General features: G+C 34.2%; 48 protein-coding genes (2 of these 48 running past the window's edge). 25 read left to right on the top strand and 23 right to left on the bottom strand.

The features are described from left to right. From lpxD to ACNQF9_RS07895, 3 genes are all read right to left on the bottom strand, one after another. On the bottom strand, nt 1-348 hold the beginning of the coding sequence (gene lpxD / locus ACNQF9_RS07905; protein WP_417960073.1) for a UDP-3-O-(3-hydroxymyristoyl)glucosamine N-acyltransferase. 696 nt of this gene lie to the left of the window's left edge; the window shows 348 of its 1,044 coding nt (coding positions 1-348); its start codon is at nt 346-348; its stop codon lies beyond the left edge, outside the window. Nucleotides 349-387: 39 nt separating this feature from the next. Next, nucleotides 388-1,617, bottom strand: coding sequence for an HD domain-containing protein (locus tag ACNQF9_RS07900; protein WP_417960074.1), 1,230 nt, complete (start codon nt 1,615-1,617; stop codon nt 388-390). A gap of 122 nt (nt 1,618-1,739) precedes the next feature. After that, entirely contained in the window at nt 1,740-2,534 is a 795-nt protein-coding gene (locus ACNQF9_RS07895) for a 3-keto-disaccharide hydrolase (protein ID WP_417989984.1), read from the bottom strand. Between the two features lie 237 nt (nt 2,535-2,771). Between ACNQF9_RS07895 and ACNQF9_RS07890 the strand changes: the two genes are divergently transcribed. Genes ACNQF9_RS07890 through ACNQF9_RS07875 form a run of 4 tightly spaced genes read left to right on the top strand, consistent with a single transcriptional unit; the run spans nt 2,772 to nt 8,997 of the window. Beyond that, the gene (locus ACNQF9_RS07890) at nt 2,772-3,260 is read left to right on the top strand and encodes a GbsR/MarR family transcriptional regulator (RefSeq protein ID WP_417960076.1); all 489 of its coding nucleotides are present in this window, start codon (nt 2,772-2,774) and stop codon (nt 3,258-3,260) included. 24 nt (nt 3,261-3,284) lie between these two features. Further along, on the top strand, nt 3,285-4,391 hold the full coding sequence (locus ACNQF9_RS07885) for an efflux RND transporter periplasmic adaptor subunit (RefSeq protein ID WP_417960077.1): 1,107 nt from the start codon (nt 3,285-3,287) through the stop codon (nt 4,389-4,391). 33 nt (nt 4,392-4,424) lie between these two features. Beyond that, the gene (locus ACNQF9_RS07880) at nt 4,425-7,595 is read left to right on the top strand and encodes an efflux RND transporter permease subunit (protein WP_417989983.1); all 3,171 of its coding nucleotides are present in this window, start codon (nt 4,425-4,427) and stop codon (nt 7,593-7,595) included. Further along, nucleotides 7,585-8,997, top strand: a complete 1,413-nt coding sequence (locus ACNQF9_RS07875; RefSeq protein ID WP_417960079.1) for an efflux transporter outer membrane subunit — start codon at nt 7,585-7,587, stop codon at nt 8,995-8,997. The genes ACNQF9_RS07880 and ACNQF9_RS07875 overlap by 11 nt, the downstream gene beginning before the upstream one ends. Nucleotides 8,998-9,111: 114 nt before the next feature. Here the strand turns inward: ACNQF9_RS07875 and ACNQF9_RS07870 are convergent, their stop codons facing one another. From ACNQF9_RS07870 to ACNQF9_RS07855, 4 genes are all read right to left on the bottom strand, one after another. Further along, on the bottom strand, nt 9,112-9,591 hold the full coding sequence (locus ACNQF9_RS07870) for a GyrI-like domain-containing protein (RefSeq protein WP_417960080.1): 480 nt from the start codon (nt 9,589-9,591) through the stop codon (nt 9,112-9,114). Between the two features lie 31 nt (nt 9,592-9,622). Beyond that, on the bottom strand, nt 9,623-10,162 hold the full coding sequence (locus tag ACNQF9_RS07865) for a GNAT family N-acetyltransferase (protein WP_417989982.1): 540 nt from the start codon (nt 10,160-10,162) through the stop codon (nt 9,623-9,625). Next, entirely contained in the window at nt 10,159-10,443 is a 285-nt protein-coding gene (locus ACNQF9_RS07860; RefSeq protein WP_417989981.1) for a toxin-antitoxin system YwqK family antitoxin, read from the bottom strand. Before ACNQF9_RS07860 ends, ACNQF9_RS07865 begins: the two co-directional genes overlap by 4 nt. Nucleotides 10,444-10,548: 105 nt before the next feature. Beyond that, nucleotides 10,549-10,920 (bottom strand): VOC family protein, encoded by a 372-nt coding sequence (locus ACNQF9_RS07855; RefSeq protein WP_417960416.1) that lies wholly within the window; start codon nt 10,918-10,920, stop codon nt 10,549-10,551. Nucleotides 10,921-11,473: 553 nt separating this feature from the next. Here ACNQF9_RS07855 and ACNQF9_RS07850 point away from each other — a divergent pair. The 6 genes from ACNQF9_RS07850 (at nt 11,474) to ACNQF9_RS07825 (ending at nt 17,017) form a co-directional block, all read left to right on the top strand. Continuing rightward, on the top strand, nt 11,474-12,304 hold the full coding sequence (locus ACNQF9_RS07850) for an ice-binding protein (protein ID WP_417960083.1): 831 nt from the start codon (nt 11,474-11,476) through the stop codon (nt 12,302-12,304). 489 nt (nt 12,305-12,793) lie between these two features. Beyond that, a complete protein-coding gene (porX, locus tag ACNQF9_RS07845; RefSeq protein ID WP_417989980.1) occupies nt 12,794-14,347 on the top strand; it encodes a T9SS response regulator signal transducer PorX in 1,554 nt (517 codons plus the stop codon). A gap of 70 nt (nt 14,348-14,417) precedes the next feature. Further along, nucleotides 14,418-14,825: a tRNA (adenosine(37)-N6)-threonylcarbamoyltransferase complex ATPase subunit type 1 TsaE gene (gene tsaE, locus ACNQF9_RS07840; RefSeq protein WP_417960085.1), complete on the top strand. Its 408-nt coding sequence runs from the start codon at nt 14,418-14,420 to the stop codon at nt 14,823-14,825. 8 nt (nt 14,826-14,833) lie between these two features. Beyond that, entirely contained in the window at nt 14,834-15,307 is a 474-nt protein-coding gene (locus tag ACNQF9_RS07835; RefSeq protein WP_417960086.1) for a GNAT family N-acetyltransferase, read from the top strand. Between the two features lie 99 nt (nt 15,308-15,406). Continuing rightward, nucleotides 15,407-16,606, top strand: coding sequence for an alanine dehydrogenase (locus ACNQF9_RS07830; protein WP_417960087.1), 1,200 nt, complete (start codon nt 15,407-15,409; stop codon nt 16,604-16,606). Between the two features lie 36 nt (nt 16,607-16,642). Next, nucleotides 16,643-17,017, top strand: a complete 375-nt coding sequence (locus ACNQF9_RS07825; protein ID WP_417960088.1) for a DUF4258 domain-containing protein — start codon at nt 16,643-16,645, stop codon at nt 17,015-17,017. Nucleotides 17,018-17,208: 191 nt separating this feature from the next. On the opposite strand, the gene ung is transcribed toward ACNQF9_RS07825, so the two are convergent. Further along, nucleotides 17,209-17,889, bottom strand: a complete 681-nt coding sequence (ung, locus tag ACNQF9_RS07820; protein ID WP_417960089.1) for a uracil-DNA glycosylase — start codon at nt 17,887-17,889, stop codon at nt 17,209-17,211. Between the two features lie 112 nt (nt 17,890-18,001). Between ung and ACNQF9_RS07815 the strand changes: the two genes are divergently transcribed. The 3 genes from ACNQF9_RS07815 to ACNQF9_RS07805 all read left to right on the top strand — a co-directional run bounded on the left by ACNQF9_RS07815 (nt 18,002) and on the right by ACNQF9_RS07805 (nt 20,897). Next, a complete protein-coding gene (locus ACNQF9_RS07815) occupies nt 18,002-20,167 on the top strand; it encodes an endonuclease MutS2 (RefSeq protein WP_417960090.1) in 2,166 nt (721 codons plus the stop codon). Nucleotides 20,168-20,271: 104 nt separating this feature from the next. Next, nucleotides 20,272-20,688 carry a thiol-disulfide oxidoreductase DCC family protein gene (locus tag ACNQF9_RS07810; RefSeq protein ID WP_417989979.1) on the top strand — a complete coding sequence of 139 codons (417 nt, stop codon included), beginning with the start codon at nt 20,272-20,274 and terminating at the stop codon, nt 20,686-20,688. A gap of 77 nt (nt 20,689-20,765) precedes the next feature. Next, nucleotides 20,766-20,897: a hypothetical protein gene (locus tag ACNQF9_RS07805; RefSeq protein WP_417960092.1), complete on the top strand. Its 132-nt coding sequence runs from the start codon at nt 20,766-20,768 to the stop codon at nt 20,895-20,897. A gap of 59 nt (nt 20,898-20,956) precedes the next feature. Here ACNQF9_RS07805 and ettA read toward each other — a convergent pair whose 3' ends face one another. The 3 genes from ettA to holA all read right to left on the bottom strand — a co-directional run bounded on the left by ettA (nt 20,957) and on the right by holA (nt 23,964). Further along, nucleotides 20,957-22,651, bottom strand: a complete 1,695-nt coding sequence (gene ettA, locus ACNQF9_RS07800) for an energy-dependent translational throttle protein EttA (RefSeq protein WP_417960093.1) — start codon at nt 22,649-22,651, stop codon at nt 20,957-20,959. 63 nt (nt 22,652-22,714) lie between these two features. Next, a complete protein-coding gene (locus ACNQF9_RS07795; RefSeq protein WP_417960094.1) occupies nt 22,715-22,897 on the bottom strand; it encodes a CAL67264 family membrane protein in 183 nt (60 codons plus the stop codon). Nucleotides 22,898-22,959: 62 nt separating this feature from the next. After that, on the bottom strand, nt 22,960-23,964 hold the full coding sequence (gene holA, locus ACNQF9_RS07790) for a DNA polymerase III subunit delta (RefSeq protein ID WP_417960095.1): 1,005 nt from the start codon (nt 23,962-23,964) through the stop codon (nt 22,960-22,962). A 49-nt stretch (nt 23,965-24,013) separates the two neighbouring features. Here holA and ACNQF9_RS07785 point away from each other — a divergent pair, with 49 nt between their 5' ends. From ACNQF9_RS07785 to ACNQF9_RS07775, 3 genes are read left to right on the top strand one after another with little or no spacing between them, the layout of a single operon-like run. Next, nucleotides 24,014-24,463, top strand: coding sequence for a type I restriction enzyme HsdR N-terminal domain-containing protein (locus ACNQF9_RS07785; RefSeq protein ID WP_417989978.1), 450 nt, complete (start codon nt 24,014-24,016; stop codon nt 24,461-24,463). A 13-nt stretch (nt 24,464-24,476) separates the two neighbouring features. Then, nucleotides 24,477-25,478, top strand: coding sequence for a glycosyltransferase family 2 protein (locus tag ACNQF9_RS07780; protein ID WP_417960097.1), 1,002 nt, complete (start codon nt 24,477-24,479; stop codon nt 25,476-25,478). Between the two features lie 54 nt (nt 25,479-25,532). Beyond that, a complete protein-coding gene (locus ACNQF9_RS07775; RefSeq protein ID WP_417960098.1) occupies nt 25,533-26,366 on the top strand; it encodes an OmpA/MotB family protein in 834 nt (277 codons plus the stop codon). A 252-nt stretch (nt 26,367-26,618) separates the two neighbouring features. On the opposite strand, the gene ACNQF9_RS07770 is transcribed toward ACNQF9_RS07775, so the two are convergent. The 3 genes from ACNQF9_RS07770 to ACNQF9_RS07760 all read right to left on the bottom strand — a co-directional run bounded on the left by ACNQF9_RS07770 (nt 26,619) and on the right by ACNQF9_RS07760 (nt 30,547). Next, nucleotides 26,619-27,239, bottom strand: coding sequence for an L-threonylcarbamoyladenylate synthase (locus ACNQF9_RS07770; protein ID WP_417960099.1), 621 nt, complete (start codon nt 27,237-27,239; stop codon nt 26,619-26,621). A gap of 83 nt (nt 27,240-27,322) precedes the next feature. Then, nucleotides 27,323-29,662 (bottom strand): ATP-dependent helicase, encoded by a 2,340-nt coding sequence (locus ACNQF9_RS07765; RefSeq protein WP_417960100.1) that lies wholly within the window; start codon nt 29,660-29,662, stop codon nt 27,323-27,325. Nucleotides 29,663-29,779: 117 nt separating this feature from the next. Beyond that, complete coding sequence (locus tag ACNQF9_RS07760) at nt 29,780-30,547, bottom strand: sulfite exporter TauE/SafE family protein (protein WP_417989977.1); 768 nt, start codon at nt 30,545-30,547, stop codon at nt 29,780-29,782. A gap of 128 nt (nt 30,548-30,675) precedes the next feature. Between ACNQF9_RS07760 and ACNQF9_RS07755 the strand changes: the two genes are divergently transcribed. Further along, nucleotides 30,676-31,197 (top strand): DUF7935 family protein, encoded by a 522-nt coding sequence (locus ACNQF9_RS07755; protein ID WP_417989976.1) that lies wholly within the window; start codon nt 30,676-30,678, stop codon nt 31,195-31,197. 21 nt (nt 31,198-31,218) lie between these two features. Here ACNQF9_RS07755 and ACNQF9_RS07750 read toward each other — a convergent pair whose 3' ends face one another. Continuing rightward, nucleotides 31,219-33,282 (bottom strand): M1 family metallopeptidase, encoded by a 2,064-nt coding sequence (locus tag ACNQF9_RS07750; RefSeq protein WP_417989975.1) that lies wholly within the window; start codon nt 33,280-33,282, stop codon nt 31,219-31,221. A 103-nt stretch (nt 33,283-33,385) separates the two neighbouring features. Between ACNQF9_RS07750 and ACNQF9_RS07745 the strand changes: the two genes are divergently transcribed. Further along, nucleotides 33,386-34,123, top strand: a complete 738-nt coding sequence (locus ACNQF9_RS07745) for a Dph6-related ATP pyrophosphatase (protein WP_417960104.1) — start codon at nt 33,386-33,388, stop codon at nt 34,121-34,123. A 67-nt stretch (nt 34,124-34,190) separates the two neighbouring features. Here ACNQF9_RS07745 and ACNQF9_RS07740 read toward each other — a convergent pair whose 3' ends face one another. From ACNQF9_RS07740 to bla, 3 genes are all read right to left on the bottom strand, one after another. Then, the gene (locus tag ACNQF9_RS07740; RefSeq protein ID WP_417960105.1) at nt 34,191-35,675 is read right to left on the bottom strand and encodes an aminopeptidase P N-terminal domain-containing protein; all 1,485 of its coding nucleotides are present in this window, start codon (nt 35,673-35,675) and stop codon (nt 34,191-34,193) included. Nucleotides 35,676-36,169: 494 nt separating this feature from the next. Then, nucleotides 36,170-36,715: a DUF1697 domain-containing protein gene (locus ACNQF9_RS07735; RefSeq protein WP_417960106.1), complete on the bottom strand. Its 546-nt coding sequence runs from the start codon at nt 36,713-36,715 to the stop codon at nt 36,170-36,172. Nucleotides 36,716-36,820: 105 nt separating this feature from the next. Continuing rightward, complete coding sequence (gene bla, locus ACNQF9_RS07730) at nt 36,821-37,573, bottom strand: BlaB/IND/MUS family subclass B1 metallo-beta-lactamase (protein ID WP_417989974.1); 753 nt, start codon at nt 37,571-37,573, stop codon at nt 36,821-36,823. A gap of 260 nt (nt 37,574-37,833) precedes the next feature. Here bla and recG point away from each other — a divergent pair, with 260 nt between their 5' ends. The 6 genes from recG (at nt 37,834) to ACNQF9_RS07700 (ending at nt 47,766) form a co-directional block, all read left to right on the top strand. After that, nucleotides 37,834-39,939: an ATP-dependent DNA helicase RecG gene (recG, locus tag ACNQF9_RS07725; protein WP_417989973.1), complete on the top strand. Its 2,106-nt coding sequence runs from the start codon at nt 37,834-37,836 to the stop codon at nt 39,937-39,939. 288 nt (nt 39,940-40,227) lie between these two features. Then, a complete protein-coding gene (locus tag ACNQF9_RS07720; RefSeq protein WP_417960109.1) occupies nt 40,228-41,286 on the top strand; it encodes an efflux RND transporter periplasmic adaptor subunit in 1,059 nt (352 codons plus the stop codon). An 81-nt stretch (nt 41,287-41,367) separates the two neighbouring features. Further along, a complete protein-coding gene (locus ACNQF9_RS07715) occupies nt 41,368-44,463 on the top strand; it encodes an efflux RND transporter permease subunit (protein ID WP_417989972.1) in 3,096 nt (1,031 codons plus the stop codon). Nucleotides 44,464-44,563: 100 nt separating this feature from the next. Continuing rightward, entirely contained in the window at nt 44,564-45,877 is a 1,314-nt protein-coding gene (locus tag ACNQF9_RS07710) for a TolC family protein (RefSeq protein WP_417989971.1), read from the top strand. Nucleotides 45,878-45,903: 26 nt separating this feature from the next. Beyond that, on the top strand, nt 45,904-46,767 hold the full coding sequence (locus tag ACNQF9_RS07705) for a bestrophin family protein (protein WP_417960112.1): 864 nt from the start codon (nt 45,904-45,906) through the stop codon (nt 46,765-46,767). Between the two features lie 75 nt (nt 46,768-46,842). Beyond that, a complete protein-coding gene (locus tag ACNQF9_RS07700) occupies nt 46,843-47,766 on the top strand; it encodes an AraC family transcriptional regulator (RefSeq protein WP_417989970.1) in 924 nt (307 codons plus the stop codon). Nucleotide 47,767: 1 nt separating this feature from the next. Here ACNQF9_RS07700 and ACNQF9_RS07695 read toward each other — a convergent pair whose 3' ends face one another. Together ACNQF9_RS07695 and ACNQF9_RS07690 are read right to left on the bottom strand one after the other, a co-directional pair. Continuing rightward, complete coding sequence (locus ACNQF9_RS07695) at nt 47,768-48,142, bottom strand: DUF779 domain-containing protein (RefSeq protein ID WP_417989969.1); 375 nt, start codon at nt 48,140-48,142, stop codon at nt 47,768-47,770. Nucleotides 48,143-48,371: 229 nt separating this feature from the next. Further along, complete coding sequence (locus tag ACNQF9_RS07690; RefSeq protein ID WP_417989968.1) at nt 48,372-49,877, bottom strand: aldehyde dehydrogenase family protein; 1,506 nt, start codon at nt 49,875-49,877, stop codon at nt 48,372-48,374. A gap of 295 nt (nt 49,878-50,172) precedes the next feature. Between ACNQF9_RS07690 and pheT the strand changes: the two genes are divergently transcribed. Then, nucleotides 50,173-52,593 (top strand): phenylalanine--tRNA ligase subunit beta, encoded by a 2,421-nt coding sequence (gene pheT, locus ACNQF9_RS07685; protein ID WP_417960116.1) that lies wholly within the window; start codon nt 50,173-50,175, stop codon nt 52,591-52,593. Nucleotides 52,594-52,674: 81 nt separating this feature from the next. Here pheT and ACNQF9_RS07680 read toward each other — a convergent pair whose 3' ends face one another. From ACNQF9_RS07680 to nagB, 3 genes are all read right to left on the bottom strand, one after another. After that, nucleotides 52,675-54,294, bottom strand: a complete 1,620-nt coding sequence (locus ACNQF9_RS07680) for an ABC-F family ATP-binding cassette domain-containing protein (RefSeq protein ID WP_417989967.1) — start codon at nt 54,292-54,294, stop codon at nt 52,675-52,677. 180 nt (nt 54,295-54,474) lie between these two features. After that, nucleotides 54,475-56,502, bottom strand: a complete 2,028-nt coding sequence (locus tag ACNQF9_RS07675; protein WP_417960118.1) for a beta-N-acetylhexosaminidase — start codon at nt 56,500-56,502, stop codon at nt 54,475-54,477. 24 nt (nt 56,503-56,526) lie between these two features. Further along, nucleotides 56,527-57,671, bottom strand: partial view of a glucosamine-6-phosphate deaminase gene (gene nagB, locus ACNQF9_RS07670; protein ID WP_417960119.1) — the 3' portion only. 793 nt of this gene lie beyond the right edge of the window; the window shows 1,145 of its 1,938 coding nt (coding positions 794-1,938); its start codon lies off the right edge, out of view; it ends in the stop codon at nt 56,527-56,529.

Genomic DNA, 57,671 nt, shown 5'->3' with positions numbered 1-57,671 from the left:
ATTATCTCCGTATTTTACACTTTGCGAAAGGAATGAGGGTTGTTCGATACCACTTTTATTTAACTTCACCTGATTGTAAAATTCCAATAATTTAGAAAATGCCGCATAGGCATCTTGTACTTTTATCAGTGTGGTTGTCAAAATCGATTCTGCAACAAAAGTATCATTAACTATAGTCACTGATGCTTTTGTCGAATAAATGAAGTTAAGATATTTAGGATTGGACAAAAAAGTAAGTGACCCTTCAGCGCCTTCCTCAATTTTTGACAATCTAAAAACTTCTGCCATGGGATTCCCTACAACTTCACCTTCTAAAATCCCTGCTATTTGTTCTGCTGTAAATTTCATTGCGACAAAAATATAAAAAATAGATTTTAAATGGTGTTTTTATAGTAGTTGTTTTGGGAAACAGATGTAATACTTAGTTACCAATTTAGATAATGATTTTAAATTCAGCTGATCAGAAGATTCAATTACGTCCTCAATTGTACAGTCTTTTTTCAAAATCCGTATGGGTTCTGCCTCTTTACTGTAAGCCTGATTCTTTATTTTGCCTTTAAATATAAAATAATTAGTCTCTGATAGCGAAATATTATTCTCTATAGCAAAGCGCTCCTTTAATGGCTGTAATTCTTCAATTGCCACTTTTTCGCTGGTCAGTTTTATTTTTAATAAATCTCGGTTTACTATCATTTTACTCAAAGACGACAATATGAAATCTTCTTGTTTTTGCCACGATTTTAAAGCACCTATAATATCAAAATCATCCAATTGAGCAAATAAATCTAAGGTCTCAGTATCAAAGGTATCTTTGGTAACCTTGTTTTGCATGAAAAACAATAGCGGTTCACTACAAGGCAATAATATTCCCTTTAAGGTTAATTCTTTGGCTCGTTTTAAGATTTTCATCAAAATTAACTCTGCGACTAAACTCGTTTTATGTAAATATGCCTGCCAGTACATTAAACGTCGAGACATCAAAAATTTCTCTACGGAATAAATTCCTTTTTCTTCAATTACCAAATAATCATCGACTACATTCATCATTTGAATCAATCGCTCCGAATTGACATTCCCTTCTGCTACTCCTGAGTAAAAACTGTCACGTTTCAGATAATCCATACGGTCCATATCCAGCTGACTCGAAATTAGTTGCAACATAAATTTTCTAGAGTATTCCCCTTTAAAAATTTGAATAGCCAAACGCAACTGGCCGTTGAATTCTACATCCAATTGGTTCATGAATAATAATGAAATTTCTTCATGATGTACATCTTCAACAATACTTTTTTCCATGGCGTGCGAAAATGGACCATGCCCAATATCATGTAATAAAATAGCAATGTACAATGCATTTTCCTCCTCAGGAGAAATTAAAACACCTTTGAAACGCAACACTTCAACTGCTTTTTGCATCAAATGCATGCAGCCTAAAGCGTGATGAAAACGGGTATGATTTGCTCCTGGATATACTAAATAAGACAACCCCATCTGAGAGATGCGACGCAAGCGCTGAAAATAAGGATGCTGAATTAAATCGTAAATTAAGGCATTTGGGATGGTAATGAATCCATAAATTGGATCATTAAATATTTTAAGCTTATTGATTTGACTCACTATTAAATTTGTTTTAAGGTCAACAAATATAAGTAAATTAGACTTCAAAACAGAAACGTTCCTTATTGTGATTTGGAACCAAAAAAAACGGAGCGTTTGAAGCGCTCCGTTGTTATATTTTTTTAAAGTTTTCTAATCCAAATATTTCTAAATTGATTTTTAGAATCATGGTCCTGAAGTGAAATAACATCCTCGCCATGAGACGAAGGATAATTATGTAAACCGATGTAAAGTGTTAAACCGTTTATGGTCGTGTTGTTTTGTACTAAAACACCATTTAATAACACCGTAATTCTTGCAGGAGCATCAATTCTTCCATCTGCTTTGAATCGGGGCGCCATATAAATTACATCATAAGCATTCCATTCTAACGGAGTTTTTACCGCATTTACTAATGGAGAGTGGTCTTTATATATACTTCCTGCCTGACCATTGTTGTACGTTCTATTGTTATAGGAATCTAATATTTGTAATTCGTATCTGTTTTGAAAAAATACGCCGCTGTTTCCTCTCGCTTGTCCGCCATCTAAAACAACATCTGGCGCACTCCATTCTAAGTGCAACTGACAATCTCCAAAAGCCATTTTGGTTTGAATAGCTCCGGAACCCGGAACAACTTCCAGATAGTCTTTGTCAACAATTTTCCATCCAGCAGGCCTGCTTATATCTTTTTGACTTACCCACTGCTCTAAGTTTTTCCCATCAAACAATATAATCGCATCCGATGGCGCGTTCCCCAGCGTTTTAGCTGGCGTGATAACTTTCACTTCTGGTTCCCAAATTTCAGTCATTTCTGGTTTCATGGTCATTGGCGAAACCTCTGGCGGCGTATTCACATATTTGTGTTGTGCGATACTTATAGTTGCAGAAAATAAGGCAATTATTAAAAAAGAGCTTTTGAAGTTTTTAGATGTCATAGTATAATTCATTTGGTTTAATAAAATGGTAAGATGGATATTGTTCTCTTTTCAATATTAAGCATTTTTTTTTCACCAACTAACTTTTAATTTAAATATAACTAATTGAGGTCTAAACTTTAGATTTTCACATGAAAGTTACAACTCCAATAAATACAGTTTGTTAAAAATTAACACAAATTTAAGTTCGTTTAGTTCGGTAAACTATGAACTAACTGTAGTTTTGTAAAAAAAATTATGGATACTTCACAAAAAGACAGAGAAGAACTAATCGAGATGTTTGGAATTCATTTTGAGTTAATGTATAATTTACCACCACTGGGTTCCAGAATTCTTGGGTTACTGATAGTTGATGGTTGTAAAACCGGATTAACTTTTGAAACTATAGTTGAAAAACTAGGTGCTAGTAAAAGTTCCATATCTACAAACTTAAATCTGCTTTTAAAAATGGATAAAATAAATTATTACACTTTATCCGGTGACCGAAAAAAGTATTTTAAACCTTCCCCATTCAGTGAAAGATTAACTAACTACATCAAAATCCTTGATTTTGAAAAAAAAATAATAGACAAATTAATTCTATATCGAGAGAAAACTGTCTCTTGTGCAGAAGAACAATGTAATATGGAAAATGTCAAAGCCTATAAAGCCCATGTTTGTGAAGTCGAGGAACTTCTGATTAAAACTATTGAAAAATTCAAAGAAATAGAAATAAATAATAATTAAATCAATTTTAGTAAATATTCCGGTATGAAAAAGAGAACTTTTATAAGTGCAATTTTGTTATCAATAAGCTTGCTCTCCTGTAAAAAAGAAACCACTCCAACAGGTCCTCCTGTTATGCAATATAAGGTAGTCGAAATAGGAACATCAAATACCACTTTATTAGCAGAATATCCTGCGAGTTTAGAAGGAGTTACAGATATTGACATTCGTGCAAAAATAGACGGATATATTGAAAAAATATATGTGCAAGAAGGTCAAGAAGTTAAAAAAGGACAACTGCTTTTTAAATTAGAGACCCAAACTGCAACACAAGAAGCCGGAGCCGCAAAAGCAAAAGTTACTGCTGCTCAAGTGGAAGTCAATCGTTTAATCCCTTTGGTAGAACGCAACATAATCAGCGATGTACAATTAGAAACTGCTAAAGCAAATTTAGCGAGTGTTAAAAGCACTTATCAAAGTATCCTTGCAAGAATTAATTATGCTACTATAAAAAGTCCGGTTAACGGGATTGTAGGAACTTTGCCTTTAAGACTGGGTAGTTATGTGAGCAGTCAAACTGTAGAACCATTAACTCGTATTTCAGATGTGAGCATCATTTATGCTAATTTTTCAATAAATGAAAAAGAACAGTTGGATATCATGATAAATGCTGAAGGAAAGTCATTTCAAGAAAAAATAAACAAAATGGAAGCTGTAAATTTGGTTTTGAGCAATGGGATGCATTTTGAACAAAATGGTAAAATTGAGACCTTTAGCGGACAAGCCAATGCACAAACTGGTTCCTTTAATGTAAGAGCACGTTTTGCAAATGGAAATAAATTATTGCGCTCCGGAGGAAGTGGAACAATACAAATACCAACTGACTTAAAAGATGTTATTATTATCCCACAAAAGGCTTCATTAGAATTACAAGACAAGCGTATCGCTCTTGTTGTGGGTAAAGATAACAAAGTGAAAACGGTTCCAATTGAAGTGCGTGCAATTCCTGGCGGTAAATTTTTTGTAGTGGATAGCGGGTTAAATCTAAAAGATAAAATACTTATAGAAGGCGTTGGGATAGTAACTGAAGGTACACTTATTAAGCCTGAACTTGTTGATTTTAAAACTATAATCAATCCAACAAAAAAATAATTGACAAACTAACTATTGAATAAATAACAAAATATGTTTTCAAAATTCATTGACAGACCGGTATTGTCAACGGTGATCTCTATTATCATCGTAATTTTGGGGGTTTTAGGGTTAATCTCGCTTCCAGTTTCACAATATCCAGAAATAGCGCCACCTACGGTAACTGTATCAGCAAATTATCAAGGCGCCAGTGCCGAAGTTGTAATGAACTCGGTAGTAATTCCATTAGAAGAACAAATTAATGGTGTTGAAGACATGACTTATATGACTTCTACATCCAATAATGATGGTTCGGCAGCCATTAATATTTATTTTAAATTAGGTACGAATCCAGATTTAGCTGCTGTGAATGTACAAAATCGGGTATCACGTGCTGCGCCTTTATTACCTCAAGAAGTAACAAGAGCAGGTGTTACTACCTCAAAGAGACAAAGTGATAATATTTTGATTTTATCACTTTACAGTGAAAACCCTGATTATGATGACACTTTTCTTCAAAATTATGCTAACATCAATATTTTACCTAAAATAAAACGTGTAACGGGGGTTGGAGAAGCAATGATTTTTGGTCAAAAAGACTACTCGATGCGTATTTGGCTTAAGCCTGATGTGATGGGGGCTTATGGACTGGTTCCTGCGGATATTACCGCTTTATTGGCAGAGCAGAATATTGAAGCAGCCCCAGGACAATTAGGGGAAAGTAGCGACCAATCTTTTCAATATGCCCTGAAATATAAAGGGCGTTTACAAAATGCAAAAGAGTTTGAAGAAATTATTGTTCGTTCCACCGAAAACGGAGAAATACTCAAATTAGGTGATGTAGCAAAAATTGAATTAGGTGCTGTTAATTATGCTAGTAATACATTTACAAACGGAAATAAATCTATTGCAATTGCAATTGCTCAAACGGCAGGCTCTAATGCACAAGAAGTAATTGAAGGGTCCTTAAAAGTATTAGATCAAGCGGAAATAAATTTTCCTAAAGGGGTAAAATATGCTACATTAATTAATGCCAATGACTTTTTAGAAGAATCAATCACAAAAGTAATTCATACCTTAATTGAAGCCTTTTTATTGGTTTTTATTGTGGTTTTTATCTTCTTACAAGATTGGAGATCAACGCTTATACCTGCGATTTCCGTGCCTGTCGCTATTTTAGGAACTTTCTTTTTTCTAAGTTTACTTGGCTTTACCATTAACTTACTAACGCTTTTTGCCTTAGTACTGGCTGTGGGAATTGTGGTCGATGATGCTATTGTAGTGGTCGAAGCTGTCCATGCCAAAATGGAAGCTGGTGAACACGATCCCAAAAAAGCAGCTCATAGTGCCATGCAAGATATTAGTAGTGCAATTATTTCCATTACGCTTGTTATGTCGGCAGTATTTATTCCAGTTTCGTTTATTAGTGGATCGGCAGGAGTTTTTTACAAACAGTTTGGAATAACTTTAGCTGTTTCTATTGTTTTATCCGCTATTAACGCACTAACCCTTTCCCCTGCTTTATGTGCCATTTTCTTAAAAGAACACGATAAAAATGCCAAGAAAAAAGGTTTTGCAGAACGTTTTTATACTGCATTTAATGTTGGATTTGACATAACAACTGCTAAGTATAAAAGGTCAGTTGAATTTTTTATAAAACGCAAGTGGTTGGCTTTTTTGGGAATTGCAATTTTTGCAGGAATTTTTATCTTATTATTAAATATTACTCCAAAGGCTTTTGTTCCGGGTGAAGATACAGGAGCAATTCTTTCAGATGTTTCGCTCCCGCCAGGTACTTCATTAGAAAGAACTGAGGAGGTATTATTACAAATTGAAAACAAAGTAAAAGACATTCCAGAAATAAAAGAAGTGCTTCGTATTTCAGGTCGTAGTTTAATAAGTGGTACTGGTAGTAACTACGGAATGGTCATTGTAAAACTGAAAACCTGGGCAGAACGTAAAGATGCTAATCAGGAAATAACAGCTGTTGTAGCAGAATTATTTAAACGGACAGCCTCCGTTAAAGATGCAAAAGTACTGTATTTTGCGCGTCCTACACTTGTTGGTTTTGGTTTTACCAATGGTTTTGAATTTCAATTACAAGATCAAAAAGGAGGAAGTATTCAGGAATTAAACGAAGTCAATAATAAATTTTTGGAAGCTTTAAACAGTCGTCCCGAAATCAAATATGCAGCCACCTCTTTTTCGCCAAATTACCCGCAGTATCGAATTGATTTGAATGTTGCTGCTATAAAAAAATCAGGTTTAACGGTTACGGATGTTTTAGGAACTATGCAGGGATATTATGGTGGGGTTTACGCCTCTAATTTTAACAAATTTGGTAAACAATACCGAGTAGTTTACCAATCTGATCCAGAGTTTAGAAGTAATCCTGAATCATTAAATAAGGTATTGGTTAGAAATAATAATGGTCAGATGGCTCCTATTTCAGAATTTGTGAGTTTAGTAAAAGTATTTGGCCCTCAAGCAATAGAACGTTTCAATTTGTTTACTTCTGTAAAAATCACAGGGGCTCCAAATGAAGGTTTCAGTTCTGGAGATGCCATTAAAGCAGTAGAAGAAGTGGCTAGTCAAACCTTACCTATTGGATATAGTTATGAGTTTTCAGGAATGACTCGTGAAGAAATTAGTGCTGGCGGTCAAACCTTGTATATTTTCTTACTGTGTTTGGTCTTTGTCTATTTCTTATTAGCAGCTCAATATGAAAGTTATATGCTGCCTTTTGCTGTATTAATTTCATTACCAATTGGTTTAGCGGGAGCGTACCTATTTGCTTATTTATTTAATGTAAGTGATAATATTTATTTACAAATTACTTTAATTATGCTTATTGGATTGCTTGCTAAAAACGCCATTTTGATAGTTGAATTTTCTGTCGATTCTAGAAAAAAAGGGATGAGTATTACGCAAGCTGCTATTCATGGTGCTGTTGCTCGTTTACGTCCTATTTTAATGACATCATTTGCATTTATCTTCGGATTATTGCCTTTAATGTTGGCTAAAGGAGCTGGAGCTGTTGGAAACAATGCTATTGGAACCGGAGCAATTGGTGGTATGTTGATCGGGACCATTTTTGGAGTATTTGTTATACCGGTATTGTTTATCGTTTTCCAAACGCTACAGGAAAAAATTTCTACAAAACCACTTCCTGTAGAAAATCACGAATCAGATGTTGCACTTTTAAATGATAAAAATGAAGACTAAGTTAAATAGAATAGCTGTACTTGTTATAACCGCAACGGTACTGCAATCGTGTTTTGTTGCCAAAGAATACGAAAGACCAGAATTAAAAACGGAAAGTTTATACCGAAACGAAATCGTTTCAACCGATACCGTTTCTCTTGCAAATGTTGCGTGGGACAAGGTTTTTACTGATCCGATTTTACAGGAATATATTAAAAAGGGATTAAACAATAATCTTGATATCAAAATTGCTATGCAAAATATCGTGGCGGCACAAGCCACCATGAAACAAGGAAAAGCAGGCTACTTCCCTACTCTTTCTGTTGGTGCCGATTGGACACATCAAGAACTTTCCAGAAACAGTCAGTTGGGTGCCTTAATCAGTGGTGGTGGTGGGGCTACTAACGTGGACCAATATCAGTTTACAGGAAATTTATCCTGGGAAGCCGATATTTGGGGTAAAATAAGAAGCAACAAGCGCGCTACTAATGCTCTCTATCTTCAAACTACAGCAGCTAATCAAGCCGTAAAAACGCAACTGATCGCTAACATTGCAACAACATATTATCAATTACTTTCGGTAGATTCACAAATAAAATTAGCTGAGAAAACGTTGTTAAACAGAAACCAAAGTATCATAACTATTATTGCCTTAAAAGATGCGGGAAATGTAACAGAGGTGGGCGTTAAGCAAACTGAAGCTCAAAAATATGCAACCGAAATTATAATAGCTGACCTTAAAAATACTGTCATTATTCTTGAAAACACCTTGAGTATACTTATGGGTGAAGGTTCTGCTAAAATTGAGCGAAATACTTTTGAAATGCAAACTATGCAACCTTCAATTACACTTGGGGTTCCCGCAACCTTACTTAGAAATCGACCTGACGTGATTGCGGCGGAATATAATTTTATTTCAAATTTTGAGCAGACTAATATCGCTAAAAGTAATTTTTATCCAACATTAAAACTTACAGCAACCGGAGGTCTTCAAAGTATTGATTTGAAAGAATGGTTCAGTGCCAATTCACTTTTTGCAAACGTGATTACAGGGTTGACTCAACCTCTTTTTAATCAAAGGCAAATTAAAACAAGGTTTGAAATTGCCAAAGCCAATCAAGAAAAAGCCTATCTCCTGTTTGAGCAGTCGTTACTAACTGCAGGAAAAGAAGTTTCAGATGCCTTAGCACTATACAATAATGAAACGTATAAACTCACCGTTCGAACAAAACAAGTCGATGCTTTAAATAAAGCCACGGATTATTCAGATGAATTATTGACCTATGGTTTAGCTAATTATCTAGAAGTTCTGACCGTAAAAAACAATGCGTTAAATGCGGAATTAAGCTTGATAGACAACAAATTCCAACAATATAAAGCGATAATTCAATTGTACAGAGCCCTTGGTGGGGGCTGGCAATAATCAGATTGCTTGACTACTTATTATTGATTCCTGTTTCTTAAAACCACTGCTTATTTTACCGGCAGTGGTTTTGTCTTTTATACCATTTGTCTTTTTAAGAATTAATTTAATTTTTTATTTCAGTTGGATTGGAATCCAAATTTCCTCTTCGGAACTGAGTTCGTTATTCTGGTACTTTTCTCCTAATAATTCAAAATGCACTCTGTCATCCAAAACATATTCAGAGTTGGGCAACCAAGTTCTAAAAATATACTCAAAGGTTTTTGAAGCAGTCCTTACATCACCTTTGTGAATAAAAACCGCATACAATCCTCCATCCAAAATAATCGGTTCCATTGCCACTGGAATTTCATTAAAATCAGTTACTGCAACAGCGGCCCATTTTTCGAATTCAGTATTTGGATTAAAAGTATTAAAATACGATGCATCATATTTTTGTAAAGAATACAAATCGCTACCAATAGTATTTTGGATTTCCTTTCTTCTTGACATAAAATTTTTCCAAAGTTCCGCAGTTTTATTATTGGATAACGAAAGTGTAGTTCGTATACCAATCAATTTTGATTCTAATAGCGTTTCAATTCTTGGATGCATATAAAATTACTTTTTTAGATGAAATAAAAGATTAATCAGTCGCTAATATAGCGTATCCGTAATTATCGGACCAGCCAGATGACAACGGCAACAATTTTCGGGTGTGGGCTTCTCTTATCATGCCGTTTTTTTGTAAAACGCTAATAGAACCAATGTTTCCAACCGCACAACCCGCTTCAATCCGATGCAGATTCAGATCATCAAATCCAAAACGGATAATTTTTTTTAAAGATTCCGTAGCGTATCCTTTGTTCCAATGCTCTTTGTGAAATTTAAACCAAACTTCCGCATTTTTATATTTTACTTTTCCCAAATTAATTCCAATTAAACCTATAATTTGGTTTCCGGAATTTAATTCGACCGCAAAAGTAAAATGAGTTGTAAGTGCTTTATTATTTTCAAAAACCCATTTTTCTAAAAGGAGTTTTGTTTCTTCAATAGCTGCCGGAATTCCTAATGTATTGAATTCATCCGTTTCTTTCAAAGAATGTAATTTGTGAATATAATCCAAATCCAATAGTGCAATTGGTCTTAGTATTAACCGTTCCGTTTTGAGAACTAAAGTATTCATTTTTTGTTTTTAATAATTTTATCGATCTCAAAACGCTCATGATATTCTATTTGATTGTTTCTGTCATATCGAATAAAAGAACCATTTTTCTTGCTATTTTTAAAATTGCCTATTTGCCAAAGCTGTCCAGTTTCGCGATAAAAGAGCCACTCGCCTTCCATCACTCCATTAATAAAAGTACCTCTTGCTTTTACTTTTCCTTTTTTGAAAAAATAAGTCAATTGATCTCCAACTAATTCATGGGCAATTTGTCCGTTAACGTAGTATTTTTTGTCTAACATTTGAATTTAATTGTATTTCTTGTTCAGAATTAGTCATTGTTAGCAACACAAGCAGCATTTCTAGAATCGAAAGATATATACAAGCTTTACAATTGCAAAAATAAATTAGCGGTGTTGGTCAATTAAAATAACATTTCCATCTGGGTCAGTGATCATAAAGCCTGCTGGGCCAGACGTTTTCTCATCTACTTCAGGATCTATTTTTAGACCTTTGCTTTTTAGTTCTCGTTGAATTGCTCTAACGTCTTCAAAATCTGCTATATTTTTAGCATTTTCATCCCATCCAGGGTTAAAAGTCAAAATATTATTCTCAAACATTCCCTGAAAAAGTCCGATTAATGAATTATCATTTTTCATGATGAGATAATTTTTTTCTAAACCTCCAGCAAATACTGAAAATCCCAAATTCTCATAAAATTGTTTAGATACTTGAATGTCCTTTACATTAAGACTCACTGAAAATGCTCCTAATTTCATATTCTTCACTTTTTTAATGTTGTTTTTATCTTTATCCTGTTCCATCGCAATTTTGTTATCATTTTTATTTAAAACTAAAGTGTTAACGTAGAAACCTATCCCAAATGACCCCAAAAACCCTATAATTATTAATATATTTTTTTTCATGGTGTTTTATTTAAAAGGTAATAATTTAGTTAATTATGCATCAAATAAGAGTCTCTAATTGAATAGATTTACAATCCCTACACTTCATCATTTACAATAATTTTATAACGTTTGTGCTTTCCTTCACCTAATTGTTTGATCATTTTCATCCGTACTTCGTTTCAATTAGATTAATAAATAAAAGCTAGATGCTCGCACTCTTATTAAGTAATATTTTGAAAACAGAAACAATTTCAGTACAACAGAAAATGTTGAGGTATACTTACATTTAATTAGTTATAACAATATTAACAATGGAAAATAGTTTAATTATACAATATTTGACTGATATTATGTAACTCTTTCGGGGAACAAAACAGTAAACTTTGTTTCCTGACAATAAAGTCATTTTATAAAAACAAAAATAATGAAAATAAACAAATTTTTTCCAATCATTGCAATAGTATTAATGGCATTGCTGTCTAGTTGTGACCAAACAAATGACAATACTACTTCTTCCGGAACTTCAGCTTCTTTAACTGCTAAAATGTCCTCTAACATTGCTCCAACAGGTAAATCAGTTGATGCTTCAGAAAAAGTTAGCTCATTAAGTGCCGTTAATCTTGGAATTGCAGGAGATTTTACAATTCTTTCAAAAACTGGAATTACAGATGTTTATAAATCAACAATTACAGGAGATATTGGTTCTAGCCCAATTACTGGTGCCGCTATTTTAGTTAAATGCGATGAAGTTCTAGGAACAATCTATTCAACTGATGCTGCCGGACCACTGCCGTGTAGTATCACTAATGCTACACGATTAACTGTTGCTGTTGGAGATATGGAGACTGCTTATACGGATGCTGCTGGAAGACCAAACCCTGATTTTTTAAATTTAGGAGCGGGAAATATTGGAGGAAAAACACTTACTCCAGGTTTATATAAATGGTCAACGGCACTTAACATACCTACTGATATCACTATTTCAGGTAATGCAACAGATATTTTTATTTTTCAAGTTGCTGAAACCCTTAAAGTAAGCTCGGGTGTTAAAATTAATTTAGCGGGAGGTGTACAAGCCAAAAACATTTTCTGGGTAGTTTCAGACGCGGTTACATGCGGAACGAGTAGCCATTTTGAAGGAACAATATTAGGAATGACGGGTATTAATTTGCAAACCGGAGCAACAATCAACGGAAGAATGTTAGCACAAACTGCTGTAACATTACAAATGAATACAGTTACACAACCCAAATAATTAAACGAATAGATTTATGAGTAAGCTGTCCAAAAGTAATTTTGGACAGTTTTTGTATTTATAAAAAAGAATTGAAAACGTATAATATTTATGATCTGATGAAAACAAGGATACACACCTAAAAAATCCTATTTATTTTTGGATTATTCTATTTTCTCATTTTTATAAGGAACCAATAATTATTCATTCCAATTATTCTCGCAAACTCAAGAGAATCGTATCCGTGTCCTTTTACGTTCTATCAATACATCCCTAAAACGGGTACCGTAACTGATAAAAACACACAATGCAAAGCCTTATTCATAAAGAGATTACGGAGAACGAGGCACGCCTAAATGCAAACCAAAATAAAACAAAAGTGAATTGCGATTTTATGAAATGTAGCATAAATATGTTAAAAAATTATCATAATATTAGCAGGTAGCCGTTGCAAAAAAATGTAATTTGGCACTTTAATTTACTTCTTTAGAATACTTATTACTACAACTTATGGATAAAATAAAAATACTTTGGGTCGATGATGAAATCGACCTTTTGAAACCACATATCTTATTTCTGGAAAAGAAGAATTACGAGGTAACGACCTGTAATAATGGGTTAGATGCCATTGGAATTTTTGAGGAGAACAACTTTGATATTGTTTTTCTAGATGAAAATATGCCTGGGATGAGCGGATTGGAAACCTTATCAGAAATGAAGGAGAAGAAGTCTTCGGTTCCCATGATTATGATTACTAAAAGTGAGGAAGAATACATTATGGAGGAAGCCATAGGGTCTAAAATTGCCGATTATTTAATAAAACCCGTGAATCCAAACCAGATTTTGTTGAGTTTGAAGAAAAATCTGGATCATTCCCGATTGATTTCGCAAAAAACAACGCTGGATTATCAGAAAGAATTTAGAAAAATTACCATGGAAATGGCAATGGTGAACTCTTATGAAGATTGGATTGAATTATATAAGAAATTGATTTTTTGGGAACTGGAATTGGAAAATATTGACGATCAAAGCATGGTTGAAATTCTTGAATCCCAGAAAACAGAGGCTAATTCACAATTTGGAAAATTTATTGAGCGCAATTATGAGGATTGTTTTGCACCAAAAGCCGATAAGCCTGTACAATCGCATACTTTATTTAAAGAATTAGTACTTCCTGAACTCCAGAAAAAAGACAAACCTATTTTATTTGTAGTCATTGACAACTTGCGTTACGATCAATGGAAAACCTTTGAAAGCGTAGTGGGAAATTACTATAAACTGGAAAAAGAAGTACCCTACTACTCCATTCTACCTACGGCCACACAATATGCAAGAAATGCTATTTTCTCCGGCTTAACACCGCTGGAAATGGAAAAACAATTTCCTCAATATTGGAAAAATGACCCAGAAGAAGGAGGTAAAAACCTTTTTGAAGCTGAATTTTTGACCGCGCAATTAAAACGATTGGGTTTAAATATCAAGGAAGATTATTTCAAAATCACGAATCTTGCAGGCGGTAAAAAGTTAGTTGAAAATTTTAAATCATTAAAAAACAATGACTTAGTCACTGTGGTTTATAACTTTGTGGACATGCTTTCTCATGCTAAAACAGAAATGGATGTTGTTAAAGAACTTGCTTCTGATGATAAAGCGTATCGATCGCTGACGTTGAGTTGGTTTAGGAATTCTCCGCTGCTGGAAATCATTCAACAAGGTCAAAAAATGGGTTTCAAATTGATTTTGACTACTGATCACGGAACGATAAACGTAAAAAATCCATCAAAAGTAGTAGGTGATAAAAATACAAGTTTGAACTTACGATATAAAACAGGACGCAGTTTGACCTACGAACAAAAAGATGTATATGCAGTGAAAGAACCAAAAAATGTTGGATTACCTACCATAAATATGAGCAGTTCTTATATTTTTGCAAAAAATGATTTATTTTTGGCTTACGTCAATAACTACAATCATTATGTGAGTTATTATAAGAATACCTATCAACATGGTGGAATTTCATTGGAAGAAATGATTATTCCATTTTTAGTTTTTAACCCGAAATAAGAAGATATCCGTTACCCATTTTTAGGTTTAAGTACAACCTAAATTTTAAACTTTAAACAAATTTTACAGAATGAATATCATTTTTTCTATCGACCAGCTCGAGGAAGTGGCCGAAAAAATCATAGCATTAAATCCGAATAAAATTATTCTTTTTCATGGAGAAATGGGTGTTGGAAAAACGACTTTGATTAAACAATTATGTAAAACACTAGGTGTGAAAGGGGTTACAAGTAGCCCAACTTTTTCTTTAGTTAATGAATATGAAACTACTACTAATCAGTTAGTTTATCATTTTGATTTTTATAGATTAAATGCTGAAGTAGAAGCTTTAGACATGGGTGTGGATGATTATTTGTATTCCGGGAATTGGTGTTTTATAGAATGGGCAGAAAAGATTCAAAATTTGATTCCTGAAACCCATTCAGTACTAACTATTGTGCTGCTTCCTGACGGAAAACGCGCTTTAACCTTAAGTTAAAAGTAATTATGAATGTAGACAATACCGTAGAAATTATCCCTTTTACAATAGATTTAAAAGAGTCCATAAAAATCTTGAATCTGGAGTGGTTGAGAAAATATTTCAAGGTGGAACCCAAAGATGAAATTGTACTTTCGGATCCGCAAGGTCAAATAATAGACAAAGGTGGAATGATTTTTTATGCAAAATATAATAATGTCATTGTAGGCACCGTTTCCTTAATAAAAATAGATAACAGTAGCTATGAATTAAGTAAAATGGCCGTAACAGATAACGTTCAAGGTTTGGGTGTAGGAAAGAAACTACTGTTGCATTGTTTTACTATTGCTGAAGCAAAAGGAATTCAAAAACTGATTTTATATTCCAATAGGAAATTACTACCCGCCATTCATTTATATAAAAAATTTGGTTTTGTAGAAATCCCTTTAGAAGATGGCGTTTATGAAAGAGCCGATATAAAGATGCAACGTAATATATTATAATAATCAATCAATCATTAGTACTACTGAATATATCAAAATGCTAATTGTACTTTTTATAAAACTTTTTACGTAAATTGTACCCTTAATATAATAACATCAATGTCAATTACTATAACTCCGTTTACAAAACAACAGCTATTGCCTCAAGAGGAAAAACTGGAGATTGCAAGACAAAAAAGTGAACTTTTTATTGGGATTCCTAAAGAAACTAGTTATCAAGAACGCCGTATTTGCCTTACACCAGATGCTGTAAATTCATTGACATATCACGGTCATAGGGTGATGATAGAGGCAGGAGCAGGATTGAGTTCTAGTTACACTGATAAAGAGTATAGTGATGCTGGTGCCGAAATTACTAATGACACCCAAAAAGTTTTTAGCTGTCCGATGGTATTGAAAGTAGAGCCTGCAACGCTCTCTGAAATTAAAATGATGAATCCACAGACAATTATTCTGTCCGCAATTCAATTAAAAACCAGAAAAAAAATATATTTTGAGGCGTTAAGCAAAAAGAAAATTACCGCCCTAGCTTTTGAATACATTAAAGATGAGGATGGTACCTATCCCGCAGTGAAATCCTTGAGCGAAATAGCCGGTACGGCTTCTATTTTAATTGCCGCAGAATTGATGATAACCAATGAATTTGGAAAAGGATTGTTATTCGGGAATATTACTGGCGTTCCTCCTACTGATGTGGTTATTCTAGGCGCTGGAACAGTTGGTGAATTTGCAGCCAAAACAGCCATTGGCTTGGGTGCTAATGTTAAAGTTTTTGATAATTCCATCACTAAATTACGCCGACTTCAGAATAATTTAAATCAGCGTATTTTCACTTCTACGATTCAACCTAAATCTTTATTAAAAGCCCTAAGACGATGTGATGTTGCTATTGGTGCTATGCGAGGCAAAGAACGTTGTCCCGTTATTGTAACAGAAACTATGGTAGAACACATGAAACACGGAGCCGTAATTGTAGATGTTAGTATTGATACCGGAGGCTGTTTTGAAACTTCTGAAGTCACATCTCATGAAAAACCAACCTTTATCAAATACAATGTAGTTCATTATTGTGTCCCAAACATTCCTTCTAGATATTCTAAAACCGCATCGTTATCCATCAGCAATATAATCTCTCCTTACTTGATGAAAATTGCCGAAGACGGTGGTATTGAAAGAGCCATCCGATGTGATAAAGGATTAAAAAATGGGGTTTATATGTACCACGGCATCCTGACAAACAGCGCTCTTGGCGATTGGTTTGATTTGCCCTTCAACGACATTAATTTAATTGTTTTTTAAGAAAACTTTCTTTTACCTTTGCCAAAAATATAATTCATGAAGTTTATACATCGTTTTGCCTATTATTTAGTAGGTTTAGTAATAGGATTGTTCTTTGTAGCATTAGTCTTTAGTGGAAAAGATACCCGTTGCAATTATTTCCCCAATTCAAGAGTTTTGAATGATTTAAGAAACAAACCTTTTTATTACTCTGATAAAGCTTCCCAAATATTAGCAGAAAAATGGATTGACACTTCCGATATTAAAAACACACTACAATTTGGTGATGTTGATTTTGATAAAAGCAATATCGAGATCAAAAAAGGTAAATTGTATATCATTGAAGGAAAAACAATCAAAAACCAAGAAGTAATTTTAAAAATAATTAATTATTCTGACAAAGCGGTTTTGGAAGATATTATAAAAAAATAGATCTTGTAATTGGTGTTTATAATATAGGACTGTCATACTTTTTTTAATTTAGGCGTACCCATAAGTAAAAACTTTGTTTGTTGCTGTCGTTCCCACTTTTTTTACAGTCTGAAACACCTCTAAAAAAAGCTCTATTTCCATTACTTACGCAATATGCTATAAAAACAAGTATTTATATTTAAGTATCACGATTATTGCAAAGCAAGCCAGTTAATCATTCCTATTCCATTATTTTTTAAATACGCATTCGTTTTACTAAAATGGTTGTTACCAAACCATTTACCTTGGTTTGCACTCATAGGTGAAGGATGCCCGGATTCTAAAACCAAATGTTTGCTTCGATCTATCTTAAGACCTTTTTTATGGGCGAAATTACCCCAAAGCAAGAAAACTACATGTTGATTCTCTTCCGAAATTTTCTGAATTACAGTATCGGTAAAAATATTCCATTTTAAATGTTTATGACTGTTGGCATTGTCTTCCCTAACCGTTAAGGAAGCATTCAAAAGCAACACGCCCTGTTTTGCCCAAGCTTGTAAATTACCGGAAACGGGCAAAAAAATAGTTCCTAAATCTTCACTCATCTCTCGAAAAATATTACGTAGGGAAGGCGGAATTCGAACGCTATCATTCACAGAAAAGCACAAACCATTCGCTTCCCCTTTCCCATGATACGGATCTTGACCTATGATAACTACTTTTATATCTTTGAAACTACAGTAATTAAAAGCCGAAAAAATTAATTCTTGAGGAGGATAGCACAGATGATTTTTATATTCTTCATTAACCGTTTCCATTAAATCCTTAAAATAGGGTTTCTGGATTTCTTCAGATAGAATGGATTGCCAGGAAGAAATAAGATTGATTTGCATGTAATTTATTTTGTGGTAAAGTTCGCAAAGTTTTTCGCAAAGTCGGCTAAAAAATTAATACATTTCACTGTGAATCTTTGTAACTTTGAACCTTTACAACTTAGCTCATAAAATGATATCTATCACCGAAAAAACATTACAAGATTTACAATTTCCTACAGTTCTCGAAACCATTTCGACAATTTGTAATACTGATATTGGACAACAAAAAGCTCTAGAAATAACTCCTTTTAAAGATAAGGAAACATTGATGCAAGCTTTAATGCAAACATCTGAATATGTTTCGTCTTTCCAAAATAACAATGCCATTCCCAATCATGGTTTTGATGCCATCACGCACGAGATAAAATTTCTTGCAATAGAGGACAGTTTCTTAGAAGTAGGCAGTTTTCGAAAGATTGCCACTATTTCTTCAACGGTAAATTTCCTTTTGACTTTTTTGAGAAAATTCGAGGATTATTATCCAAATTTAAATGTAAGAGCGAACCAAGTTGAACTTACTAAAGAAATCATAACGATGGTCGATGAAGTCGTTGATAAATATGGTGAAATAAAAGACAATGCATCACCAGATTTATTGAATATTCGCAGGAATATGAATGCGGTTCGAGGCAAAGTCAATCAAAGTTTTGGATCTGCGTTGACGCAATACGCAGCTTTGGGATATTTAGATGACATTAAAGAAAGTTTTGTACAAAACAGGCGCGTTTTAGCCGTTATGGCAATGTACCGTCGTAAAGTAAAAGGTTCTATTTTGGGTAGTTCTAAAACCGGAAGTATCGCCTATATTGAACCTGAAGCTACCTTACAATATTCCCGCGAGTTGAGCAATTTAGAATATGAAGAAAAAGAAGAAATTACCCGAATTTTAAAACAGCTGTCCAATTATATTCGTCCTTTTTTACCATTATTGATTCAATATCAGGATTTCCTGAGTGATATTGATGTAATCGCTGCTAAAGCAAAATACGCCAACCGAATTAACGGAATTTTGCCAACAATTACCGAGGAACGTCGTGTTTATTTTAGAGATGCGTACCATCCTATTTTATATTTGAATAACAAACATAAAAACGAAGTTACACATCCACAGACTATTGAACTCAATCAGGAAAGTAGAATTATTGTAATTTCCGGACCTAACGCAGGAGGAAAAACCATCTCCTTGAAAACCGTTGGATTATTGCAACTGATGCTACAATCCGGTATGTTAATTCCGGTTCATGAACGCAGTGAAACCTTTTTATTTGATAGGATTCTAACAGATATTGGAGATAATCAATCTATTGAAAATCATCTTAGTACCTACAGTTACCGATTAAAAAACATGAACTACTTCTTAAAGAAGTGTAATAGAAAAACGATGTTCCTTATTGATGAATTTGGTACGGGTTCAGATCCTGAATTGGGAGGTGCTTTAGCCGAAATTTTCTTAGAAGAATTCTACCATCGGGAAGCTTTCGGGATTATTACAACCCATTATTCAAACCTAAAAATCTTGGCTAACGAATTGCCTTATGCCACCAATGCCAACATGCTTTTTGATGAAAAATCATTAGAGCCCATGTATAAATTGGCATTAGGTCAAGCGGGAAGTTCCTTTACTTTTGAAGTCGCTTTGAAAAACGGAATTCCATTTAGTTTAATCAATCGAGCCAAAAAGAAAATTGAAGTTGGAAAAGTACGTTTTGATAAAACGATTGCCACACTTCAAAAAGAGCGCTCAAAGATGGAGAAAACCTCACAAACACTCAAAGAAGAAGAAACCAAAGCGCGAGAAGAAGGAAAGAAAATGGAGACTATCAATGTAAAAATCAAACAAAAACTGGAAAGCTATCAGGAATTATATGACAGCAACCAGAAAACAATTTACATTGGTCAAAAAATTGAAGATATTTCGGAGAAATATTTCAATAATAAGAATAAGAAAGAATTGCTTGGTGAATTTTTAAAAATTATTGAAATAGAAAATTCAAAACGCAAAAAAGCCACTGTTAAAGAAACCAAAGCACTGATAGAAAAGAAAAAAGAAGTAATTGAAGAAGTAACAGTTCAGGTTGAAGAAATTAGAAAAGAAAAGAAAGAGAAGAAATTAAAAGTAGTAGTTGAAAAACCTAAACCAATCTTAAAAGTAGGTGATCGTGTGCGAATGTTTGACGGGAAAGCGGTAGGAACGATTGATGGTATTGAAAAAAACAAAGCAACCGTGAATTATGGTGTATTTACTTCAAAAGTAAGCCTAGAAGCACTAGAGTTTGTTGAAGCAGGAAAAAAATAAAGTATGTATCGATCATTATCTAAGACGGCAATCACATTAACAAATACATGAATTAAGCAATAAGGTCCGATTGCTTATTCCTTACACTACCCTAAAATAAGAAAATGCTAAACCTCCCTAAAGATAAAAAAATAATACTTTTTGATGGTATTTGTAATCTCTGCGATTCAGCAGTACAGTTTGTTATTAAACAGGATACAAAAGATGTTTTCAGGTTTGTTGCTCTGCAATCAGATTTGGGTCAAAAAATAATCATTCACTTGGGAATTGACATCAAAAAAACAGATAGTATTATTCTTTATCAACCCGGTTTTGCATATTTTCATAAATCAGAAGCCATAATTGAAATTGCAAAATATTTAGGTGGACTATTTTATTTTGCTACTTTGTTTTCAATATTACCCACCTCATTCAACAATTTCATTTACGATTTTATTGCAAAAAACCGCTATAAATGGTATGGTAAAAAAGAAAATTGCCTGATTCCTACCAAAGAATTAAAAACTAAATTTTTAGAATAAAATACCAATTATGATAATTATCATTTCTTTTATCTGGTTAGAAGTATAAATTTGAATAATCTTAAATTTAATAATTCATGAAAGACACTTCACTTTTTTCTTGGGATAACGGTTCCTTTATAATGATTGTAGTATTTGGCTTAGTAATCATAGGACTGGTTGCCGCGGTTTTAATTATGATGAATTCCGATAAAAAAATAAAAAAATAATGCAAAAAAAAGAGGATGACCAATGGACATCCTCTTGCTATTATTGAAACAATTAGGATTTAACTTCTAATTAATTTTCTATATTTCAATCTTTTTGGAGTTAAATCACCCCCTAAACGTTTTTTCTTATTCTCTTCATATTCCGAAAACCCACCTTCAAAATAATATACTTCAGAGTTTCCTTCAAAAGCTAGAATGTGTGTACAAATTCTGTCCAAAAACCATCTGTCGTGAGAAATTACTACTGCACAACCGGCGAAATTTTCTAGACCTTCTTCTAATGCACGAAGTGTATTGATATCTAAATCATTTGTTGGCTCATCCAGCAAAAGTACGTTCCCTTCTTCTTTCAAAGTCATTGCAAGATGCAAACGGTTGCGTTCCCCACCGGAAAGCATGGACACTTTTTTGTTTTGTTCTCCACCACCAAAATTAAATCGTGACAAATAAGCTCTTGAATTTACTTGCTTTCCCCCCATCATAATTAATTCCTGACCGTCAGCGAAGTTTTCCCAAATTGATTTGTCTGGATTAATATTCGAATGGGCTTGATCTACATAAGCAATTTTTACGGTATCCCCAATTGAGAACTCTCCAGAATCTGGCTTTTCTTCCCCCATTATCATTTTGAAAATTGTTGATTTACCAGCACCATTCGGCCCAATAATTCCAACAATTCCAGCTTGTGGTAAAGTGAAATTTAAATTATCATACAGTAATTTATCTCCAAATGCTTTAGCAACATTTTTGGCTTCAATAACATTCGTTCCTAAACGTGGACCATTTGGAATATAAATTTCCAGATTTTCATCCAATTGTTTTTGGTCTTCATTCAGCAATTTATCGTAGTTCTGTAAACGCGCTTTTTGTTTCGTTTGACGGCCTTTGGCACCTTGACGAACCCAGTCCAACTCCCGTTCTAAGTTTTTTCTACGCTTCGAAGCTACTTTTTCTTCGAGTGCCATACGACTTGATTTTTGGTCTAACCAAGAAGAATAGTTCCCTTTCCAAGGAATTCCTTCTCCTCTATCTAATTCTAGAATCCAACCGGCAACGTTATCCAAGAAATACCTATCGTGCGTTACTGCAATTACAGTTCCAGCATATTGTGCCAAATGTTGTTCTAGCCAAAGTACACTTTCGGCGTCTAAGTGATTCGTAGGCTCATCTAGAAGCAAAACATCCGGTTGTTGCAACAACAAACGACATAAAGCTACTCGACGACGCTCTCCACCCGATAAATTCTTAATTGGCGTATCACCTTCCGGAGTACGCAAAGCATCCATGGCTATTTCAAGTTTGGTATCAATTTCCCAAGCGCCCAATGCATCAATTTTATCTTGCAAAAGTGCCTGACGATCCATCAACTGCTCCATTTTATCAGCATTCTCATAGACTTCAGGCAAACCAAAACTATCATTGATTTTATTGAATTCATCTAAAACTGCCATTGTTTCAGCAACTCCTTCTCTGACAATTTCGATAACAGTTTTACTATCATCTAAAATAGGTTCTTGTTCTAAATATCCTACTGTATAACCCGGTGCAAATACCACATCACCTTGGTAATTTTTGTCAACACCGGCTATAATTTTTAATAAGGAGGATTTTCCAGAACCATTCAAACCCAAAATACCAATCTTTGCTCCATAAAAGAAACTCAAGTAGATGTTTTTAAGGACTGGTTTATCTGCTCCTTGATACGTTTTGCTCAATTTTGACATTGAGAATATCACTTTTTTATCGTCTGCCATTTTTTTTAATTTAAAATTATTTCTATTCTGCCATTAAGGCTCTTTTCTCAATTTGTACACCTACTAGACTCTTCCTTTAAGGGAACTAAAAACCCAAGCGTTAGCCAAAAAGCCCACACCCACAGCAGCAAATCCCCATCCTGCTACGTCATCATATCTAAATGCACCTAATGCAATCAGCAATAAACCCATTACGATCATAATTAAAGTAGCCCAACCTAAAATAGTATTTTTATTCATTGACATAGTCCTGGTATATATTTTTAAATCACCAATTTTTGGATTACAAATATCGGAAATTTTGCCTTTTAATTAAATATTTTATAGAGCATTTCTCGTAATAAGTCAGATTGAGACATCGCATTAGCGCCAACACCTTTACTCTTAACATCAATATCTCTTATAGCACCCACAATTTGACTTACTTTTTTCATGGGATAATTTTTTAAAGCCACATCATATTCTTTCAGAAAAAAAGGATTTACCCCTAGTACTGCCGCCACATTTTTTGGATTCCTATCTTTCAATCCATGATACTTTAACAATTGAATAAAAAAACCAAAAACCAAACTTGTAGTTACTACCATTGGATTGTCTTTTGGATTCTGAGCAAAATTTTCAGCAATCGTATAGGCTTTTAATTGGTTGCGTTCTCCAAGTGCTTTTCGCAATTCAAATACATTAAAATCTTTACTAAAACCTATATTTTCCTCAATATGTTTGGGAGTTATAGTTGTTCCTATTGGCAAAACAATCTGTAGTTTCTCCAATTCATTGTTTATTTTACTTAAATCTGTACCAAGGAACTCTACCAGCATTGCGGTAGCCTTAGGTTCAATTGTATATTTTTTTCCTGACAAAACACGTTTAATCCACTCTACCACTTGGTTTTCATAGAGCTTTTTACTTTCATAAACCACACCATTTTTGGCAACTAGCTTAGTAAGTTTCTTTCGTTTGTCTAATGTTTTATATTTATAGCAAAATACCAAAACCGTTGATGCCATTGGATTTTCAGCATAATTTTCCAGTTTGTCTATGGTTCTGATTAAATCCTGTGCTTCTTTTACGATTATTACTTGTCGTTCTGCCATCATTGGATAGCGTTTGGCAGTCGAAACAATATCTTCTATGGTAACATCTCGCCCATATAAAACCGTTTGATTGAAACCTTTTTCCTCTTCGGTTAGTACTTTTTTCTCAATATAATCCGATAGTTTATCAATATAATAGGGCTCTTCTCCCATCAAAAAATAGATGGGTTTGATGTTGCCACTTTTTATATCATTTACAATTTTTAATACTTCGTCCATATTCGCTATTCTCTTTTAATCTATTATCTAAAAGCCTTACTTTTGCTGCATGCAAAAATTAAATTTTCAACTTTACACCTTTCGGTTCAAAAATAGCGAAAATAAAGTCTCCATTTTTGATGAAATAAGGAAAAAATTTATCATTCTCACGCCCGAAGAATGGGTTAGACAGCATGTTGTTCAGTTTTTATTAGATGAAAAAAAATATCCAAAATCATTGATTAATGTAGAAAAAGTACTAAAAATCAATGGCTTGCGAAAAAGATATGATGTAGTGGTTTTCAATCCTGATGGTTCAATTTTCATTTTAATCGAATGCAAAGCACCTGAAGTTAAAATTGCACAAGCAACTTTCGACCAAATTGCCCGGTATAACATGACGATGAAAGCGCAATTCCTGATGGTGACTAACGGATTGAATCATTACTTTTGTCAAATGGATTTTGAGAATCAGAAATACCAGTTTTTAACTGAATTACCAATGTACCAAATCCAATAATCAAATTTTAAAGATGAAAATAGCTGTTGTTATACTGAATTGGAATGGAATTTTATTGTTGGAAAAATTTTTGCCATCAGTGCTGAAATATTCTCCAGAAGCCACCGTTTATGTTGCGGATAATGCCTCTACAGATGCTTCTATTTCTTTTATAAAAACATTTTTCCCATCAGTTAAAATTGTTGAAAATGAGCGTAATTTGGGTTTTGCAAGTGGGTATAACGCGGCATTAAAAGCTATTGATGCTGAAGTTTATGCTTTGGTTAACTCGGATATTGAGGTTACTGAAAATTGGTTGCAGCCCATTATTAAAAATTTTATAGAGGAACCAGATACAGCTATTATCCAACCTAAAATACTGGATTACAAACGCAAAGAGTATTTTGAATATGCTGGTGCTGCCGGAGGATTTATTGATCAATACGGTTATCCCTATTGCAGAGGTCGTATTTTTGATTCTTTAGAAAAAGATAACGGACAGTATGATACTAATTGTGAAATCTTTTGGGCTTCCGGAGCTTGCTTTTTTATACGAAGTACCGTTTATAAGGATTTAAAGGGTTTTGACGATGGCTTTTTTGCACATCAGGAGGAAATTGATCTTTGTTGGCGGGCTTTTAATAAAGGTTTTAAAATAAAATACAACTTCCAATCGGTTGTTTATCATGTAGGCGGGGCGACTTTACAACAAGGAAATCCCAAAAAAACATATTTAAATTTTAGAAATTCATTGTTGATGCTGACTAAAAATCTTCCTGAAAAAAAATTATATACGATTCTTTTAGCACGAATGGTTCTCGATGGCATTGCAGGTCTGCAATTTTTAGTACAAGGAAAATCCAACCATTTTGTGGCAATACTCAAGGCTCATTGGTCCTTTTATATTCGTTTTGTTCAGTATTATAAAAAAAGAGACGAATTTCAAAATCTTGAATACTATAGTGTAAAAAGTATCGTTTACTTCTATTTTATTAGAAAAATCCTCGTATTTAACGATTTATTTAGATTTAAATAAATTTTAAAAAACTAACTTTGTTTTTTAACCTTTAATACTAAATTCAAACAATTCATGAAAAAAATCGTAATTGCCTTATCAGTAATGGCTCTTTTAACTTCTTGTGTTTCTAAAAAGAAATACACGGATTTAGAAACTAGAAATAAAGAAACCCAAGATTTATTAAATACTGCAACTGTAAAATTAAATTCTTGCTTAGAGGAAAAAGCAGGTTTTGCGGCAACAGTGGCTGCTTTAAAAGAACAAAATCAAGGCTTAATTAGTGTTTCGAAAGACATGACGGTATTGTCGACTAAGGGAGCTCAAAATATTGAAAAAGCATTAGAATCTATCAAAGAGAAAGATTTAAAAATAAGTAGAATGCAAGATGCTTTAACTAAAAAAGACAGTGTTACCCTTGCATTAGTAACTAGCTTAAAAAGTTCAGTAGGAATATCTGATCCAGATATTGAAATAAATGTTGAAAAAGGAGTAGTTTTTATCTCTATAGCAGATAAATTATTATTCAAAAGTGGTAGTTATGAAGTAACAGACAGAGCTAAAATGGTTTTGGCTAAAGTGGCTAAAGTTGTTAATGACAAACCTGATTTTGAATGTATGGTTGAAGGACATACTGATAATGTTCCTTACAACGGTTCAGGTGTATTACTGGACAACTGGGATTTAAGTGTAAAACGTTCAACTTCTATAATCCGTGTATTAACGAATCAATTAGGTGTTAAACCAGAACAATTAATTGCTGCAGGTAGAAGTTCTTATATTCCTTTAGTTGCAAATGATTCTGCAGAAAACAGGTCTCGTAACAGAAGAACTCGTATTGTTGTTTTACCAAAAATTGATCAATTCTATGAAATGATTGAAAAAGAAATGAAAAAACAAAGACCGTAATTTCAGATTATTTTAAAATATTAACGCCTCGAATCATCGGGGCGTTTTTTTTTGTATTATTTTGTCTAGTCCTGAAATAGTAATATAAAAAAAGCAGGTCAATTGACCTGCCGTTATGTATCCTCAATTTTTCTTTAACAACCAATTAAATATAATTAAGAATATCATGCATATGTGTTGTAATTGTTGAAATCATAAGTAAATATAGAGATTTATTATAACTCACCAACAGTTTTGCTAAAAATTTAAATTTTACAAAATATCCAGACTTCCCTTACCTTCTCTTATCACTATGGGTTCATCTCCCGATAAATCAATAATTGTGGAACCAATATTATCCCCGTAACCTCCATCAATAACTACATCCACCAGGTTTTGCCATTTCTCAAAAATCAGTTCAGGATCAGTTGTATATTCTATTACATCATCATCATCGTGGATGGATGTCGAAACAATTGGGTTTCCCAGCTGCTTGACGATTTCTAAAGCAATCGAATTATCAGGAACTCTTATCCCTACAGTTGTTTTCTTTTTAAACTCTTTGGGTAAATTGTTATTTCCGGGCAAAATAAAGGTATACGGTCCTGGCAATGCTCTTTTTAAAATTTTAAAAGTAGACGTGTCTATTTGTCTCACATAATCTGATATATTACTCAAATCATGACAAACAAAAGAAAAATTAGCTTTGTCTAACTTTATTCCTTTTATTTTGGCAATGCGTTCTAGTGCTTTTGTATTTGTAATATCACAGCCCAATCCGTAAACGGTATCCGTAGGATAAATTACCAAACCTCCATCTTTTAAAACCTTAACCACTTTGGCAATTGCTGCTTCGTTTGGTTTATCTTCATATATTTTTATAAATTGAGCCATTTTTTTAAATTAAAGTTAAACACATTTAAAGTTTAAAAGTACAGGTAACAGACAACTTAAAACCTAAACTCAAAACAAATTTTTTATCCTATGATATCCAGTTTTGCAAATCGCAATAATAATTTCTTTATTCCACCAACTTCGAATTTGATTTCTGCTTTTTTATCCGCGCCAGCTCCTTCCATATTCACTACTTCACCTTTGCCAAAACGTTCGTGCATTACAATATTTCCTGCAACCAGTTTATTGTCAAATAAATTCGCACTACCGCTTGAAGTTACAGTATTCGTTACAGGTTTCAACTTACGAATATTTATATCTGATTTGGGTTCATTATCATTATTATATTTGGCTGGTGGTGACCCGCTAGCAGGTTTGGCCAAACGCAATTTCGATTTGTCCACATCACCAAAAATATCACTATCAATCATGGGCTTATACCGATAATTTGATTCTGTGGGAGTGAGATATTCTAAATACTGTCCGTCAATTTCTTCAATAAAACGCGAAGGTTCACTATCCGTCAATTTACCCCAACGATAGCGAGATTGCGCATACGTCAAATAGGCTTGATGTTCCGCACGTGTAAGCGCCACATAAAACAAACGGCGTTCTTCTTCGAGTTCACTTCGGGTACTCATACTCATTGCACTAGGAAACAAATCTTCCTCCATACCCACTACAAAAACATGTGGAAATTCCAGCCCTTTTGCCAAATGAATCGTCATTAACGCCACACGATCTTCATCACTAGTGTCTTTGTCTAAATCAGTTGCTAAAGCCACATCTTCCATAAATTCAGACAGTGCACCGCGAGCACCATCAATTTCTTTTTGACCTTCAGTGAAATCCTTGATTCCGTTTAATAATTCCTCAATATTTTGAATTTTAGCCATTCCCTCAGGAGTCGCATCTTTCTTTAATTCCTGAACTAATCCTGTTTTTTTAGCAACATGATCCGTGATGTAAAAGGCGTCCTGATTTTCATTAATCACCTGAAAACTTTGAATCATAGTAACAAAATCCTGCAATTTTTGTTTGGTTCCTGAATTCAGTTTTAAGTCAATTTTATCAATATTTTGCATCACTTCAAATATTGAACGCTTGTAATGATTGGCGGCAATGGTTAACTTCTCTACAGTTGTATCTCCAATTCCACGAGCAGGATAGTTGATGACACGAACTAATGCTTCCTCATCTTTTGGATTGATAACCAATCGCAAGTAACACAAAACATCTTTGATTTCTTTCCTTTGGTAAAAGGACAAACCACCATAAATTCGGTATGGGATATCTCTTTTGCGCAATGCATCTTCCATAGCACGGGACTGCGCATTGGTTCGGTACAAAATAGCAAAAGCACCATTATGCAATTGGTTTTGCATTTTTTGTTCGAAAATGGTACTGGCTACAAAACGGCCTTCTTCCGCATCGGTCATGCTACGGTGCACTTTTATTTTTGGACCAAAATCATTGGCAGTCCAAACTATTTTATCCAGCTTTACTTTATTTTTATCGATAATGGTATTGGCCGCTTCCACAATGTTTTTTGTTGAACGATAGTTTTGTTCCAATCTGAAGGTTTTTACTCCTTCATAATCTTTCTGAAAATTTAAGATATTATTAATATTGGCACCACGAAACGCATAAATACTTTGCGCATCATCTCCTACCACACAAATATTTTGAAATTTATCAGATAAAGCCCGAACTATCAAATATTGAGAATGGTTTGTATCCTGATACTCATCTACCAAAATATAGCGAAAACGGTTTTGATATTTAGCCAAAACTTCCGGAAAGCGCGTCAGTAATTCGTTAGTTTTCAGTAATAAGTCATCAAAATCCATTGCTCCGGATTTAAAACATTTATCAACATAATTTTGATAGATCTCTCCCAATCGCGGTTTTTTAGCCATCGCATCCGCTTCTTGCAGTTCTGGATTATTGAAATACGCTTTTACTGTAATCAGACTATTTTTATAACTGGAAATTCTGCTTAAAACTTGTTTAGGCTTGTATACATCCCTGTCCAACTGCATTTCTTTGATTATTCCAGAAATACAACGCAGTGAATCTTGAGAATCATAAATTGTGAAATTTGAAGGATATCCTAAATGATCCGCTTCAGAGCGTAAAATTCGAGCAAAAACAGAGTGAAACGTACCCATCCATAGGTTTTTAGCCTCGCTGTTTCCTACAATATCAGCAATACGCTTTTTCATTTCCCGAGCCGCTTTATTGGTAAACGTAAGCGACAAAATACTGAAAGGGTCAACGCCCAGACTCATCAAATACGCAATTCTTATAGTCAATACGCGTGTTTTTCCTGAACCCGCACCTGCAATAATAATCATTGGGCCGTCTTTTTGGAGAACGGGTTCTCGTTGTGCTTCGTTAAGTTGATCGATATATTTGTGCATGAATAATTTTATGTATTTGTATGCAAAAATAGCGATTTTGAATGAGGTTTTAAGTACCAAAAAGCAAGAAACGCTTAATTCACTTTACTTTTGTATTTAATAAAAGATTCTGACTTTTTATTTAAAAAATACATCGTAAGCAAAACGCATTAAAGTACCAACCACCACTATCAAAAAGAAAATCCGAATAAAATTATTCCCTTTATTAATGGCTAATTTAGCACCTATCCAGCCGCCAAGAGCATTACTGGCAGCCATAGGCAAGGCAATAGCCCAGATGATTTTTCCTTTTAAAATAAACAAACAAATAGAGCCAAAATTTGTCGCCAAATTCACCATTTTAGCATTTGCGGATGCATGCAAAAAATCAAATCCCATAATGGCAATAAAAGCCACCACCAAAAAACTACCAGTTCCAGGTCCTATAAATCCGTCATAAAGTCCTACCACAAAACTGATTCCAATTGCATTCCAAATTTGGGTTCTCGAAGAATGATTCTTTTCAATATGTTGTCCAAAATTTTTCTTGGCATACGTGTAAATCACTAAAAAAGAAAGCACCACCAGCAATAATGGTTTCATGAAATCATTGCTCACATACGTCAACAAAGTAGAACCTAAAAATGCCGAAGGAAACGCTAAAAGCATCATGATAGCAAGCAATTTCCAGTTCATATCCACTTTTTTAAGATACTGATAGGCCGCAAACGAAGTCCCACTAAAAGCGGGAACTTTTAGCGTACCAATTACGGTTGAAACAGGAAGATTAGGCAATAAAATTAAACCCATAGGTGTTTGTATCAAACCGCCGCCACCAACAATGGCATCAATAAATCCTGCTGCAAAAGCTGCCAAACAAAGTAAAACTAATATATAGGTTTCCATTTAACTAATATTTTATTATTCCCGCAGAGATTGGCAAAAATACTATTCGTATTGATGTATTGCTATTAAAATGAAATTGATTTATAGTCAAAAAAGTATATTTTTGCTTTTATAAATTTTATTAAAACATGGACACTACAAAAATTATAGAAATTCTGGCCTACACAATACCGTCAATAATAACGGGTGGAGTTGCCTATTATCTATTTAATTCATATTTTAAGGACCAACAAAACACAAGACGCTGGTTGTTACAAAAAGAGGCTCAAAAAGACGCATTACCCATACGCTTACAAGCCTACGAACGCATGGCATTGTATCTGGAACGTATCAATCCTACCAAATTATTGATCCGAATTGTACCGCTTTCCAATGATAAAAACGATTATGAAAATCTTATAATTGCCCAAATTGAACAGGAATTTGATCATAATTTAGCACAACAGATATACATGACTGATGAATGTTGGACAATTATTGTCACAGCAAAAAATGCTACAATCCAAATGATTCGAAAAGTTAATAGGAGTGATCGTGTTGACAATGCCGATAAATTGCGTGAAGTACTTTTGAAGGATTTAATGGAGAAACAATCCCCAAGCAATGCTGCTTTGGCATATATCAAAAATGAAGTAGGACAATTGTGGTAAAAATATTGACACTAGTAATTGCTATTCCTTCAATAATCGATTTAATTGATAGTGCTCCAATTCATTTAAATGGGGAAGTATTTTTTCCAAAGAACCTCTTATTACCGGATTTTTCAATAGTTTTCTAATGTTATCTCTACCAAATTTTGAAAATTGCCACATGTGATGGGTAGTTGCATTGACCAAATTTTCTAAAACAAGGTCATTTATCATTTTGAAAACGAGCAATTTATCCAAAGCATTTTGTCGTGTATTCGCTTCATAATTAATCGATGCATACTGTGTTAATTCGTTAACCAATAATGCTTTATCTGTAACATAATTAGGCGTTGATAAAGCAAGTGTCAACCACAAGGTTCTTAAATTATAATCATTGAAGCCCATCCATTTTTTTGATTTATCTAAATATAGAATGCGTTGCTCTGGAAAATTATTCCACAAATTGTACAGTGCTATTTCTTGGGTTTGATACGATTTGTCTCCTAATAACGTTTCATATTGTATTCTGAATCTTTCTGGAATTTCATTCAATGCGGCTGCCACTGTTTGACGTAATTGTATATTTTTACTTTCTAAAGCCAATGTTAAGAGCGATTCTTTCTCTTGAAAACGGTCCTCTTTTAATTGGTTTACAACTGCTTCTTTTACAGAAAAATGCACTTCAGACCGCATTGTTTTTTCAAACAAATCCTTTTTCTCTGACAGTGGTTTGTTTTTCAATTTATCGACTTCAAACAATGTTTGAATTGATCTGTTTTTAAGTAATAAACTATTGGCTTGTTGCGTATTAAAAACACTTGATTCAAGCCATACTTTACTAAAATTATCCAAATCATAATCTGATATTTTTTTGATTTCTGCAAAGAAATCTGATGTATTTACACTTTGAAACGCATGTTTTTTCAGATAGTTTTTCACTGCTTTTTTAAACACCTTATCTCCTATTTCTTCGTGTAAAACAAAAAGTGCCCAAGCGCCTTTTTGATAAAAAGTCAATGAACTGGCTTTGGCATTCAAAACGGGAATCGTATCCGTTCGAGAAGCGTATTTTAATTGTTGCGCCGAATCATATAATTTCGAATAAAAATAATCTTCCCCATAAATTTCTTTTTCGGCGAGTAACGCATAATAGGTTGCAAAACCTTCCTGCAACCAATGGTGTTTTCCGGTTTGGGCAGTGACCATATTCCCAAACCATTGATGGGCTAATTCGTGTGCATTGACATTTGTGTAACTTCTGTCCTCAAAACCTGTTGAATCAACCACATAACGCATGTTGAAAAGCGTTGCCGATGTATTCTCCATTCCTGCATACAAGAAATCCCGAACAGGAACTTGTTTGTAAATTTCCCAAGGATACTTTACTCCTATTTCTTTTTCTAAAAAATCAAACATCTGTTTTGAATCCCTATAAGTCGGTTCAAATTTGCCACTATCTTTTGGTTCCAAATACATTTCTAAAGGAATTCCAGAATTTGATTTTTGTGTTTGTTTTTTAAATTTCCCAATGGCAAGCATCAATAAATATGAACTCATCGGTTTTTGCATTTGGTATTGCCAAACCGAAAGTTCATTAAGCTCTGATTTAAATTTTAACATTCCATTAGAAATTACCTGATAGTTTTTATGATATGCAATATTTAAATTGAAAACTACTTTTTCATTCACATCATCAAAACTCGGAAACCAATGACTGGTATATTTTCCTTGTCCCTGTGTCCAAATTTGTATATTATCATTTGTCTGTGAGCCAACGAAATACATCGTTTGTTTTGGCTTAGCCAAAAACTGAAAAGTCAAGTTGTTTTTTCCTTTATTAAATGGAAAAATAATTTGCAATTGTTTTTGTGTATTGATGTAATTAAGCGATTTTCCGTTCAGTTTCAAATCAGAAAATTCCATATTTTGAGCATCAATTTTAATGGTATCAATAGATTTCAAAACGTCAAAATCATAATCGACATTTCCTGAGACTATCTTTTCAACCGGATTTATGGCAATTTTTCCTAAAACCGATTTAAAATCAACAAATTGGGTTTGTTGGGCAAATGTAAACGTGGAAATAAAAAAGAATAGGTATTTCATTATTAGGGCATTTAATGCTACGATTTCCAAAGTTACAAAGGTTTCCCAAACTAATCCGCCTAATTTTGTAAGTTTACCTTCAGAAAATCAGAAGAAAATTACTTTGAAAAAGAAAGCCTTATTTAATTGGAGCAGCGGAAAAGATTCTGCTTTAGCCTTATACAAAACCCTACAAAATCCTGAAATTGATATTGCCTGCTTGCTGACCAGTGTCAACCAGCAATACCAACGTATTTCGATGCACGGTGTCCGGGTTGAATTATTGGAACAGCAAGCCGAAAGCATTGGATTACCGCTTGAAATCATGCAAATACCCGAAATGCCAACGATGGAAGTCTACGAAAATGTGATGCGCGAAACATTGGCTACACTAAAAAACCAAGGCGTCACCCTCTCTATTTTTGGCGATATCTTTCTGGAAGATTTGCGTAAATACCGGGAGGATAAATTAGGCGAGATGGGTTTTGAAGGCGTTTTCCCGCTTTGGAAAATCCCAACTCACGAACTCATTCAAGAATTCATAACTTTAGGTTTTAAAACAATTGTGGTTTGTGTCAACGAACGATTTTTGGATAAAAGTTTCGTTGGTCGCGTTATCGATCAAGATTTCATCAACGATTTACCTGAAAATGTAGATGTTTGTGGTGAAAATGGTGAATTCCATACCTTCACATTTGACGGTCCCATTTTCTCAAAACCCATAGATTTTGAAATTGGTGAAATCGTGTACCGAAAATATGAAAAACCGGAAAAAGAAGATTCGTCCGATACCGCTTGCGATACGAGTGCTTCTGATGCGTTTGATTTTGGGTTTTGGTATTGTGATCTGGTTGCAAAATAATTTAAATAAAAAACTCCGAAGTCATAAGACAACGGAGTTTCATTTTTATAGAATCTGAAAGAAATTGCTAATCTAAACTTGGCACAACGAAAGTATCCAACACACTTTTTTCATTCATAAGTGCTTCAATTTCATTTAATTTTCTTGGTGCTTCCGCAGATAAATTTACGGGTCCATTTGTGGTAATCAAAATATCATCTTCGATTCGTACCGCAATTCCCCACCATTTTTTATCACAATCACTACCGATAGGAATATAAATTCCTGGTTCTACAGTAACGACCATATCGGCTTCAAAAGCATTATACAAACCTGGATCGTGAACATCTAAACCAATGTGATGCGAAGTTCCGTGCGGGAAATATTTACGGGATTCTTGTTCTGTTTTAACAATTCCTAGTTTCACTAAACCGACGCTGATTATTTTGCGAGCCGCAGCATCCGGCGCATTGAAACTATTTCCAATTTTTGCAGCAGCAATTCCTGCTTCTTGAGCTTCATAAACCAAATCATAAATAAGTTTTTGCTCAGTGGAAAATTTTCCGTTAGCAGGAATTGTTCGGGTTACATCGGCAGTATAGCCATGATATTCCGCCCCTAAATCCATTAAAACCAAATCATTTTCGACTTTCATTTTACTATTTTCAATATAATGCAATACACAACCATTGTTTCCAGCGCCTACGATTGACGGATAACCTTCAAACTCGCTGCCGTACTTTTTATAGACAAATTCGTGAATTCCCTGTATTTCCGTTTCAGACATTCCGGGATGCATCGCTTTCATGATTTCACGTTGCCCCATTGCCGATATCCGTACCGCTTTAGTCAACAAAACCAACTCTTCTTTGGATTTTTTCTCCCGCAAACTCGCCATATACGTCAAAATCGATTTGGTATTTATAGTGGCCTTTTTTGAAGTGATGCTTTTTTTAGCATTAATTTCGTTTTGCACATTCGAATCCATTTGAGATTTCACTTTTTCGTTGTAGCCAATTTGGGATTTAAAGGCGCCAATTAACTTGTATAAATCGGCTTTTTCATTTTTCGAATTTCGGGTATCTTCTTCAAATTCCTTAAAGAAAACAGTATCAAAACTGGCATAATCAATCCCTGAATTTAAAAATGCTGCTCCATTGAAAGCATCTTCAAAACCCAACTCTTTTTTGGCGCCTTCTGTTCCTAAACGCACTCCGGTCCATTGCTCCGCTCTTGGATTTTTTTCCTGAACATACAGCAATTCATGGAATGACTTCCCTACTTTATTGGTTTGATTGTTCGAAAAAATTACCAGAACTGAATTCGGCTCTTTATATCCTGTTAAATAATAAAAATCAGGATCTTGATGGTAGATAAAATCCACATCATTGGCTCGGTTCCGAATGGGATTACCAAAAAATACCGCCACACTATTCTCAGGCATTTTAGCACGTAAAGCTTCTCTGCGCTCTTTATGGAATTGAGCCGATAAATAATCGTTTGGATTTCCGTTTTGTGCTATGGTAACACAGACAAAAAAGACAGTAAAAACAAAAGAAAGTTTTAAATTCATGGCGCTAAAATATTAGAGTTTTGCAAAATAAAGACGAGGTTTTGAATGAATGAATTGATAGGTAAATATAATTTTTTTGTGCGTATCAATTACTATTTTTATTGAAAGATCCTTCTTTTATCCGTTTAAAAATAGAAAAAGAGCACCAAAAGTTTTTCAACTTCTGAGTACTCTTCAGCAAAAGTGCTTCATCATTCTAAAATTAACCAAAACTAAACTTTATGAAAAATGTTTTTAATAAGCACTAATAATTTACTTTTTTATACTAGAATAGTAAAATGTTATATGCTATAGTTTTTAAACTTATAACATAGATGCTACTTCTTGCAAAAGGTTGCGTCAAATTATAATTATTTTTTTCTAAAGTGAAAAAGCCGCTAAAATTAACCCTGTTAAACGGTTTACAGTTGCTTCTAAATCAATGGCCGCAGATTCACTGATTTTAAAAAATCTGCGAATCTGCGGCTTATTTTTTTACCCGTAAAGTACTTTGTTTATCTTTCCTCGTAGAGTTTCAGCAATTGTGTCACCGTATTCCAATTGCGGATTGTTGCGGTTACATTCAGTTTTTTCTCGATGTATTTTTGATCAAATCGGGTTTTTCCCGCTCCAACAGCGTATTTAATAAAAATTCTGCTCGCATCAATACTGGCTTCATCCGGCTTGAATTGGCTAATTTTCAAATCATTCATACTGGTACTTTGCAAGGTCGTAGAAATAAACGCTACGTATAACTTTTTGATATCAATATCCTTTTCCTTCAAGAAAGGATTGTTCTTGAAACACGATTCCAAGTCTTCTTTGGCAATAACCACAACAGGCACTTCATGTCCAAAAGCTTTGAAAATTTCCTGCTTGATTAGAAAACCAACTTTTGCAGAACTTTCTTCCTCCGTGTCCACAAAAACATTCCCGGATTGAATATACGTTTGCACATTTTGAAAACCAATGGCTTCCAAAGTCGTTTTGAGTGCCTCCATTTTTATCATACTGTGACCGGAAACATTGATGCCACGAAGTAGTGCGAGATGAGTTGTCATTTTTTAAGCTTTTAATTTTTGCGAAGATATTGTGGATGGGAATTTTTTAAATTTAATTAAATCAGGGAATTTTGTCTATAAATCCAACAAAAAATCGAAACTACTTTATTTTTTATGCTTATTTTTCTTTTCATTCTCTCGTAATAAATTTAAAGTATGCTTTAAAGAATATATACTTGTCCAATCATGGTGTCCTGTAATTATAAACTTAGGTTTATTAAATTTAGTTTGAACCCGTTTAATTGTATTTGGCCATTCGGTAACATTTGCTTCTCCAACATATTCTAAATCTTTAGCATCAATGCTTTTTACTAAGCAACCACCATAAAGAATTTTCTGTTTCTCAAACCAAATTACAATGTTATCTTTTGTATGTCCTTCGCCAGCATAATAGGTTTCAAATTTAAAGTCTCCTATATTAAAGACGGTATCTTTTTCAATCAAGAATTCGGCTCTTGGTCTTTCATTTTCTATCGAAATTTCATCCGTTTGCTTAGTTGTATAGGTTTTTATTCCAAGTTGTTTATAGAAGTCAAGTCCTGAAGTTCTATCTTCATGAGAATGCGTAGCAACTACCAAAACTATTTTTTTATGATGTTTTGCTTCAATCGTGTCTAGTAGCGACTGAAAAGGAAATGTATCCCATGGAGAATCAAAAAGGATAATACCTTCAGGGGTCACGACATACATGGCATTAGCATCTTGCTTTTTGGTTCCAAAAATTTTATACGTAGTGTACACGTAAAAATCACCTCTGATTTGTGTTATTTTCAATTCATTGTTTACTGTTTGTCCAAAAGAAATATTTGAATAAAATAATAAAAATAAGGCTAATACAAGTGGTGAAATAGGTTTCATATTTGACTTTTTAGTTTAATTATTTAAAGGGAGAAGATTATCTTATACAATTAAATATGTTGCAAAAATTCCCCAAATATACCAATTTTCTTATGCCGTTTTCAAATTATCTAATTCCTTTATTTCATCATTTCCAAATTTCCAAACAAAAAACTATCTTCGCTCCATCAAATTAAAAATCCGTTTTAATCTGCGTTTTTGCCATCTCGAGCGAAGTCGAGAGAAGCAAATCCGTTTTATCCGTGTCCAAAAAAATCTAAATGAGCAACCTCCTACTCACTCCCATTGAATACCTCAAAGGCGTTGGTCCCAATCGGGGCGAATTGCTACGCAAGGAATTGGGGATTTATAAGTACGTGGATTTGGTTAATTTTTTTCCAAACAGATACATTGACAGAACGCGGTATTACAAGATTAATGAACTGCAAAACAATAGTGCCGAAGTTCAAATCATCGGTAAAATCATCAATATCAAAACCGTTGAATTTGGACGAAACCAAAAACGATTGGTCGCTACTTTTGTGGATGATACGGGACAAATGGAACTCGTTTGGTTTCAAGGTCACAAATGGATTCGGGAGAGTTTAAAGCTCAATGAAATCTGTGTGATTTTTGGGAAATGCACGTCTTTTGGGAATGCGTTCAATATGGCGCATCCGGAAATTGAATTGATGAGCGAACACGAACAAAGTCTGCGTTCGGCGATGCAACCCGTTTATCCTTCGACAGAAACCTTGACGAATCGCGGGATTTCAAACCGAGTGATTAATAAACTGATGCAACAATTGTTTCTGGAAACGCAAGCGTTATTCACAGAAACTTTACCGGATTATTTAATCAACGAACTGAAACTGATTCCTAAAAAAGCAGCTTTATTCAACATTCATTTTCCAAAAAGCGCTGATGTTTTGGCGAAAGCCAAATTCCGATTAATATTCGAAGAATTGTTCTTTATTCAGTTGCAATTAATCACTAAAAACTTGATTCGGAAACATAAAATAAAAGGACATCCGTTTGCAACCGTAGGCGACTATTTCAATGCTTTTTATCAGCATCATTTGCCTTTTCAATTGACGAATGCCCAAAAAAGAGTGATCAAAGAAATCCGAACGGACATGGGAAGCAATGCCCAAATGAACCGATTGTTGCAAGGCGATGTAGGTTCCGGAAAAACAATTGTGGCTTTTATGAGCATGCTTTTGGCACTTGATAATGGTTTCCAAGCCTGCTTGATGGCACCTACGGAAATCTTGGCGAATCAGCATTTTATTGGTTTATCTGAATTGGCCGAAACGTTAAACATCAATATCAGAATCCTAACGGGTTCCACTAAAATAGCGCAACGCAGAATTATCCATGAAGAACTGGAAAATGGTATGTTACACATTCTTATCGGAACACATGCTTTACTGGAAGATAAAGTGAAATTTAAGAATTTAGGACTGGCTGTGATTGATGAACAACACCGTTTTGGTGTAGAACAGCGCTCTAAATTGTGGAAGAAAAATGTGATACCGCCACACGTTTTGGTGATGACCGCCACGCCTATTCCCAGAACTTTGGCGATGAGTTTGTATGGCGATTTAGACATTTCGGTGATTGATGAATTGCCTCCAGGACGAAAACCGATTCAGACCGTTCATCGTTTTGACAGCAACCGATTGAAGGTTTGGAAATTTCTGCGGGACGAAATTGCTTTGGGTCGCCAAATCTATATTGTGTATCCGCTGATTCAGGAATCGGAAAAAATGGATTTCAAGGATTTAATGGACGGTTACGAAAGTGTTTCCAGAGATTTTCCGTTGCCACAATTTTCAATTTCAATCCTTCACGGAAAGATGAAACCGGCGGATAAAGATGCCGAAATGAAACGCTTCTCGGAAGGAAAAACCAATATTATGGTCGCCACCACCGTGATTGAAGTAGGCGTGAATGTTCCTAACGCCAGTGTAATGATTATAGAAAGTGCGGAACGTTTTGGATTGTCGCAACTGCATCAGCTTCGCGGTCGTGTGGGCCGTGGTGCGGAACAAAGTTATTGCATCCTGATGACCAGTCACAAACTGAGTTCGGACAGTAAAACCCGAATGGAAACGATGGTGCAAACGAACGATGGTTTCGAAATTGCCGAAGTCGACTTGAAGCTGCGTGGTCCGGGCGATTTGATGGGAACCCAACAAAGCGGTGTGCTTAATCTTCAAATTGCCGATTTGGTTCGAGACCGAGACACTTTAGCATTAGCCAGAAATTATGCGTTACACTTACTCAAGGAAGATGCCGGGATGCAAAAACCGGAGCATGCTGCTTTGAGAGCTGTTTTTATTGAAATGACCAAAAAGAAAAATATTTGGAATTATATTAGTTAAACTAATAGTTACTATATTTTTCTTTTTAGTAAAAGTCTCTTGAATTTATTTTAAGTAAAATCGCATATTTTTTATACTTTGGATTAAACCATTTTACATTTTTACAGTCATAGAAAATTACAAAGCGAATTTTGTGGCATTTAATTTAAATGCAATATTATGTTATTATTAATAGTTGTATGTACAAACGTTAAATAAAAATTAACAATTCGTCAATTACCATTCCTAAATATTAGATTTGCATTTAACTAAAATTATTGATACCTAATCCTACTTTACAAAACAAATATGAAAATAAAACACCTTGTTTATGCCTTGTTAACGATCGGAATAATTGGATTTATTGTTTATAGAATCTCAGAGAACAAAAGTAAAAATGGAGATCCAAATGATCTTAAAGGAAAAGATAAACAAATGAACGTAAGCGGTATTGTAGTTAAATACCAAACATTTGATAATAATTTATCCCTTTCAGGTTCTATAGAAGCCAATGAGCAAGTAGAAATTCGAAGTGAAGTTTCAGGAATAGTAGAAGGAATTTATTTTCAGGAAGGTAGTGCTGTCAGTAAAGGACAAGTACTTTTTAAAGTCAATGATTTAGAATTAAGAGCACAATTAAGACAAACTTCCACCAGAGAAGGATTGGCTTCGGAAAACGAAAGACGAGCCAAATTATTACTTCAAAAAGAAGCCATTAGTCAGGAAGAATACGATTTAGCACGTGCTGATTTAAAATCGGCACAAGCCCAAAGTCAGTTGATCAAAGCACAAATTGCAAAAACATCAGTACGAGCGCCATTCTCTGGAAAAATTGGTTTGCGTTCTATTTCGCCGGGTACTTACATAACGCCAACAGTATTAGTTGCGAAATTAGTTAATGTTGGGAAATTAAAAATTACGTTTTCAATCCCAGAAAAATATGCCAATCAAGTTAAAAAAAATACAACAATAACTTTTAAAATTGCCGGCTCTGATAAAAAATATACTGCTAATGTGTATGCTATTGATCCAGAGATTGCAGTTAGTACCCGAACATTACAAGTACGTGCCATTGCGGATAATAAAGATGGCAAATTATTACCTGGAACTTTTGCTGATGTAGAAATGCCATTGGATATTATACAAGATGCTATTGTTGTACCTACAGAAGCTATTATTCCGGTACAAAACGGGAAAAAAGTTTTTATTTCTAGTAATGGTCAGGCCAAAGAAATAATGATCGAAACGGCTACCAGAACAGATGCGTCAATTTTAGTACTTTCTGGTTTAAAAGCGGGTGATACCGTTATTACTAGTGGTGTGATGTCTTTGAAAAATGAAACTCCTGTAAAAGTAACTATAAAATAATTTTAATTGTGAGTTGTGAATTATGAGTTTTCACCAGAAAATTTAATAATCATAACTTAAAATTCATAATTCAAAAAAAAAATGAGTTTATCAACCACAAGTATTAGAAGGCCCGTACTGACTATAGTTATCAATCTAGCCATTGTGTTGTTTGGAATAATAGGATACACTTTTCTAGGCGTTCGTGAATTCCCCTCAATTGATCCGGCTCAAGTTTCTATCCGTACCAACTACGCAGGTGCTAATTCTGATATTATTGAGTCCCAAATTACTGAACCCTTAGAGAAAGCAATCAATTCTATTGACGGGATTAGAAATGTGACTTCTTCCAGTGCCCAAGGAAGCAGCAATATTACTATCGAATTTAATTTGGATAAAAACCTGGAAGATGCAGCCAATGATGTTCGAGATAAAGTATCACAAGCTGTAAGAAACCTTCCACAGGATATTGATTCTCCTCCAGTAGTTTCTAAGGCTGATGCCAATGGAGAGGCGATTATTTCGATGACTGTTCAAAGTGATACCAGAAGTGCTTTAGAATTAAGTGATTATGCCGAAAACGTAATTTCCCAAAGATTAGAAACGATTCCAGGCGTAAGTGGTGTTCAGATTTGGGGACAAAAAAGATATGCCATGCGATTGTGGATTGATCCTGTAAAGCTGGCTTCGTATGGTTGCACCGTTTCAGAAGTAAGAGACGCTTTGAACCAGCAAAATGTCGAATTACCTTCTGGAAAACTGACTGGAAAAAACACCGAATTAACGGTAAAGACTGTTGGGAATTTATCCACTGCCGAAGAGTTCAACAATATAATCATCCGTACCGATGGGGAAAAAGTAGTTCGTTTTAGTGATGTAGGTACCGCCACATTAGGACCTGAAAATTTAGAAACCAAAATGACTCAATCCGGTACACCTCTTGTTGGTGTTGCCATTGTTCCACTTCCGGGAGCGAATTACCTAGATATTTCTAAAGAATTTTACACTGTTTTCGAAGCTTTAAAAAAAGATTTACCCAAGGATATTAAATTAAACATTGCTATTGACAATACCATTTTTGTAAAAAAATCGGTTATTGAAGTAGCGGAGACACTTGGGATTTCAATTATTCTGGTAATCTTAATTATTTATCTTTTTTTCCGGGATTGGGCTATTGCTTTTAGACCTTTAATTGATATACCCGTTTCGTTGATTGCTACTTTCTTTATAATGTGGCTTTTTGGATTCTCCATTAATGTGTTGACTTTGCTTGCTATTGTTTTGGCAACCGGGCTGGTCGTTGATGACGGAATTGTTGTCACCGAGAATATTTTCAAAAAAGTTGAGGAAGGAATGACACCGATAGAAGCGGCCATCAAAGGATCTAACGAAATCTTCTTTGCCGTAATATCCATTTCTGTAACTTTGGCAGCAGTATTTCTACCTGTAATTTTCCTTGAAGGATTTGTCGGGAGGCTGTTTCGGGAATTTGGTGTCGTCATTGGAGCAGCCGTATTAATTTCTGCTTTTGTATCGTTGACATTAACCCCAATGTTGAATGCCTATTTAATGAAAGGTGGTGAACAAAAAAAATCAAAATTTTATATTAAAACCGAACCTTATTTTCAAAAATTAAATAAAGGATATGCAAGTTCGCTGGCCCGTTTCATGAAAAAAAAGTGGCTCAGTTTTCCCATTCTTTTTGTTTGTTTTGGATTGATTTATCTTTTCTTCAATTTATTACAAAAAGAGACAGCTCCTTATGATGACCGAAGCGGATTTACGATGCGTATGACTACTCCCGAGGGCTCTTCATATGAATACACAGATCGCTTAATGCAAGAAGTTTCAAAATTAGTAGATGATTCGATCCCGGGTAAAAAAGTCAGCTTGGTAATTACCTCACCCGGTTATGGATCATCCTCTGTAAATAGTGGTTTCATACGAGTTTCATTAGTAGAACCAGGTGATAGAAAAGATTCCCAAAAAGAGATTGCAGAGAAATTAACCAAATGGACCAAGCAATATTCCGAAGCAAAAACATCTATAATTGAACAACCAACCATTGCTGTAAACAGGCGTGGTGGTTTACCGATACAATATATTATTCAGGCTCCAAACTTTGAAAAACTACGAGAAAAAATTCCTTTGTTTATGGATGAAGCAGCCAAAAATGAAACTTTTGCTGTTACGGATGTAAATCTAAAATTCAATAAACCTGAAATCAATGTCACAATTGATCGTGAAAAAGCAGAAAGTTTAGGAATTTCCGTGATTGATATTGCCCAAACCTTACAGCTTTCGTTGAGTGGACAGCGTTTTGGTTATTTCATGATGAATGGAAAACAATATCAAGTAATTGGGCAATTTGACCAAAAAGATCGTTCAAAACCATTGGATTTGACCTCTATGTTTGTCAAAAACAATATAGGCCAATTGATTCAAATGGATAATGTTGTAAAAGTAGAAGAGCAAAGCAATCCGCCACAATTGTATCATAATAATAGATATATGTCTGCCACTATTTCAGCCGGTCTCGCTCCTGGTAAAAGTATCAGCGACGGTATTCAAGCAATGGATGATATAAAAGCTAAGGTACTTGATGATACATTTACAACAGATTTAGGAGGCGAATCAAGAGACTTTGTTGAAAGCAGTTCGAATACCGCTTTTGCATTTGGTCTAGCTTTACTGTTAATCTTTTTGATTCTGGCAGCCCAGTTTGAAAGTTTTATTGATCCGTTCATTATTATCCTGACTGTTCCTATGGCGGTTGCCGGTGCATTATTTTCCTTATGGCTATTTGATCAGACTTGGAATATTTTTAGTCAAATTGGTACTGTTATGCTTATCGGTTTAGTAACCAAGAATGGGATTTTGATTGTCGAGTTTGCCAATCAGCTTCGGGAACAGGGAAAACCAAAATTAGAAGCCATTTTAGAAGCTTCGGAAGCAAGATTACGACCAATTTTAATGACCAGTTTAGCAATTTCATTAGGTGCATTGCCTATTGCAATGTCACTTGGTGCAGCTTCAACAAGTAGAATTGGGATGGGAGTTGTTATTGTAGGCGGAACTATTTTCTCATTGGTTTTAACGTTGTTCGTTATCCCAGCTATGTATTTGATGTGGTCTAAAGCTAGAAAACATTATCCTGAATTTGATCATATTGAAGAATATGAAAAAGAAGTTAAATAATTTCTATACATACATCTAATAATTTAAATGGAACTTAGCTGACGCCGATTATCTTTTTTTAATTTAAAAATTCGGAAAATCTTGACCAAAAAATATAATTATGAAGACTATTAAAATACTATTTCAAAGTTTTATATTACTCTTATTTTGTATCGTAAAAACGAATGCTCAAGAAGTTTTGACATTAGAAAATGCTGTAAAAATTGCATTGGAAAATAATTACGAAATAAAAATTGCCACTAATAATTTATCGATACAAAAAACAAACGTAGCAATAGGAAATGCAGGAATGCTACCTACGGTAACAGCTTCTGTTTTTGATAATAACAGCGTTCAAAATAGTTCTCAAACACGTCAGGACGGAACCCAAACTGAATTAGACAACGCTAAAAATAATAATTTAACGTATGGCGTTGGATTGGATTGGACTGTTTTTGACGGACTTAGAATGTTTGCCCGAATGGACCAATTGAAAGAACTACAAAAATTGGGTGAAGCACAATTAAAACTAACCGTAATCACAAGAATTAGCGATGTAAATGCGGCGTATTATGATTTAGTGCAACAACAACAACAATTAGCCGCTTTAGACACCACAATAGTCATTTCGAATCAGCGGCTGAATTTGGCACAAAACAGATTTACCATTGGGAAAGCCTCTAAATTAGAAGTTTTAAATGCCCAAGTAGACCTTAATACTGATCAGGTGGCATTACTACGACAGAAAGAATTATATGCTAACAGCAAAATTTTATTAAATCAATTGTTAGCCCGGGACGTAACCACTAATTTCAGAGTAATCGATGTTCTTGAAGTCGATGGACTGCTATTACTTCCGGAACTAACTGCTTTGGCCGAAAAGCAAAATCCACAATTAGAGGCCCAAATCATCAATAAAAGAGTAGCTGAATTAGAATTGAAACAGGTAAAAGCAGCCCGTTATCCAACCGTTCGGGTAAATACTGCCTATAATTTTTCAGAAAGTCAATCCAGTTTGGGTTTTGTTGCACAATCACAATCAAGAGGTTTTAATTATGGTTTTAGTGCCACATTAAATGTATTTGATGGTTTTTCTCAAAACCGAAATGAGAAAATCGCCAAGATTCAAATTCAGAATTCCAAACTGAATATAGAGCAACAAAATTTAGCTTTAAACTCCCAATTGGCTACTTCTTATCAAACTTATTTAACTAATTTAGAATTAATTTTTTTAGAAGAAAAAAATGAATTAATAGCCAAACAAAATCTCAGTATAACATTAGATAAGTTTAGAATTGGGACTATAACTACTTTAGAATTTAGAACGGCGCAATTGAATTATGTCAATGCTAAAGTGCGGTATAGTAATGCTCAATTTCAAGGGAAATTATCTGAAATTGCACTCCGAGAATTAGCTGGTAATCTTATTTTTTAATTTATTTTTGCTAAAAAATATCTTAAATGGTTTCATATAACACAAAAGACTGGTTTACTTTTATTTTTCGTTTTCACAAAGCAGATACCTTCAGAACTTTATTTCCAATAATGATTGCTATAGGTGCTTATTCTGGCATAGTAGGATATTTAGAAGTAGAATATTTAAAATTAGCTGACACCAGTTATATAAAAAACATCACCATAATGCATGGGATGTTAGGATTTGTGATATCATTACTATTAGTTTTCAGGACTAATACCGCTTATGATCGTTGGTGGGAAGGCAGAAAATTATGGGGTTCTTTAGTTAATAATAGTCGTAATTTTTCAATAAAATTATCCGCTATGTTACCCGAAGAAAAAGACCGCAAATATTTCAGAAAAATGATTCCTGGTTATGCATCTATCTTGCACAAACATTTGAATGACACTGATACAGGCAAACAATTGTTTGAAGATGTAGATTTAGAAATTGACCATCACAAGCACAAACCCAATCAAGTAGCAAAAATGCTATTTCAGAAGATTAATGATTTATATGATTCTAAAAAAATAACAGGGGACCAACTTATCATTTTGAACGACGAAGTCAAATCGTTTACCGATATTTGTGGTGCTTGCGAACGAATCAAAAATACGCCTATTCCCTATTCCTACAGTGCTTTCCTTAAAAAATTTATCTTCTTTTATGTAATGACTTTACCTTTTGGATACTCCTTTAGTTTGGGTTATTATGTAGTGCCAGTTGTTGTATTTATTTTTTATGTTTTGGCTAGTTTGGAGTTAATTGCAGAGGAAATAGAAGATCCTTTTGGAAGCGATGCAAATGATTTACCAACACATAAAATTGCAGCGAATATCAAAAAACATGTGGAAGAATTAATTTAAGTTTTGTTAAACAATGTTCTGGTTCTAATTATTTTCATTAAATTTAGACTTTGCCCCTTTTAAAGTTTAAAAATTATGAATAGTACCCGTGCTTTTATAAATCCACCACATTTATCAGACGAGAAATCGTTAAAAACATTAGTAGAAAACAGAACCGTTTACTCTTTAAACCATTGCGAACTGAATCTTTTTGAAACATATGAATCTTCTACGTTAGTTCCTTTAAAATTTAATGATTTTGTGGTAACCAGCATGTTGCGTGGCAAAAAAATAATGCACCTCTTAGACGATCCAAGTTTTGTCTATTTACCTGGCGAAACCGTTGTCATTCCTTCAAACGTGCAAATGAAAATCGATTTTCCTGAAGCTTCAAAAAATAACCCGACACAATGTTTGGCTTTGGCTATAGACCAAACTAAAATTACAGATACCTTAGATTTTTTGAATGAAAGATACCCCAAAGAAGGAAAAGACCAGTTCTGGCAATTGAATTTCCAAAATTATTATTTTTACAATAATGTGGAATTCGCAACGACCATTAATAAACTGATCAAAGAATGCATGAGCACATTACTTACAAAAGATGCTTTGGCCGATTTGACTTTACAGGAATTATTGATTCGAATTATTCAGACACAAACTGCAAAAGCTATAGAGGATGGTTTATTTACCGATCCAAAAAATCCTATCACACAAGTAGTCGAATTCATTCGATTGAATTTGAAAGAAAATATTAGTATAAAACATTTGAGCGAGAAAGCGTGCATGAGTACTACTTCTTTCTATCGATTTTTCAAAAGAGAAATAGGCATGAGCCCAATAGAATTTGTGATTAGCGAAAAAATGAGATGTGCCAAACAATTACTAAAAAATCCTTCGATACAAATTAATGAGGTTGGGTATTTATCAGGATTTGAAAATTGTAATTACTTTATTCGTTTGTTTAAAAAACATGAAGGGATTACTCCTAAACAATATCAATTATTGTACGTAAACTAGATTATTCTATAAATGCAACGGGTTCAAGTGACAATTCTTCCTCTGGAGTAAAAATTCTATATTCGATTCGGAATGTTTTTTTCAATGGTGTTTCTAAGGAAAATCCTCCCGCTCCAAACGCATCTATTACACCCAAAGTAAAATGTGCATGTTTCCAATATTCAAATAAATCTTTGTCTACCCAAAATTCAGTATTTTCAATTGTACCTATACATACGTCACCCATTCTTTGATAAAACCCGCCTTTTTCAAAACATTGTGGTTGCGTTCCTTCACAACACCCTCCTGCTTGATAAAACATCAAATCACCATGTTTTTCCTTTAAAATAGTGATTAATTCTATTGCTTCTTCTGTGGCATCAATTCTTTTTATCATTTTTTTACTGTTTTTTTTACAAAAATATTTTAAAATATGTTTATGGTTGGGCTATAAAATTACCGCTACTTTGCAGATTCATTATTATTTAAGAAACTCAATTTGTCGCAAAATCCGTATATTCCATATACCATTTTAATTGATTTCAATCAACTATATCCCTTTAAAAATAAACCTGACAAATCATACAATCTGTCAGGTTTGAAATTAACCCTTAATTTGTTATCAACTAAAAGAAACCTAATTTCTTTTTGTCATAAGAAATCAACATGTTTTTTGTCTGACGGTAGTGTCCAAGCATCATTTTATGGTTTTCTCGACCAATACCGGATTGTTTATAACCTCCAAAAGGAGCGCCTGCAGGATAAGAATGGTATTGATTAATCCAAACACGACCCGCTTGAATTGCTCTTGGAACCTGATATATTTCGTGTGCGTCACGGGTCCAAAGTCCTGCTCCTAAACCATACATTGTATCATTTGCGATAGCAATAGCCTCTTCGGTAGTTTTGAAAGTGGTCACCGCTAAAACTGGTCCGAAAATTTCTTCTTGAAAAATACGCATCTTATTGTGTCCTTTGAAAAGAGTAGGTTTGATATAATATCCTCCCGCTAAATTTCCTTCCAAATGATTTTCTTCCCCTCCAATTAATACTTCTGCACCTTCATCTTTTCCTAATTTAATGTAAGTTAGAATTTTTTCTTTTTGAACCAAAGATGCTTGTGCTCCCATCATAGTAGTTCTATCTAAAGGATTTCCTAATTTGATTGCCGCTGTTCTTTCGATTACTCGGGCAATAAATTTATCATAAATATCTTCGTGAACTAATAGTCTGGACGGACTCGTACATATTTCTCCTTGATTTAAAGCAAACATTACCGCTCCTTCTATAGCTTTATCAAAGAAATCATCATCAGCATCACCAACGGATTTCATGAAAATATTTGGAGATTTTCCTCCAAGTTCTAAAGTAACCGGAATAATATTTTCAGTAGCATATTGCATCACTAAACGACCTGTAGTTGTCGAACCTGTAAAAGCAGCTTTTGACACTTTTTTATTGGTTACTAAAGCTCTTCCAAGTTCTGCACCAAAACCATTAACAATATTGATAACTCCCGGAGGTAAAATATCGCCAATCAATTCCATCAAAACCAGAATGGAAATTGGCGTACTTTCTGCTGGTTTTAAAACAACGGTATTACCTGCTGCTAATGCTGGCGCAAGTTTCCAAACAGCCATTAAAATTGGGAAGTTCCAAGGTATAATTTGAGCAATTACGCCTAAAGGTTCGCTTAAAGCTATGGAAACAGTTTGCGAATCCAGTTCAGCGATGGAACTTTCCTCAGCGCGAATTACACCTGCAAAATATCTAAAGTGATCAATTGCCAAAGGCATATCTGCTGCCAACGTTTCACGAATGGCTTTTCCGTTGTCAATAGTCTCCACAGTTGCAAGATATTCCAGATTATCTTCTATCACCTGAGCAATTTTATTTAATAAGTTACTGCGTTCTGATACAGATGTTTTTCCCCATGTCTGGAAAGCTTCATAGGCAGCATCAACAGCCAAATCTAAATCTGCTTTGGTGGAATGTGCGGCTCTTGTAAACACTTTTCCGTCTATGGGAGAAACTACTTCAAAATATTGCCCGCCTATGGGCGCAACAAATTTGCCCCCTATATAATTATCATATGTTGCCTTAAAATCAGGTCTTTTTACCACGTTATCCATGTCGTTATCTATTTATGTTTTATCAAATATACCTTCATCCTAATTCTTAGAATAGCACAATTCATTCAACTAATAGCATTAAATTTTCATATCTATTTTTTTAACCTAATTTTATTATTTATTTCATATTTATTTATGATTTATATCAGCTATTTGTTATTTAAAACACTTACATGATACTTTAAATCAGTTATAAAAAACCAAAAAAATTGTTTTTTACTCCAAACTGCAATCCTTATATTTGCAACCGAGACCGAAGGTCGAACTGACGAAGTAATCGCATTAAAATTTAAAGATGAAAATATCTTACAACTGGTTAAAACAATTCATTAAAATAGACTGGAACTCCGAAGAAACAGCAGCATTGCTAACTGATTTAGGTCTGGAAGTAGAAATTGTTGACAAATACCAATCAATAAAAGGTGGATTAGAAGGCATTGTTGTGGGACATGTTCTAACCTGTATTCAACATCCGGATGCCGACAGATTAAAAATAACTACCGTAGATTTAGGAAATGGTGTTCCTGTTCAGATTGTTTGCGGTGCAAATAATGTTGCTGCTGGACAAAAAGTACCTGTTGCTACGATTGGGACTACATTATACGACGCAGCAGGAGTTGCTTTTTCGATCAAAAAAGGAAAAATACGCGGACAGGAAAGCCACGGAATGATTTGTGCTGAAGATGAATTAGGTCTTGGTGATAACCATGACGGAATTATGATACTGGATGAAGCATTACTACCTGGAACTCCTGCTGCAACGGTTTTCAAAATTGAAAATGACGAGGTTTTTGAAATTGGCTTAACACCCAATCGTGCCGATGCTATGAGTCATCTTGGAACTGCACGCGATTTAAGAGCAGGAATGTTACAAAGTGGTGTTAATGTAGAATTAATTACACCTTCAGTGAGTAATTTCAGAGTGGATAAAAGAACTTTGAAAATTGATATTGATGTTAAGGAACCTAAACTTGCTCCTAGATATTGTGGCGTTACTATTTCTGGACTTACTGTAAAACCATCTCCAGCTTGGCTACAAAACCGATTGAAAGCAATTGGAATAAATCCAAAAAACAATATTGTCGATGTAACAAATTATGTTTTACACGAATTAGGTCAACCATTACATGCTTTTGACGCTTCAAAAATTAACGGTAAAATAGTAGTTCAAACGCTTCCTGCCGGAACAAAGTTTACAACGCTTGATGATGTAGAAAGAACCTTACACGAGGAAGATTTAATGATTTGTGACGAAAAAGGACCTTTATGTATTGCAGGTGTATTTGGTGGAAAAAAATCAGGAGTGTCTGAAAATACGAATTCAATTTTCTTAGAAAGTGCTTACTTTAATCCGGTAAGCATTCGTAAAACGGCTAAGAGACATCAACTAAATACTGATGCTTCCTTCCGTTTTGAAAGAGGAATTGACCCAACCATCACGGAATATGCATTAAAGCGTGCTGCCTTATTGATTCAAGAAGTAGCAGGAGGAGAAATAACTTCGGATGTTATCAATGTGTACCCGAAAAAAATTGAAGACTTTTCGGTGTTTTTAAACTTCAGTAAAGTGGCTAAAATTATTGGCCAAGAATTACCCAAGGATACCATAAAGAAAATATTAGTTTCATTAGATATCAAAGTAAACAGCGTTTCCGATGCGGGACTTGGATTGACAATACCGTGTTACCGTGTTGATGTACAAAGAGAAATAGATGTTATTGAAGAAATATTAAGAGTATACGGATACAACAACATTAATTTTTCAAAAAAACTAAATGCTACAGTCTCCAACTCACCAAGAAACGAAGATTATAAAATACAAAATACGATTGCCACACAATTGAACTCTCAGGGATTTAATGAAATGATGGCCAATTCGTTGACTACTGCCTCTTACGTTGCCCTTTCGGAAGAATTAGATGCATCGCATAATGTAACCATGCTAAATCCTTTGAGTGCTGATTTAGCAACAATGCGCCAGTCTTTATTGTTTTCTGGATTAGAAGCGGTATCGTATAATATCAATCGTAAAAATCCAGATTTAAAATTATTCGAATTTGGGAAAACATACCATAATTATCTTGCAGGCTATGAGGAGAAAAAGCATTTAAGTTTATTCCTTACAGGAAATAGAAACCAGGAAAGCTGGACTAATACTCAAAAACCTTCGGATTTCTTTTTATTCAAAGGATATGTAACAGGAATATTATCAAGATTGGGCATTCAAAAAACACAGCATTTGCCTGTAGTCTCAGATATTTTTTCTGAAGGAATCGCTATTAGCGTTGGAACCGAAGTACTGGTAGAATTAGGAGTAGTTAAAAAATCAATATTAAAACATTTTGGAATTAAACAAGAAGTGTTTTATGCTGATTTTAATTGGACTTTGATTCTTAAATTGATTTCAACTAAAATAAAATATACCGATATTGCAAAATATCCAGAAGTACGTAGAGATTTAGCGTTGTTAATTGATCAAAATGTAAGCTACGAAAGTATCTTTAATATTGCTCGTCAGACAGAAAAAACACTTTTAAAAGACATTAATTTATTTGATGTTTATGAAGGGAAAAATCTTCCAGAAGGCAAAAAATCATATGCGTTGAGTTTTACGATTCAAGACAATTCAAAAACGCTGACAGATACTCAAATTGATAAAATTATGAGCAAACTGCAAAAGAATTTTGAAACTGAACTTGACGCTAGTTTAAGATAAATTTTGGTTTTATAAATTAAAAAATCCAGATTCTAAAATTAGAATCTGGATTTTTTTTAAACTTTTTTTAGAATTTATTTTTTAAATAGTATACATTTTGGTTCTTAATTCCTGAACTTTTTCATCGTCAAGGTAATCGTCAAATGTCATGTAGCGATCAATTGCTCCGTTAGGAGTCAATTCAATAACTCTATTAGCAACAGTTTGAGAAAATTCATGATCATGTGTGGTAAAAATAACCGATCCTTTGAAGTTTTTCAAAGAGTTATTAAAAGCTGTAATAGATTCTAAATCTAGGTGATTCGTTGGTTCATCAAGCATTAATACATTCGCTCGTTCCATCATCATTCGAGACAACATACAACGCACTTTTTCTCCTCCAGATAGCACTCGACAGGTTTTTAAAGCCTCTTCGCCGGAGAAAATCATTTTCCCAAGAAAACTACGAATATTTACCTCATCACGCTCTTCTTCGGTCTTTACCCATTGACGCAACCAGTCTACAAGAGAATAATCGCTCTCAAAAAACGAATGATTTTCTACTGGCAAATACGCTTGGTTAGTTGTAACTCCCCAATCATAACTTCCAGAATCCGCTTTTTGATTTCCGTTTAATATTTCATAAAAAGCAGTTGTAGCTCGAGAATCTTTCGAGAAAAGAACAATTTTATCCCCTTTAGCCATATTTAAATCTACTCCTTTAAACAGGACGTCACCTTCAATTGAAGCACTTAAATTTTGTACATTCAAGATTTGATCTCCTGCTTCACGTTCTTGATCAAAAATAATCGCAGGGTAACGACGACTTGATGGTTTTATCTCCGAAATATTAAGTTTATTAATCATTTTTTTACGAGAAGTAGCTTGTTTTGACTTGGCCACATTCGCAGAAAACCGACGAATAAATTCTTCTAATTCCTGTTTCTTTTCTTCGGCTTTTTTATTTTGTTGGGCACGCTGTTTTGCAGCTAATTGGCTTGATTCATACCAAAAAGTATAATTTCCGGAATAATGATTTATTTTACTAAAATCAATATCCGAAATATGCGTACAAACGGAATCTAAAAAGTGTCTGTCGTGAGATACTACAATTACTGTATTTTCATAGTTGGCCAAGAAATTTTCTAACCACGCTATGGTTTCAAAATCCAAATCATTGGTAGGCTCATCCATTATAAGTAAATCAGGATTTCCAAAAAGCGCTTGTGCCAAAAGAACACGAACTTTTATCTTTCCTTCCAAATCTCCCATCAACATATAATGATACTCCTCTGTAATACCTAGATTTGATAACATCGATGCAGCATCCGAATCAGCATTCCATCCATTCATTTCTTCAAATTGCACTTGCAACTCCCCTATCCTGTCTGCATTTGAATCATTGTAATCTAAGTACAAAGCATCCATTTCTTTTTTGATAGCATACAAACTTTTGTTTCCCATCATAACGGTTTCAAGAACCGTACTTTCGTCAAACATATTATGGTTTTGGTTTAAAACCGACATACGTTTTCCTGGTTCCAAATGAATATGTCCCGAAGTAGGATCCATTTCACCGGCAATAATTTTAAGAAAAGTAGATTTTCCAGCGCCATTGGCTCCGATAACGCCATAGATATTACCGTGTGTAAAGGTAGTATTTACTTCGTCAAACAAAATTCGTTTGCCAAACTGAACTGATAAATTATTTACTGTTAACATGAATATTTATTTTATAAAATTTTTGCAAAAATACGAAAAAAAATACTGATTTATTGAATTCCAAAAAAACACATTTTCAATAGGTGCATTTTAATGAATATTAAAATAATTTTCAAAAAAAACCTGACACAAAAGTCAGGATTTAAAAACTACTAATAAAAAAAATCTTAATTTTTGTGTTTACAGCAATTTTTTTAAACTCTCATACACTGCTAATTCTACATCAGCAGCACTTCGCGTATTGCATTTCTCTAATAAATCAACCAATACCGTTGGATTTATTTTTTGCTTTTTATCCATTACAAGTAAAAGCTGCTGGGATAAGTCACTTAAACTTTTTGACAAAGGTAAAAGTGGTTGTACCAGCGGAGCATTTGCACTCAAAGTAATTAAATCCACATTCATGACAATCCACTTCTTAAAAAAATCAGTTACTAGTACTTTATTTTCCTTACTTTTATTCGCTAAATACGCACTTACAGCAACATTAAAATCTAGTGCTTCCAAGGCATCTGCATTGCAAGCATCCGCAAATAAGGTTAATGGAGAATGCATCCGGTATTTCTTTCCGCCACCATTGCGTTTATAATTTTTCAATGGTTCACAAAGGTTCGAAAAATTATTCAATACACGCGTATCTTGATTGTTACTGATGTTTCTCAGAATCACTTCTTTGTTTCTAATATGAGAAATTCCAAGTTCTTCTAATCTAAATGAAATTGTTTTCAATCTTTTACGCATGCTGTTCATGTCCTTCACCTCCTCATTAGACCAAAGTCGCTCCGCAATTGCGGCAGTTCGTGGCCAAATTCTGGAATCAATATTTAATGGTGTCACCAGTTCACTCCACATGGCCGCTTCGCCTCCTAAAACCCTTGTTTTTTCCTGGGGAGTAAGGATAATAGTTTTGGGTATGGGATCATTCAAATAATGACTTTCGACTCCAAGCATTAAATCAATATAATACCCATTGGACAAAACAGTATTGTACCCACTTTTAGCAGCTTTGATTAATGCTCCTCCAGCGGTTTGTCCTTCATTAGTTCCTCTCCAAGCATGAATTATAGCGTCTTTAGACATGTTTTCAGTCATTATTTCTTCCCAACCCATCAATTTTTTATTGTGTTTTTTGAGCATTGAAATTAACTTCATATTAAAATAAGTCTGCAAATCATGGTTGTTGACTAAATTATTTTCATTTTTAAATTTCTGGATAGCAGGATTTGCATTCCATTCTTTTCCATTATTCTCGTCACCACCGATATGAAAATAATTACTTGGAAATAACGGACAAACTTCATCAAAAATCGAGTTTAAAATTTCATATGTTTTTGCATTGGTAGGGTCTAAAGTTGCATTGAAAATTCCTGAATTTCTTTGGACTTCATACGTGATTTTTCCTTCTCCTACTTTACTTCCTATTTCCGGATAAGCAGTTAGCAACGCCGATGCGTGTCCAGGAACATCTATTTCAGGAATGACTAGAATCCCTCTTTCATCCGCATACTGTACAATATTTTTGATTTCTTCCTGAGTATAAAAATTTCCATCTGAGGCTAATTCCGTCAATTTCGGATGGTTTTTTATTTCAATTCGCCATCCTTGATCGTCCGCTAAATGCCAATGAAAAACATTCATTTTCATTGAAGCCATGGCATCCAAATTTCTTTTAATAACATCTACCGGCTGGAAATGTCGGGCCGCATCAATCATCAATCCTCTCCACGTAAATCTTGGCGAATCAAGAATCTCAACCGTCGGAAAATAATATGACGTACTGTTATTTTGTAGCAATTGCAACAGAGTCTCCAAACCATGCAAAGCCCCTAAATCGCTTGTGGCATTAATTATTATTTTATTGGAAAGGATAGTTAGTTGATAACTTTCATCCTCGTTAATCTCTATTTTTCCGTAACGAACACAATTTATTTGCAATTCGGCTTCGGGTTTTTCATTGACTTTTGTCAAAAAGCTTTGCTCCAAAAACAACCCCGTCCTGCCATCCAATCTTCGTAGGAAGTTGGTTGCGCCTATAAAAATTCTTGGATTTGGATTTCCGGTAATATTTACTTTAAAATTTTTGGTTAAAGCGAAAGTACCACTAGTCAAATTTATACTTTGCGGCCAAGGCATCAGGTTTAATTGCTCATTGGTAATTTGCGCATTCGAAACAAAACTTCCCAATAATAGGATTAAAAAGTATTTCATAATGTATAGGTATTCAAAGTGTTTTTAATAGTCAAAACGTTTAAATGCTTCAATAGCCTCGTATTCAGCCAACCCTAAATCGTCATACAATTTTGCTGTATGCTTGTTTCGGTCTTCTGCACGCACCCAAAATTCTCGAGAATCATTGCCTTGAAACATCACACGATCTTTTTGAGATTGATGGTATAAGATAGCGTGTCTTTTTAGCATTACTTCTTCTGGACTTAACGGGACCGCCATATCTATTTCATGAATTCCCCATTCATGCCAAGCACCGCGATACAACCACAGCCAGCAATCATTCATAAACGATTGTGGTTTTAACGCTGCCATAGCAGCAAAAACAGCATTGAGACAAACCTCATGTGTTCCATGTGGATCAGCAAGATCACCAGCGGCAAAAACCTGATGGGGCTTTATTTTTTCTATAATTGCTTTTACAATAGCAATATCCTCCGCTTGTATTGGGTTTTTCTTTATTTGTCCTGTCTCATAAAAAGGCATATCCAGAAAATGAATATTTGTTTCTTTTAACCCAATGTACCGCACGGCTGCATATGATTCACGCCGTCTGATAAGTCCTTTAAGTTTTCGAACCTCAAGAGAATCCATTTGGTTTTCTGACTTGTTGTTCAAAAAATCGACAGCCGATTTAAAGTTTGTTTTAGTGGCATCAGTATCCACAAAATCAGCACATACTTCCGCAAACTTTAATGCTTCTTCATCCGTAACCGCTATATTTCCAGATGTTTGATACACGACATGAATATCGTGTCCTTGTCGTATTAATTTAGAAAAAGTACCGCCCATAGAAATAACATCATCATCCGGATGCGGACTAAAAAGGATGATTCTCTTCTTAGCAGGATTCGCTCTTTCGGGTCTGTTGGTATCATCGGTATTAGGCTTTCCTCCTGGCCATCCAGTTATAGTATGTTGCAATACATTGAACATGTTTATATTTAAATCGTAAGCTGAACCTTCTAAAGCCAAAAGATCAGACATTCCATTATTATTATAATCCCTATCAGTAAGTTTTAGTATGGAGCGATTTGTTTTTAAACACAACCAAACAATCGCTTTACATTTTAGTTCCAAAGTCCAATCACAGTCTTGAACGAGCCACGGTGTTTTAAATCGGGCTAGTTCGGAAGCTGCCGATTGGTCTA

This window comes from Flavobacterium amylolyticum (assembly GCF_048284335.1).
Classification (GTDB): domain Bacteria; phylum Bacteroidota; class Bacteroidia; order Flavobacteriales; family Flavobacteriaceae; genus Flavobacterium.
The sequence above is the reverse complement of the archived record's forward strand: the minus strand, read 5'-3'. Positions and strand labels throughout refer to the sequence as shown.

What these genes read in the sequence shown, in the direction of transcription:
- ACNQF9_RS07885 (WP_417960077.1), top strand. Translation starts at nt 3,285, where the DNA reads ATGAAAAAGAGAACTTTTATAAGTGCAATTTTGTTATCAATAAGCTTG.
- ACNQF9_RS07830 (WP_417960087.1), top strand. Translation starts at nt 15,407, where the DNA reads ATGTCAATTACTATAACTCCGTTTACAAAACAACAGCTATTGCCTCAA.
- recG (WP_417989973.1), top strand. Translation starts at nt 37,834, where the DNA reads ATGAGCAACCTCCTACTCACTCCCATTGAATACCTCAAAGGCGTTGGT.
- ung (WP_417960089.1), bottom strand. Translation starts at nt 17,889, where the DNA reads ATGCAAATCAATCTTATTTCTTCCTGGCAATCCATTCTATCTGAAGAA.
- ACNQF9_RS07850 (WP_417960083.1), top strand. Translation starts at nt 11,474, where the DNA reads ATGAAAATAAACAAATTTTTTCCAATCATTGCAATAGTATTAATGGCA.
- ACNQF9_RS07775 (WP_417960098.1), top strand. Translation starts at nt 25,533, where the DNA reads ATGAAAAAAATCGTAATTGCCTTATCAGTAATGGCTCTTTTAACTTCT.
- ACNQF9_RS07870 (WP_417960080.1), bottom strand. Translation starts at nt 9,591, where the DNA reads ATGCATCCAAGAATTGAAACGCTATTAGAATCAAAATTGATTGGTATA.
- ACNQF9_RS07690 (WP_417989968.1), bottom strand. Translation starts at nt 49,877, where the DNA reads ATGGATAACGTGGTAAAAAGACCTGATTTTAAGGCAACATATGATAAT.
- ACNQF9_RS07780 (WP_417960097.1), top strand. Translation starts at nt 24,477, where the DNA reads ATGAAAATAGCTGTTGTTATACTGAATTGGAATGGAATTTTATTGTTG.
- ACNQF9_RS07880 (WP_417989983.1), top strand. Translation starts at nt 4,425, where the DNA reads ATGTTTTCAAAATTCATTGACAGACCGGTATTGTCAACGGTGATCTCT.
- ACNQF9_RS07740 (WP_417960105.1), bottom strand. Translation starts at nt 35,675, where the DNA reads ATGAATTTAAAACTTTCTTTTGTTTTTACTGTCTTTTTTGTCTGTGTT.
- ACNQF9_RS07875 (WP_417960079.1), top strand. Translation starts at nt 7,585, where the DNA reads ATGAAGACTAAGTTAAATAGAATAGCTGTACTTGTTATAACCGCAACG.
- ACNQF9_RS07815 (WP_417960090.1), top strand. Translation starts at nt 18,002, where the DNA reads ATGATATCTATCACCGAAAAAACATTACAAGATTTACAATTTCCTACA.
- ACNQF9_RS07675 (WP_417960118.1), bottom strand. Translation starts at nt 56,502, where the DNA reads ATGAAATACTTTTTAATCCTATTATTGGGAAGTTTTGTTTCGAATGCG.
- ACNQF9_RS07755 (WP_417989976.1), top strand. Translation starts at nt 30,676, where the DNA reads ATGGACACTACAAAAATTATAGAAATTCTGGCCTACACAATACCGTCA.
- ACNQF9_RS07715 (WP_417989972.1), top strand. Translation starts at nt 41,368, where the DNA reads ATGAGTTTATCAACCACAAGTATTAGAAGGCCCGTACTGACTATAGTT.
- ACNQF9_RS07860 (WP_417989981.1), bottom strand. Translation starts at nt 10,443, where the DNA reads ATGTTAGACAAAAAATACTACGTTAACGGACAAATTGCCCATGAATTA.
- ACNQF9_RS07710 (WP_417989971.1), top strand. Translation starts at nt 44,564, where the DNA reads ATGAAGACTATTAAAATACTATTTCAAAGTTTTATATTACTCTTATTT.
- ACNQF9_RS07855 (WP_417960416.1), bottom strand. Translation starts at nt 10,920, where the DNA reads ATGAAATTAGGAGCATTTTCAGTGAGTCTTAATGTAAAGGACATTCAA.
- ACNQF9_RS07765 (WP_417960100.1), bottom strand. Translation starts at nt 29,662, where the DNA reads ATGCACAAATATATCGATCAACTTAACGAAGCACAACGAGAACCCGTT.
- ACNQF9_RS07805 (WP_417960092.1), top strand. Translation starts at nt 20,766, where the DNA reads ATGAAAGACACTTCACTTTTTTCTTGGGATAACGGTTCCTTTATAATG.
- ACNQF9_RS07785 (WP_417989978.1), top strand. Translation starts at nt 24,014, where the DNA reads ATGCAAAAATTAAATTTTCAACTTTACACCTTTCGGTTCAAAAATAGC.
- pheT (WP_417960116.1), top strand. Translation starts at nt 50,173, where the DNA reads ATGAAAATATCTTACAACTGGTTAAAACAATTCATTAAAATAGACTGG.
- bla (WP_417989974.1), bottom strand. Translation starts at nt 37,573, where the DNA reads ATGAAACCTATTTCACCACTTGTATTAGCCTTATTTTTATTATTTTAT.
- ACNQF9_RS07810 (WP_417989979.1), top strand. Translation starts at nt 20,272, where the DNA reads ATGCTAAACCTCCCTAAAGATAAAAAAATAATACTTTTTGATGGTATT.
- ACNQF9_RS07720 (WP_417960109.1), top strand. Translation starts at nt 40,228, where the DNA reads ATGAAAATAAAACACCTTGTTTATGCCTTGTTAACGATCGGAATAATT.
- ACNQF9_RS07695 (WP_417989969.1), bottom strand. Translation starts at nt 48,142, where the DNA reads ATGATAAAAAGAATTGATGCCACAGAAGAAGCAATAGAATTAATCACT.
- ACNQF9_RS07700 (WP_417989970.1), top strand. Translation starts at nt 46,843, where the DNA reads ATGAATAGTACCCGTGCTTTTATAAATCCACCACATTTATCAGACGAG.
- ACNQF9_RS07890 (WP_417960076.1), top strand. Translation starts at nt 2,772, where the DNA reads ATGGATACTTCACAAAAAGACAGAGAAGAACTAATCGAGATGTTTGGA.
- holA (WP_417960095.1), bottom strand. Translation starts at nt 23,964, where the DNA reads ATGGACGAAGTATTAAAAATTGTAAATGATATAAAAAGTGGCAACATC.
- tsaE (WP_417960085.1), top strand. Translation starts at nt 14,418, where the DNA reads ATGAATATCATTTTTTCTATCGACCAGCTCGAGGAAGTGGCCGAAAAA.
- ACNQF9_RS07825 (WP_417960088.1), top strand. Translation starts at nt 16,643, where the DNA reads ATGAAGTTTATACATCGTTTTGCCTATTATTTAGTAGGTTTAGTAATA.
- porX (WP_417989980.1), top strand. Translation starts at nt 12,794, where the DNA reads ATGGATAAAATAAAAATACTTTGGGTCGATGATGAAATCGACCTTTTG.
- ACNQF9_RS07835 (WP_417960086.1), top strand. Translation starts at nt 14,834, where the DNA reads ATGAATGTAGACAATACCGTAGAAATTATCCCTTTTACAATAGATTTA.
- ACNQF9_RS07795 (WP_417960094.1), bottom strand. Translation starts at nt 22,897, where the DNA reads ATGTCAATGAATAAAAATACTATTTTAGGTTGGGCTACTTTAATTATG.
- ACNQF9_RS07760 (WP_417989977.1), bottom strand. Translation starts at nt 30,547, where the DNA reads ATGGAAACCTATATATTAGTTTTACTTTGTTTGGCAGCTTTTGCAGCA.
- ettA (WP_417960093.1), bottom strand. Translation starts at nt 22,651, where the DNA reads ATGGCAGACGATAAAAAAGTGATATTCTCAATGTCAAAATTGAGCAAA.
- ACNQF9_RS07750 (WP_417989975.1), bottom strand. Translation starts at nt 33,282, where the DNA reads ATGAAATACCTATTCTTTTTTATTTCCACGTTTACATTTGCCCAACAA.
- ACNQF9_RS07770 (WP_417960099.1), bottom strand. Translation starts at nt 27,239, where the DNA reads ATGGCTCAATTTATAAAAATATATGAAGATAAACCAAACGAAGCAGCA.
- ACNQF9_RS07865 (WP_417989982.1), bottom strand. Translation starts at nt 10,162, where the DNA reads ATGAATACTTTAGTTCTCAAAACGGAACGGTTAATACTAAGACCAATT.
- ACNQF9_RS07735 (WP_417960106.1), bottom strand. Translation starts at nt 36,715, where the DNA reads ATGACAACTCATCTCGCACTACTTCGTGGCATCAATGTTTCCGGTCAC.
- ACNQF9_RS07680 (WP_417989967.1), bottom strand. Translation starts at nt 54,294, where the DNA reads ATGTTAACAGTAAATAATTTATCAGTTCAGTTTGGCAAACGAATTTTG.
- ACNQF9_RS07705 (WP_417960112.1), top strand. Translation starts at nt 45,904, where the DNA reads ATGGTTTCATATAACACAAAAGACTGGTTTACTTTTATTTTTCGTTTT.
- ACNQF9_RS07895 (WP_417989984.1), bottom strand. Translation starts at nt 2,534, where the DNA reads ATGACATCTAAAAACTTCAAAAGCTCTTTTTTAATAATTGCCTTATTT.